General features: G+C 67.2%; 51 protein-coding genes and 1 tRNA gene (2 of these 52 cut by a window edge). 27 read left to right on the plus strand and 25 right to left on the minus strand.

Annotated elements, in window-relative coordinates; translation table 11 throughout:
• Nucleotides 1–165, minus strand: partial view of an ABC transporter permease gene (locus IEY68_RS27285; protein ID WP_058853384.1) — the 5' portion only. The gene continues 762 nt to the left of window position 1, outside the view; 165 of the gene's 927 nt are visible here — the first part of the coding sequence; it begins with the start codon at nt 163–165; the stop codon falls past the left edge of the window.
• 40 nt (nt 166–205) lie between these two features.
• Nucleotides 206–1819, minus strand: coding sequence for a peptide ABC transporter substrate-binding protein (locus tag IEY68_RS27290; RefSeq protein ID WP_058853385.1), 1614 nt, complete (start codon nt 1817–1819; stop codon nt 206–208).
• 257 nt (nt 1820–2076) lie between these two features.
• Here IEY68_RS27290 and acs point away from each other — a divergent pair, with 257 nt between their 5' ends.
• The 4 genes from acs to IEY68_RS27310 all read left to right on the plus strand — a co-directional run bounded on the left by acs (nt 2077) and on the right by IEY68_RS27310 (nt 7262).
• The gene (acs, locus tag IEY68_RS27295; RefSeq protein WP_189094515.1) at nt 2077–4032 is read left to right on the plus strand and encodes an acetate--CoA ligase; all 1956 of its coding nucleotides are present in this window, start codon (nt 2077–2079) and stop codon (nt 4030–4032) included.
• A gap of 462 nt (nt 4033–4494) precedes the next feature.
• On the plus strand, nt 4495–5706 hold the full coding sequence (gene nhaA / locus IEY68_RS27300; protein ID WP_058853472.1) for a Na+/H+ antiporter NhaA: 1212 nt from the start codon (nt 4495–4497) through the stop codon (nt 5704–5706).
• 37 nt (nt 5707–5743) lie between these two features.
• Complete coding sequence (locus IEY68_RS27305) at nt 5744–6244, plus strand: phage holin family protein (protein ID WP_058853386.1); 501 nt, start codon at nt 5744–5746, stop codon at nt 6242–6244.
• 49 nt (nt 6245–6293) lie between these two features.
• Nucleotides 6294–7262: an alpha/beta fold hydrolase gene (locus IEY68_RS27310; protein ID WP_058853387.1), complete on the plus strand. Its 969-nt coding sequence runs from the start codon at nt 6294–6296 to the stop codon at nt 7260–7262.
• A gap of 209 nt (nt 7263–7471) precedes the next feature.
• On the opposite strand, the gene IEY68_RS27315 is transcribed toward IEY68_RS27310, so the two are convergent.
• From IEY68_RS27315 to nth, 4 genes are all read right to left on the minus strand, one after another.
• Nucleotides 7472–8665 carry a MarP family serine protease gene (locus IEY68_RS27315; protein WP_058853388.1) on the minus strand — a complete coding sequence of 398 codons (1194 nt, stop codon included), beginning with the start codon at nt 8663–8665 and terminating at the stop codon, nt 7472–7474.
• The gene (locus IEY68_RS27320) at nt 8662–9294 is read right to left on the minus strand and encodes an NUDIX hydrolase (protein ID WP_373293024.1); all 633 of its coding nucleotides are present in this window, start codon (nt 9292–9294) and stop codon (nt 8662–8664) included. The genes IEY68_RS27315 and IEY68_RS27320 overlap by 4 nt, the downstream gene beginning before the upstream one ends.
• 136 nt (nt 9295–9430) lie before the next feature.
• Nucleotides 9431–10084, minus strand: a complete 654-nt coding sequence (locus IEY68_RS27325; protein ID WP_058853390.1) for a TlpA family protein disulfide reductase — start codon at nt 10082–10084, stop codon at nt 9431–9433.
• On the minus strand, nt 10081–10788 hold the full coding sequence (gene nth / locus IEY68_RS27330) for an endonuclease III (protein WP_058853473.1): 708 nt from the start codon (nt 10786–10788) through the stop codon (nt 10081–10083). Before nth ends, IEY68_RS27325 begins: the two co-directional genes overlap by 4 nt.
• Nucleotides 10789–11020: 232 nt before the next feature.
• On the opposite strand from nth, the gene IEY68_RS27335 reads away from it, so the two are divergent.
• Both IEY68_RS27335 and IEY68_RS27340 read left to right on the plus strand, forming a co-directional pair.
• Nucleotides 11021–11260, plus strand: a complete 240-nt coding sequence (locus IEY68_RS27335; RefSeq protein ID WP_082681135.1) for a hypothetical protein — start codon at nt 11021–11023, stop codon at nt 11258–11260.
• Between the two features lie 157 nt (nt 11261–11417).
• Nucleotides 11418–12092: a Crp/Fnr family transcriptional regulator gene (locus IEY68_RS27340; RefSeq protein ID WP_030524212.1), complete on the plus strand. Its 675-nt coding sequence runs from the start codon at nt 11418–11420 to the stop codon at nt 12090–12092.
• A gap of 180 nt (nt 12093–12272) precedes the next feature.
• On the opposite strand, the gene IEY68_RS27345 is transcribed toward IEY68_RS27340, so the two are convergent.
• The 3 genes from IEY68_RS27345 to sp36 form a co-directional block, all read right to left on the minus strand.
• The gene (locus tag IEY68_RS27345; protein WP_373293025.1) at nt 12273–13088 is read right to left on the minus strand and encodes an MBL fold metallo-hydrolase; all 816 of its coding nucleotides are present in this window, start codon (nt 13086–13088) and stop codon (nt 12273–12275) included.
• Between the two features lie 68 nt (nt 13089–13156).
• Entirely contained in the window at nt 13157–13642 is a 486-nt protein-coding gene (locus tag IEY68_RS27350) for a RidA family protein (protein ID WP_058853392.1), read from the minus strand.
• A gap of 5 nt (nt 13643–13647) precedes the next feature.
• Nucleotides 13648–13812 carry a Sp36 family protein gene (gene sp36 / locus IEY68_RS27355; protein ID WP_014348616.1) on the minus strand — a complete coding sequence of 55 codons (165 nt, stop codon included), beginning with the start codon at nt 13810–13812 and terminating at the stop codon, nt 13648–13650.
• Nucleotides 13813–13980: 168 nt separating this feature from the next.
• Here sp36 and bagA point away from each other — a divergent pair, with 168 nt between their 5' ends.
• Both bagA and bagB read left to right on the plus strand, forming a co-directional pair.
• Entirely contained in the window at nt 13981–15000 is a 1020-nt protein-coding gene (gene bagA, locus IEY68_RS27360) for an ATPase BagA (protein ID WP_058853393.1), read from the plus strand.
• A complete protein-coding gene (gene bagB, locus IEY68_RS27365) occupies nt 14997–16136 on the plus strand; it encodes an ATPase BagB (RefSeq protein WP_058853394.1) in 1140 nt (379 codons plus the stop codon). Before bagA ends, bagB begins: the two co-directional genes overlap by 4 nt.
• Before the next feature lie 109 nt (nt 16137–16245).
• Here the strand turns inward: bagB and IEY68_RS27370 are convergent, their stop codons facing one another.
• Nucleotides 16246–16569 carry a WhiB family transcriptional regulator gene (locus tag IEY68_RS27370; RefSeq protein ID WP_058853395.1) on the minus strand — a complete coding sequence of 108 codons (324 nt, stop codon included), beginning with the start codon at nt 16567–16569 and terminating at the stop codon, nt 16246–16248.
• 350 nt (nt 16570–16919) lie between these two features.
• On the opposite strand from IEY68_RS27370, the gene IEY68_RS27375 reads away from it, so the two are divergent.
• Complete coding sequence (locus IEY68_RS27375) at nt 16920–19307, plus strand: penicillin-binding protein (protein ID WP_058853396.1); 2388 nt, start codon at nt 16920–16922, stop codon at nt 19305–19307.
• A gap of 39 nt (nt 19308–19346) precedes the next feature.
• Here IEY68_RS27375 and IEY68_RS27380 read toward each other — a convergent pair whose 3' ends face one another.
• Nucleotides 19347–19811 (minus strand): GatB/YqeY domain-containing protein, encoded by a 465-nt coding sequence (locus IEY68_RS27380; RefSeq protein WP_058853397.1) that lies wholly within the window; start codon nt 19809–19811, stop codon nt 19347–19349.
• Between the two features lie 203 nt (nt 19812–20014).
• Here IEY68_RS27380 and IEY68_RS27385 point away from each other — a divergent pair, with 203 nt between their 5' ends.
• Together IEY68_RS27385 and IEY68_RS27390 are read left to right on the plus strand one after the other, a co-directional pair.
• Nucleotides 20015–20977, plus strand: coding sequence for a metallophosphoesterase (locus IEY68_RS27385; protein WP_058853398.1), 963 nt, complete (start codon nt 20015–20017; stop codon nt 20975–20977).
• Between the two features lie 86 nt (nt 20978–21063).
• Nucleotides 21064–21137: transfer RNA gene (locus tag IEY68_RS27390), tRNA-Pro, on the plus strand.
• A gap of 370 nt (nt 21138–21507) precedes the next feature.
• Here the strand turns inward: IEY68_RS27390 and IEY68_RS27395 are convergent.
• The gene (locus tag IEY68_RS27395) at nt 21508–21705 is read right to left on the minus strand and encodes a hypothetical protein (protein ID WP_058853399.1); all 198 of its coding nucleotides are present in this window, start codon (nt 21703–21705) and stop codon (nt 21508–21510) included.
• A gap of 8 nt (nt 21706–21713) precedes the next feature.
• Between IEY68_RS27395 and IEY68_RS27400 the strand changes: the two genes are divergently transcribed.
• A complete protein-coding gene (locus IEY68_RS27400) occupies nt 21714–22937 on the plus strand; it encodes an arylsulfotransferase family protein (protein ID WP_058853400.1) in 1224 nt (407 codons plus the stop codon).
• A 22-nt stretch (nt 22938–22959) separates the two neighbouring features.
• Here IEY68_RS27400 and IEY68_RS27405 read toward each other — a convergent pair whose 3' ends face one another.
• Entirely contained in the window at nt 22960–23907 is a 948-nt protein-coding gene (locus IEY68_RS27405; RefSeq protein WP_058853401.1) for an NADP-dependent oxidoreductase, read from the minus strand.
• Between the two features lie 173 nt (nt 23908–24080).
• Complete coding sequence (locus IEY68_RS27410) at nt 24081–24665, minus strand: TetR/AcrR family transcriptional regulator (protein WP_058853402.1); 585 nt, start codon at nt 24663–24665, stop codon at nt 24081–24083.
• Between the two features lie 105 nt (nt 24666–24770).
• Here IEY68_RS27410 and IEY68_RS27415 point away from each other — a divergent pair, with 105 nt between their 5' ends.
• Nucleotides 24771–26048, plus strand: coding sequence for an FAD-dependent monooxygenase (locus IEY68_RS27415; RefSeq protein WP_058853403.1), 1278 nt, complete (start codon nt 24771–24773; stop codon nt 26046–26048).
• 1308 nt (nt 26049–27356) lie between these two features.
• Nucleotides 27357–28715, plus strand: coding sequence for a serine hydrolase domain-containing protein (locus tag IEY68_RS27420; protein WP_058853404.1), 1359 nt, complete (start codon nt 27357–27359; stop codon nt 28713–28715).
• An 18-nt stretch (nt 28716–28733) separates the two neighbouring features.
• On the opposite strand, the gene IEY68_RS27425 is transcribed toward IEY68_RS27420, so the two are convergent.
• The 3 genes from IEY68_RS27425 to IEY68_RS27435 form a co-directional block, all read right to left on the minus strand.
• Nucleotides 28734–29768, minus strand: coding sequence for an aspartate-semialdehyde dehydrogenase (locus tag IEY68_RS27425; RefSeq protein ID WP_058853405.1), 1035 nt, complete (start codon nt 29766–29768; stop codon nt 28734–28736).
• A gap of 3 nt (nt 29769–29771) precedes the next feature.
• Nucleotides 29772–31037 (minus strand): aspartate kinase, encoded by a 1266-nt coding sequence (locus tag IEY68_RS27430; RefSeq protein ID WP_062998215.1) that lies wholly within the window; start codon nt 31035–31037, stop codon nt 29772–29774.
• 179 nt (nt 31038–31216) lie between these two features.
• Nucleotides 31217–31801 (minus strand): dihydrofolate reductase family protein, encoded by a 585-nt coding sequence (locus tag IEY68_RS27435; RefSeq protein ID WP_058853406.1) that lies wholly within the window; start codon nt 31799–31801, stop codon nt 31217–31219.
• Nucleotides 31802–32118: 317 nt separating this feature from the next.
• Between IEY68_RS27435 and IEY68_RS27440 the strand changes: the two genes are divergently transcribed.
• Together IEY68_RS27440 and IEY68_RS27445 are read left to right on the plus strand one after the other, a co-directional pair.
• A complete protein-coding gene (locus IEY68_RS27440) occupies nt 32119–32304 on the plus strand; it encodes a DUF1918 domain-containing protein (protein ID WP_058853408.1) in 186 nt (61 codons plus the stop codon).
• 175 nt (nt 32305–32479) lie between these two features.
• Nucleotides 32480–32938, plus strand: coding sequence for an SRPBCC family protein (locus IEY68_RS27445; protein ID WP_058853409.1), 459 nt, complete (start codon nt 32480–32482; stop codon nt 32936–32938).
• 6 nt (nt 32939–32944) lie between these two features.
• Here IEY68_RS27445 and IEY68_RS27450 read toward each other — a convergent pair whose 3' ends face one another.
• The 3 genes from IEY68_RS27450 to IEY68_RS27460 form a co-directional block, all read right to left on the minus strand.
• Nucleotides 32945–33796 (minus strand): ion transporter, encoded by an 852-nt coding sequence (locus tag IEY68_RS27450; protein WP_373293021.1) that lies wholly within the window; start codon nt 33794–33796, stop codon nt 32945–32947.
• A 194-nt stretch (nt 33797–33990) separates the two neighbouring features.
• Entirely contained in the window at nt 33991–35562 is a 1572-nt protein-coding gene (locus tag IEY68_RS27455) for a GMC oxidoreductase (protein WP_459167280.1), read from the minus strand.
• Between the two features lie 231 nt (nt 35563–35793).
• Nucleotides 35794–36558, minus strand: a complete 765-nt coding sequence (locus tag IEY68_RS27460) for a sulfite exporter TauE/SafE family protein (RefSeq protein ID WP_058853410.1) — start codon at nt 36556–36558, stop codon at nt 35794–35796.
• 512 nt (nt 36559–37070) lie between these two features.
• On the opposite strand from IEY68_RS27460, the gene leuA reads away from it, so the two are divergent.
• Together leuA and IEY68_RS27470 are read left to right on the plus strand one after the other, a co-directional pair.
• A complete protein-coding gene (gene leuA / locus IEY68_RS27465; protein WP_058853411.1) occupies nt 37071–38870 on the plus strand; it encodes a 2-isopropylmalate synthase in 1800 nt (599 codons plus the stop codon).
• A gap of 170 nt (nt 38871–39040) precedes the next feature.
• The gene (locus IEY68_RS27470) at nt 39041–41290 is read left to right on the plus strand and encodes a MinD/ParA family ATP-binding protein (RefSeq protein ID WP_373293022.1); all 2250 of its coding nucleotides are present in this window, start codon (nt 39041–39043) and stop codon (nt 41288–41290) included.
• On the opposite strand, the gene IEY68_RS27475 is transcribed toward IEY68_RS27470, so the two are convergent.
• Nucleotides 41284–42222 carry a LysR family transcriptional regulator gene (locus IEY68_RS27475; protein WP_058853412.1) on the minus strand — a complete coding sequence of 313 codons (939 nt, stop codon included), beginning with the start codon at nt 42220–42222 and terminating at the stop codon, nt 41284–41286. The two genes, IEY68_RS27470 and IEY68_RS27475, sit on opposite strands and share 7 nt — an antisense overlap.
• 72 nt (nt 42223–42294) lie before the next feature.
• On the opposite strand from IEY68_RS27475, the gene IEY68_RS27480 reads away from it, so the two are divergent.
• The 5 genes from IEY68_RS27480 to IEY68_RS27500 all read left to right on the plus strand — a co-directional run bounded on the left by IEY68_RS27480 (nt 42295) and on the right by IEY68_RS27500 (nt 48175).
• On the plus strand, nt 42295–43290 hold the full coding sequence (locus IEY68_RS27480) for an EamA family transporter (protein ID WP_082681136.1): 996 nt from the start codon (nt 42295–42297) through the stop codon (nt 43288–43290).
• Nucleotides 43291–43455: 165 nt separating this feature from the next.
• The gene (locus IEY68_RS27485; protein ID WP_229719050.1) at nt 43456–45207 is read left to right on the plus strand and encodes a hydroxysqualene dehydroxylase; all 1752 of its coding nucleotides are present in this window, start codon (nt 43456–43458) and stop codon (nt 45205–45207) included.
• 270 nt (nt 45208–45477) lie between these two features.
• Nucleotides 45478–46716, plus strand: coding sequence for a Mur ligase family protein (locus IEY68_RS27490; protein WP_082681138.1), 1239 nt, complete (start codon nt 45478–45480; stop codon nt 46714–46716).
• Complete coding sequence (locus IEY68_RS27495) at nt 46713–47423, plus strand: type 1 glutamine amidotransferase (protein ID WP_058853413.1); 711 nt, start codon at nt 46713–46715, stop codon at nt 47421–47423. Before IEY68_RS27490 ends, IEY68_RS27495 begins: the two co-directional genes overlap by 4 nt.
• 107 nt (nt 47424–47530) lie before the next feature.
• Entirely contained in the window at nt 47531–48175 is a 645-nt protein-coding gene (locus IEY68_RS27500; protein ID WP_058853414.1) for a hypothetical protein, read from the plus strand.
• A 21-nt stretch (nt 48176–48196) separates the two neighbouring features.
• Here the strand turns inward: IEY68_RS27500 and recR are convergent, their stop codons facing one another.
• On the minus strand, nt 48197–48805 hold the full coding sequence (recR, locus tag IEY68_RS27505) for a recombination mediator RecR (protein ID WP_058853415.1): 609 nt from the start codon (nt 48803–48805) through the stop codon (nt 48197–48199).
• An 18-nt stretch (nt 48806–48823) separates the two neighbouring features.
• Nucleotides 48824–49150 carry a YbaB/EbfC family nucleoid-associated protein gene (locus tag IEY68_RS27510; RefSeq protein ID WP_058853416.1) on the minus strand — a complete coding sequence of 109 codons (327 nt, stop codon included), beginning with the start codon at nt 49148–49150 and terminating at the stop codon, nt 48824–48826.
• Between the two features lie 141 nt (nt 49151–49291).
• On the opposite strand from IEY68_RS27510, the gene IEY68_RS27515 reads away from it, so the two are divergent.
• Both IEY68_RS27515 and IEY68_RS27520 read left to right on the plus strand, forming a co-directional pair.
• Nucleotides 49292–49840 carry a hypothetical protein gene (locus tag IEY68_RS27515; protein WP_229719052.1) on the plus strand — a complete coding sequence of 183 codons (549 nt, stop codon included), beginning with the start codon at nt 49292–49294 and terminating at the stop codon, nt 49838–49840.
• Between the two features lie 66 nt (nt 49841–49906).
• Nucleotides 49907–50260 (plus strand): VOC family protein, encoded by a 354-nt coding sequence (locus tag IEY68_RS27520; RefSeq protein ID WP_058853417.1) that lies wholly within the window; start codon nt 49907–49909, stop codon nt 50258–50260.
• A gap of 110 nt (nt 50261–50370) precedes the next feature.
• Here the strand turns inward: IEY68_RS27520 and IEY68_RS27525 are convergent, their stop codons facing one another.
• Nucleotides 50371–50805 (minus strand): SRPBCC family protein, encoded by a 435-nt coding sequence (locus IEY68_RS27525; protein WP_058853418.1) that lies wholly within the window; start codon nt 50803–50805, stop codon nt 50371–50373.
• A 482-nt stretch (nt 50806–51287) separates the two neighbouring features.
• Here IEY68_RS27525 and IEY68_RS27530 point away from each other — a divergent pair, with 482 nt between their 5' ends.
• Together IEY68_RS27530 and IEY68_RS27535 are read left to right on the plus strand one after the other, a co-directional pair.
• Nucleotides 51288–52724: an FAD-binding oxidoreductase gene (locus tag IEY68_RS27530; RefSeq protein ID WP_058853419.1), complete on the plus strand. Its 1437-nt coding sequence runs from the start codon at nt 51288–51290 to the stop codon at nt 52722–52724.
• Entirely contained in the window at nt 52721–54037 is a 1317-nt protein-coding gene (locus IEY68_RS27535) for a class I SAM-dependent methyltransferase (protein ID WP_058853420.1), read from the plus strand. Before IEY68_RS27530 ends, IEY68_RS27535 begins: the two co-directional genes overlap by 4 nt.
• A gap of 22 nt (nt 54038–54059) precedes the next feature.
• Here IEY68_RS27535 and IEY68_RS27540 read toward each other — a convergent pair whose 3' ends face one another.
• On the minus strand, nt 54060–57671 hold the 3' portion of the coding sequence (locus IEY68_RS27540; RefSeq protein WP_082681152.1) for a serine/threonine-protein kinase. It continues 237 nt past the right edge of the window; only the last 3612 of its 3849 coding nucleotides appear in the window; its start codon lies off the right edge, out of view — the gene reads right to left on this strand; the stop codon is at nt 54060–54062.

Here is a 57671-nt window from a genome sequence, read left to right on the forward strand (position 1 = left end):
ACGCGCTTTCAGCTGCGCCTCCAGCGCGGGCGTGAGGGTGCGGTCACCGGCCAGGGCGGCGACCGAACCACCGGAGACCTTGTAGATCAGGAAGTAGACGAGCAGGGTGGCCCCGAGGAACACCGGGATCATCTGCAGCAGACGCCGCACTACATACCACGCCATGGGCACTCCTGCGGTTCGGGCGAGGATTCGCGTACGGCGGTCATATCAGCTCGATGTTCTCGAAATCGGCCAGGCCGTTCCAGCCGAAGGTGACGCCCTGGACCCGTTCGGAGTATCCGGCCGAGTTGACGTAGTCGAAGATCGGGATGGTCGGCATATCGCGCAGCAGCAGCGTCTGCGCGCGAGCCACCAGCGCCCACGATCCGGCCTCGGTCGGCGCCGCCTCGGCGGCCGCTATCAGAGCGTCGAATTCGGGGTTGTGGTAATCGAAATCGTTGGTTTCGGAATTACCCAGGAATCCGGGCTCCAGGAACTGGAGCATGGTCGGGTAGTCGCCCTGCCACCCCGAACGGAACGCTTTGCCGATGGTCCGCGTGGTGACCTGGTCCCGCAACTGTTTGAAAGTCGGCAAGGCCGCGCCGACGGCCTCGATCCCGAGGGTGTTCTTGATGCTGTTGGCGACCGCGTCCACCCACGCCTGATGATCACCGTCCGCGTTGTAGGCGATCTCGAATCGTCCGCTCCACGGCGAGATCTCGTCGGCCTTCGCCCACAACCGCCGTGCCTCGTCGGGGTTGTAGTCCAGCACCCGCGCGCCGGGCAGGTCACCGTCGTAGCCCGGCAGTACCGGGGAGGTGTAGTCCCGGGCGGGTCGGCGGGTGCCCCGGAATATCTTGTCGCCGATGGCCTGCCGCTGGATCGCCATCGAGATCGCATGCCGGCGCAACCTGCCTTCCTCACCGCCGAAATGCGGCAGCCCGGGCTGGGTACCGATCCATTGGTTCTGCGCGGTCGGCGCCGAAACCGATCGATCCCCCAGATCTGCGTCCACCACGGTCAGCGCACTGGCGGGAACAGTATCGAGCACATCCAGATTACCGGCCAGCAGATCGGCGTAGGCGGCATCGAAATCCGAATAGAACACGAAGGTCAAGCCCTTGTTCCGGGCCGGACGCCCGCCTCGGTAGTTCTCGTTGGGCACCAGCTCCAACTTCACATCGTGCTGCCAGGCATCGGGACCGGCGAACCGGTAGGGCCCGTTGCCGATCGGATACTTTCCGAACTCCTCCATATCCGCATAAGCCGCCGGTGGCAACGGATAGAACGGGGCGTAGGCCAGCCGCGTCCGGAAATCGATCGTCGGCTCTTTCAACGCGACGGTGAAGGTGAGGTCGTCGAGCACGCGCAGCCCCGACATGGTCCGCGTCCGGGGCGGATCGGCCTGCACATCCTCGAATCCGGCGATCGGCGCGTAGGTGTAGCTCTGCAACTGCGCGTTGGTGATCAGGGCGCCGTAGTTCCACGCGTCGACGAACGAATGCGCGGTGACCGGGGACCCGTCGGAGAACGTCCAGCCGGGTTCCAGTCTGATCCGGTAGAACTGCTGATCGTCTGTCTCGATGGATTCGGCCACCTCGTCGTGCAGACTGCCGTCCGCCGCGATCCGGCGCAGCCCGGCGAACAACCGGTCGACGACGCGCCCGCCGCCGTTCTCGTTGGTATTCGACGGCACCAGCGGATTCTGCGGTTCGGAACCGTTGACCGCGATGGATTCACCGAGCGCCGGAGTCACCGTGCACGCGGGCAATATCGTCACGCCGACCAGAACCAGCACCAGGCCGACGGCCCGCAGCACCCACGACGATCCCCTCACACACCCTCCCGGTTCGTCACGACCACTGCCTCGGCACCCCACAGAGTTGTCTGCCGAATATAGGCCCCGTGGCGCGATCCCGCCGGGTTCGTGAACTCTCGGGACGGAGCCCGACCGCCGCCGTTCGTCCGGCACCGGCTGCCGCTCACCGAGCACCGGCGACCATTCGTCCCGGGATCACCGCGCCGGGCCGGAGCGAGAGTTTAGGGTCACAGGTGGCCCCTTATGGTGCAGGTAACGCGAAGGAAGTGACTCAGATGACCGAAACCGCCGATCACCCGGACGCCTACCCGCCGAGTGCGGAGTTCGCTGCCGCGGCGAATGTCGATGCCGGTATCTACGAGCGTGCCGCGCAGGACCGCGAAGCGTTCTGGGCCGAGCAGGCCGACCACCTGCACTGGCACGAGCGGTGGAACCAGGTACTCGACTGGACCGATGCCCCGGTGGCGAAATGGTTCGTCGGCGGCCGGCTCAATATCGCCTACAACTGTGTGGACCGCCATGTGCTGGAGGGGCGCGGCGACAAGGTCGCGCTGCACTGGGAAGGTGAGCCGGGCGATTCCCGTACGATCACCTATTCCGATCTGCTCGCCGAGGTGAGCCGGGCCGCCAACTACCTGACCGAACTCGGGTTGACCGCCGGCGACCGGGTCGCGATCTATATGCCGATGATCCCCGAGACCATCGTGGCGATGCTGGCGTGCGCCCGCCTGGGTCTGCCCCATTCCCTGGTCTTCGCCGGTTTCTCGCCGACCGCACTGCGCCAGCGGATCGACGATGCCGAAGCGCGCCTGGTCATCACTGTCGACGGCCAGTGGCGGCGCGGCAATCCCGCACCGCTGAAGGAGGCCGTCGACGAGGCACTGCTCGCGAAGGGGGATGTGCCCTCGAGCGTGGAGCACGTCCTGGTCGTGCGCCGCGTCGGTACCGAGGTGGAATGGACCGAGGGCCGCGACCTCTGGTGGCACGAAACGGTCGCGCAGGCCGACCCGGTCCACGAGGCACAGGCTTTCGATGCCGAGCATCCCCTGTTCATCCTCTACACGTCGGGGACGACGGGTAAGCCCAAGGGCATCCTGCACACCAGCGGCGGTTATCTGACCCAGACCAGCTACACCCACCGGGTGGTCTTCGACCACAAACCCGAAACCGATGTGTACTGGTGCACCGCCGATGTCGGCTGGGTGACCGGGCACAGCTATATCGTCTACGGTCCGCTCGCCAACGGGGCCACCCAGGTCCTCTACGAGGGCACCCCGAATTTCCCGGATGAGCACCGGCACTGGCAGATCATCGAGAAGTACGGCGTCACGATCTATTACACCGCGCCGACGCTGGTGCGCACCTTCATGAAATGGGGCCGCCAGATCCCCGACGCACACGATCTTTCCACGATCCGAGTGCTCGGGTCGGTCGGCGAACCGATCAATCCGGAGGCCTGGCGCTGGTACCGGGATGTGATCGGTTCCGGCACCGCGCCGATCGTGGACACCTGGTGGCAGACCGAGACCGGCGCCATCATGATCTCCCCGCTGCCCGGTATCACCGCGACCAAGCCCGGCGCCGCGATGACCCCGGTGCCCGGTGTCACGGCCGCGGTGGTGGACGAAGAGGGCAAGACAGTGCGCCGCGGGGAGACCGAGGCCAACGGCTATCTCGTCCTCGACCAGCCGTGGCCGTCGATGCTGCGCGGCATCTGGGGCGATATGGAGCGCTACCGGGCCACCTACTGGGACCGTTTCCGCGAACAGGGCTGGTATTTCGCCGGCGACGGCGCGAAACTCGACGTCAACGGCGACCTCTGGGTGCTCGGCCGAGTGGATGACGTGATGAACATTTCCGGTCACCGCATCTCCACCGCCGAAGTGGAATCCGCGCTGGTCGGGCACTCCGGGGTAGCGGAGGCGGCGGTGGTCGGCGCCAGCGACGAGACAACCGGTCAGGGCATCGTGGCGTTCGTGATCCTGACCGCCGACGCGACCGATACCGGATCCGCCATGGTCGACGAACTCAAGGCCGAGGTGGCCCGGGCGATCAGCCCGATCGCCCGGCCGCGGGAGATCCACGTGGTGCCCGAACTGCCCAAGACCCGCAGCGGCAAGATCATGCGCCGGTTGCTGCGCGATGTGGCCGAGGGCCGGGAGCTCGGCGACACTTCGACCCTGGTGGATCCGCAGGTCTTCGAGGCCATCCGCGCCGGTCGCTCCGACTGACCGATCCGGGCGCCCGCCCACGCGAACCTTCCGACTCCTCCGGTCGGTCCGCTTCCGTGGTCGGGCCCGCCCCGGTTCTGGAGCGACCGAGCGCAGCGACCGACCGCGTCCAGCCGGCCCGGCCATAGATCGGCGACCACTGCGCACTTACAGAGCCGTGAACCTACCCAGGCTGGTCGAGGCAAACCTCCGCGCACACCTTCCGTCCACTCCGGATGGTCCGCCCCAGTAGGCGGGGCCCGCCCCGGTTCTGGAGCGACGTAGCGAAGGAGCGCAGCGACTGAGCGAAGGAGTGAAGAACCGGGGTTAACAGGGCCCCGCCTCGCGGCGCCGCAGGCGCCGCCAATAAAGTCGCAAGTGGTGTGCCGGGAAGTCTGGTCGGCGAGATCGACGCGCGCCCGTGGAAGGCAGCTTCCACGGCGGGCGCGATAGATGTTCGTCCGACCGAAAGGTTTTCCCGTGCTGAGCAGGCCCCGATCGGAACTCGCCAGATATCTGCGGACCGAGACCGTCGGTGGCGCATTGCTGCTCGTCGCGGCCGCGGTGGCATTGCTCTGGGTGAACTCGCCGTGGGGGCAGAGCTATCTCGACCTCACCGAAACCCACCTGGCCATCCCGCCGCTGCACTTGGATCTCACTCTTGCCGACTGGGTGAAGGACGGGCTGCTCGCGGTCTTCTTCTTCGTGGCCGGTCTCGAACTCAAACGTGAACTCGTCATCGGTGAACTCGCCGATCCCAAACGCGCCGCGCTACCGATCATCGCGGCGGCCGGCGGGGTGGTGACCCCCGCGATCATCGCCTACGCGGTCGGTTTCGGAGTCGACGGGATGGACCGCGGCTGGGCCATCCCGGTCGCCACGGATATCGCCTTCGCTCTCGCGGTACTGGCCATGACCGGTTCCCGGATCCCCGCCAGCGCACGCGTCTTCCTGCTGAGCCTCGCCGTCGTCGACGATCTGATGGCGATCGTGCTCATCGCGGTCCTGTTCACCACCGGCCTGGCCTTCACTTGGCTGGCGGCCGCGCTGGTCTGCTGTGCGGGCTGGTGGTTCGCGCAGCGCAAACGGTGGACGTCCCCGCTGATCTACATACCACTGGCCCTGATCTGCTGGTATGCCCTGCACGAGGCGCATATTCATCCGACGCTGGCCGGTGTCGCCTGCGGCCTGCTGACCAGAGTCCGCCGCGACGACGGTGAGGCCGAGGCCCCCGCCGCCCGGTGGGAACACCGGTTCCAACCGGTTTCGGCGGGACTGTGCGTGCCGTTGTTCGCCCTCTTCGCGGCGGGGGTGCCGATCAACAGCGCGATGTTCGGCGATCTGTTCACCGACCGTCTGTCGCTGGCGATCATCCTCGGGCTGCTGCTCGGCAAGACCGTCGGCATCTTCGGGATCAGCTGGCTGGCCATCCGCACCGGAATCGCCGAACGGCCAGCGCACTTGGACTATCGCGATATGTTCGCCCTGTCGGTGCTCGGCGCGATCGGGTTCACCGTTAGCCTGCTCGTGGCGGAACTGGCACTGCAGGACTATCCCGATTCCGCCGAACTCGCCAAGGCCGCGGTCCTGGTGACGTCCATGGCCGCATCGCTGGCCGGTTCGGCGCTACTGTTGCGGCGTGGGCGTGTCCACCGAGCGCGGCGTGACGCGGATGCGCTAGAACCAGAACAGTAAGACCGAGCAGGACCGGGACAGGGAGAGGGTCGACTACGTGAGTGTCACACAGGGCGGTAACGGAGACGGTGTACGAGGCGGCGCGGTCACCTCGATTCCGCTGTCCGAGATCGACCCGCACGCATCGGCCAGCTTCGGCAGTCTGGTCCGCGACGCCTCCGAACAGGTCTCGACCCTGGTCCGCGCCGAGGTGGCCCTGGCAAAGGCCGAGGTCACCGGTGAGATCAAGAAAGGCTTGCAGGGCAGCGTCTTCTTCATCGGTGCGCTGACTGTGCTGCTGTTCAGCAGTTTCTTCTTCTTCTTCGCCGTGGCCGAGACTCTGGACATCTGGCTCACCCGTTGGGCCGCGTTCTGGATCGTCTTCGCGTTCATGATCCTGGTGACCGCGCTGCTGGCCTTCCTCGGCTACCGCAAGGTGAAGAAACTGCGCGCGCCGGAGAAGACCATCGATTCGCTCAAGCAGACCCGCACCGTGCTGCCCTCCGGTTTCGGCAGCCACGACGAGCCGAGCGCACTGGAGAAGACCACGCACCGGTAGGCGGGTCCGGCATACGGCGACGCTCCGCCGTTCACTACGCTCGGACGGCGTGGCGTCGAACTTTCCACCGGACCCGTCCAGCGTGCGCTTCGGCGGTCCCTGGACGCACCGCGATGTGCACGCCAACGGGATACGGCTGCACGTGGCGAGCGCGGGACCGGAGCATCCGGAGGCGCCGCTGGTCGTCCTGCTGCACGGTTTCGCGGATTTCTGGTGGTCGTGGCGCCATCAGCTGACCGCACTCGCCGAACTCGGTAACCACGTGGTCGCGGTCGATCTGCGCGGCTACGGCGACAGCGACAAACCGCCGCGCGGCTACGACGGCTGGACGCTGGCCGGGGATATCGCCGGGCTGATCCGCGCGCTCGGCCACACCAGCGCGACCCTGGTCGGGCACGCCGACGGCGGGCTGGTCTGCTGGGCGACCGCGGTACTGCATCCGCGGCTGGTCCGGTCGATCGCTGTGGTGTCCTCCCCGCATCCGGCGGCACTGAAGAGTTCGGTGTTACGCGATAACGCCCAGCGCAGCGCGTGGTTACCGGAGTTCCTGCGCGACCAGCTCCCTCGCTACCCCGAACTCCGGCTGACCCGCGACGATGGCGCCGGTGCCGTCGAGATCCTGGCCGGGCGCGGTTCGCGGTCCTGGGCGCGGACCGCGGAATTCGCCGACAGCGCCGATCGGATGCGTTCGGCCATCCAGATTCCCGGTACGGCCCATTGCGGGCTGGAATACCGGCGGTGGGCATTCCGCAGTCAGTGGCGCGCCGACGGACGTCGTTTCATCGCGGTTATGCGTAAACCGATCGATATACCGGTGGTGTCGATGCGCGGCGAGCACGACCGGTACATCCTGCCCGCCACCGTGCACCGCGGACCGCAGCTCTCACCGCACCGCCGCGTGGTCACCATCCGTGACGCGGCGCATTTCGCGCACCAGGAGAACCCCGGCGCGGTTACCGCCGAGATCGCGAAATTGCTCGCCGGAACCGACGGGCGAAGACCGGACCGTTACGCCTGAGGGGCGCTGTCGGGCGGGGCCTGTCCGGCCCAGAGCACGGCCGGAGCGAAAGTAGTCCCGATAGGTGCTGCTGGGCGGAACCCACCCGGAGCCCGCGCACGGCTGGATCGCGAAGGCGGAGATACACCCGACAGGCGGTGCCGGACGGAACCCGTCCAGCAGCCGCAGCGAAGGCGGAGGTCGGTACTCCGGGCCCGGTCCGGCCGCTGTCAGCTCAGCACGCAGGGCCCGGTGTCCACCGGCGAGCCGGCCGACGGTGCGATATCGATACGTTCCCGGACCTCGTCGAGCGTGAGCACATAACCGGTGTCGTCGTCGGTGACCGCGGCACCGAACACCACCCCGAGCACATTGCCCTCGGTATCGACCAGCGGCCCACCGGAATTACCGGCCCGCACCGAACCGCGCACGGTGTACACCTCGCGCTCGACGGTGCCGTCCCGGTAGATCGTCGGGCCGGTGAGGTCCAGCGTCTCGCGCACCCGGGCCGCACTCGCCGTGTACCGGCCGCCACCGGGATAACCGAGCACGATCGCACTCTCGCCCGAATCGGCCGGTTCCGGCGCCTGCGGGATGACGGGCGCGACCAGACCGGGCACCGACAGCACCGCGATATCCATGGACGGATCGAATTCGACCACCGACGCATCCAGCGGGCCGGCCGCGGAATCGACCGTCACGCTGGTGGTCCCGGCCACGACGTGCGCGTTGGTCATCACGCGCTCGGGTGCCACCACGAAACCGGAACCTTCCAGCGCCCGTTGGCAACTCGGCGCCACACCGCGGATACGCAACACGCTCTGCTGCAGGGAACCGGCGACCGGACTGGCCAGCACGCTGGGATCCGGGGGTTCCACCGCGGCGATGGGTGCGCGCCCGAACGGGCCGATGACATCGGGCAGGCCCGAGGTGTTGAGCAGTTTGGAGAACTCGTTGGGCAACTGGCGCAACCAGTCCGGCGCGACCCGGTTGACATCGGCCAGTACCCGGGAGCTGTTGATGGCCGACGCGATGGCGGGCTGCGACGAGGTCGCCAACGGCAGCGCCAGCAGCCATGCCGTCACCAGCACAGCGCCGGTCTGCAGCACAGCTCCGACCGCGCTGTCGGCACCGCGGGCGATCGGATGGGTCATCCCGCTGCGCGCGGCCCGGCCGAGCACCATGCCGGCGACCTCACCGACGATCACCAGCAGCACGATGAGCAGCACACCGGCCAATACCCGGCTGCGACCCTCATCGATGTGCACGAGGATATGCGGGGCGATCAGGATGCCGGCGACCGCGCCGAGCACCACCCCGAGAAAAGCCAGCGCGGACGCCACCGCGCCCTGCCGCCACCCGGAGGATGCGGCCAGGAGCGCCAATATGACAACCGCGATATCGAGCCACGCCGAGGAACTCACAACACCATCCCCACCGCGGCCAACGCCTCTTCCAGATCACGCACGTCGGTTCGGTCCCATTCCGATTCCCAGCCCAGTGAAGTCACGAGTCCGGCCAGTATGCCGCCGGTGAGCCCCCAGACCAACATTCCGTCCACCTGGAACGCCGGACTCGAGTACCCGAGCGCGCTGCGCACCAGGAACCGGTTGGCGGGATCGAGTAGTTCCGCCATCGGTACCCGCACCACCCGATCGGTTTCCGCCCGATCCACCACCCGCACCTCGCTGGGGGTCCGCCAATAGGCCACGACCGGGGTCACGTCGAAACGCGAGGGCGGTACGAACAGTTTCGGCAACGTCGTGAACGGTTGCACTCCGGCCCGGTCCAGGCCGGTTTCCTCCCAGGCTTCCCGCAGCGCGGTATCGACGGGACCTTCGTCACCGGGGTCCACGGCGCCGCCGGGAAAGGCCACCTGCCCCCGGTGCTGTCGCATGGTGGACGCGCGCTGGGTCAGCAGGACCTCGGCGTCGGCGGGCAGCCCGCCGGGCGCGTCCGGATCCCCGGCCGGATCACCAGCGAAGAGCACCAGGACCGCGGCCTGCCGCACCTGACCGGCCATCTTCCGGCGCAGTATCCGGGCGCGGCCCAGGGTGTCGGAGAAGTCGGGCTGCCCCGGTCCCGCCGCCCCGTCCAGCCAGGGCGGCACCTGCTCCCCGATCACCGAGCCTCCTTCGGAGGGACTACATGCGGTCCGCGGAGGCCGTAGCGAAGGCGGAGGTATCGCATCATGCGGTGACTCCCAGTGCGCCTGCCACACTGGCGGCGATGTCGTCGGCATCGTGGAACGGGCGGGCGACATAGTCGGCGATCGAACCGTCCGGTCGGACCAGGACCGTGATCGGCAGGGCTGTCGGGGCCTGCGCGGCCGCACGGACGCGGGCGCCGGGATCCTGGAGGGCAGGCAGGTGCAGCCCGGGGCGCCCCCGCGCCCGCAAATCGTCGTTCAACGCGGCGAGCAACTCGAGTGCCTTCGCCTCGTCCGGGTCACTGTGCACGGTGACCACCTGAACCGCCGAACCCGCCCGGTCGGCGTATTCCTGGAACAGCGGCAGTTCGGTCCGGCAGGGCTGGCACCAGTAGGCCCAGAGGTTGAGCACCGTGGGCCGGCCGGTGAATCGGCCCGGTGACTCCGGAGAACCGTCGGCGAGACAGGTCAGCACCACATCTGTCAGCGGACCGGGCCGGTGCGCTGAGGCCGACTCCGGGGGGCATTCGGCCACACCCGATGCCGCTCGCAGCGCGGGATCGATCCGCCGGGCCGGTTCGGGTGCGGGACCGGCCTCGTCCGAACCGCCGCGCGGCCAGAAAGCGACGGCCGCCGCCAACGCCACGATCACCGCCGTCAATGCCCATTTCCAGAAAACCGGTACGCGGGTCAACGGCCCACCAGTTCGAGCAGATGCGGTGCCTCGGGTCCCTTCACGAGCGCGGCCGCCGTCTCCGGATCGGTCGGCCCGGCGCCGAACGAGGGGCAATCCTTGGCCAGCAGGCACACCCCGCACGCCGGTTTCCGGGCATGGCAGACGCGGCGGCCGTGGAAGATCACCCGGTGGGACAGCATCGTCCACTCCTTGCGCTCGATCAGCGCACCGATCGCGTGTTCGACCTTTACCGGATCCTCCTCGGTCGTCCAGCCCCAACGACGGACCAACCGGCCGAAATGTGTGTCGACGGTGATACCCGGAATTCCGAATGCGTTACCGAGAATGACATTGGCAGTTTTACGGCCGATGCCCGGCAATCGGACCAGCTCCGCCATCGTGTGAGGTAATTCACCGTCGTAGTGCTCGAGCAGTGCCTGTCCGAGGCCGATGAGTGAATTCGTCTTGTTGCGGTAGAAACCCGTGGGGCGGATGAGTTCTTCCAGCTCCGCACGGTTCGCCTCGGCGTATGCCCGCGCGTCCGGATAGGCGGCGAACAGAGCCGGAGTGGTCATATTCACTCGCACATCCGTGCATTGCGCCGACAGGATCGTTGCCACTGCGAGTTCCAGTGGATTACCGAAATCCAACTCGCAGTGCGCGTCGGGAAATGCGCGTGCGAGAAGCCGGTTCATCCGGCGGGCTCGACGCACCAGACCCAACCGGGTTTCGGCCGGTCGGGTACCGGATTCACGGGTGCGCGTCCGGCCGGGCGCCGGGCGCGCGGCGGCCGCCTCGGCAGTGCCGGAAATGTCGCTTCCGACGGTTTCTGAGGGGGAGGTACGCACTCGACCACCATACGGAACCGTCCGACAACGTTGCCTTCTCAGTTCTACTCCCGTATTCCATCTGAGACCTCGACCGTGTTAACTACCCGGCATGCAAGGACTCGCTGTGGTGCTCTTCCCAGTGGTGTTGATGCTGTTCGCACTCGGTATGGAACGGGTGGAGAACCGTCTGCGCAAACTTCTCGAGCCCGACGAGGAAGTCCAGGCCTACCTGGACAAAGCCAGCAACGCCGAAGTCAACGAGCTGACGAAGCTCGGACTACCGGCGGCGGTCGCGCGTATGCGCCGCCGCCGCAATCGCAGCGAGGAGGCGCGCGAGACTCTCGACATCGCCCGTGCGAGCTGATTCGTGCGGGCGCCACACCGCTCCGACCCGACCGCCGGTTAACCTTCCTTACGTGGTGTCTGTCACTGCGCGTCGATAAGGCCGCGTAGACTGCACTGTCGGCCGAACCGCATCGGTCCGCCCGACGACTACAGCCATTTCCCTAAGGAGCACATTCGTGGACGAGGCCCTCGCCAGAGCAGGCATCTTCCAAGGCGTTGAGCCCACCGCGGTGGCTGCGCTCGCCAAACAGCTGCAGCCCGTGGATTTCCCTCGCGGCCACGTCATCTTCAACGAGGGTGAACCGGGCGATCGGCTGTACATCATCACATCCGGCAAGGTGAAGCTGGGCCGCCGTTCCCCGGACGGCCGCGAGAATCTGCTGACCATCATGGGTCCGTCGGATATGTTCGGCGAACTCTCCATCTTCGATCCGGGCCCGCGTACTTCGACCGCCACCACGGTGACCGAGGTCCGCGCCGTGACCATGGACCGCGACGCGCTCAAGTCATGGATCGATCAGCGGCCGGAGATCGCCGAACAGCTGCTCCGGGTGCTGGCCCGCCGGTTGCGCCGCACCAACAACAACCTCGCGGATCTGATCTTCACCGATGTCCCCGGCCGGGTCGCCAAGGCGCTGCTGCAGCTCGCACAGCGCTTCGGTACGCAGGAAGCCGGTGCGCTGCGGGTGACCCATGACCTGACCCAGGAGGAGATCGCCCAGCTCGTCGGCGCCTCCCGTGAGACAGTGAACAAGGCACTCGCCGATTTCGCGCATCGCGGCTGGCTGCGCCTCGAGGGCAAGAGCGTGCTGATCTCCGATTCCGAGCGGCTCGCCCGCCGGGCCCGCTGACACGACAGTACGAAGAGCCCGACGCGCCCGGGGGGACTGCCCGATCGCGGAGGGGCCCTGCTCCGGTATTCACCGGTCGTATCGTCGCGCGCTCAGTTCCATCGGTGCGTTCGTACGTAGAGCGGGCGGCACTGCGGGGTTTACCGCCCCGGAGTGCCGCCCGATCGGCATCCGCTCGACTCAGTCCTGCGTGGCCGGCTCCGACCGCAGATAGGTGAGCTGCGATTCCACCGAGCTGCGCGCGGCCGGCCACAGGCTCTCGTCGACGTCGACGTACACCTTGCGGACCACCGCCATCGCGTCCGCGTCGGCGCCCAGTTCGTCGAGTGCGGCCCGCACCTGCGCGAGCCGCTCCTGCCGATGCGCGATGTAGTACCGCGCCACCGGTTCCACGTCCGGATGGTCCGGTCCGTGTGCGGGCAACAGGGCCCGGCCGGTACCGGCTTCGAGCAACCGGTCCATCGATCGGAGATAGTCCCGCAGCGTGCCGTCTCGATCCAGCACCGTGGTACCCCGGCCGAGAATGGTGTCCCCGCTCAGCACTGAGTCCTCGAGCAGGAAACTCACCGAATCGGCCGTATGCCCGGGGGTGTGCAGCACGGTTATCCGCAGGCCCGCGGCCTCGACCACTTCGCCGTCGGTCAACACGGTCACCTCACCGCGCAGGAATTCCGGGTCCATGGCCCGAACCGGTGTCCCGGTCAGACGCACCAGCTCGTCGATACCGCCGGTGTGGTCGGGATGCCGATGGGTGATGAGGGTCAGCGCCACCGCGCCACCGGTCGCCCGGGCGATCGCCGCGATATGCTCCGCGTCGTCGGGCCCCGGGTCGACCACCACACAGTCCGTGCGGTCGGGTGACCGCAGGATCCAGGTGTTCGTACCGTCCAGAGTCATCGGTCCCGGATTGTTCGCGAGCAGCACCGACGCCGACGGCGTCACCACACGCAGTTGCCCGTAGGCCGGATGGGTGAGTGTCACCACAACACCTCCAATTCGAAAGTCGCCTCTTCGAATCTATGGGCTCCGCGGTGGATCTGCCGAACCAGGGCCGACCGGCCTGCTCAGCGGACTTCGGCGATGAGTTCGACCTCCACCGGAGTGTTCTTCGGCAGTTCGAAGACGCCGACAGCCGAGCGCGCATGCGCTCCCGCGAGGCCGAACACCTCGCCGAGGAACTCCGAGGCACCGTTGATCACCAGCGGCTGATCGGTGAAACCCGGTGCCGAGGCGACGAACCCGACCACCTTCACGATCCGCACGACCTCGTCCAGGCCGACCAGATCGTGTACGGCGGCCAGCGCGTTCACCGCGCACCAGCGGGCCGCGGTCACCGCCTCGTCGAGCGACACCTCGGCGCCGACCTTGCCGATCGCCGACAGTTCACCTGCCACGAACGGCAGTTGCCCGGAGGTGTAGACGTAGTTGCCGGTGCGCAGTGCGGGCACGTACGCGGCCACCGGTGCCACCACAGGAGGTACCGTCAGGCCGAGCCGGTCGAGGTTGGCCTGCCATTCGGTCACCGGACCATTCGTTTCGGATTCCCCCATGGCGCTTACTGCTTCGGCCGCTTGAGGTAGGCGACATGCTGCTCACCGGTCGGCCCGGGCAGCACGGTCACCAGCTCCCAGCCGTCGGCGCCCCACTGATCCAAAATCTGTTTGGTCGCATGGGTCAGCAGCGGTACGGTCGCGTATTCCCACAGGGTCACATCGCTCATGCGCACGGAGCCTACTTGGTACGGCATACGTGACCCACAGCGCGATCACCGGTCCGGCGATACGGAGCCGGTCCCGGTGTCTGGTACACCACATCCACACAATCCGGAGTATGCGGGCATCCGCCCGATCCGAGTTATAGGCTCGCGACCGTGGCAGAACCAACGACGATGTCGGAATCGGCCGAACCGGGCCTGAAAACGGGGTGGCCCGACAGCGCGACGAACGCCCGCCTGCACTACGTATCCGGTAAAGGCGGTACCGGTAAGTCCACGGTGTCCGCGGCCCTGGCACTGGCGCTGGCCGCCGGTGGACGGCGGGTGCTGCTGGTCGAGGTGGAGAACCGGCAATCGATCGCCCAGTTGTTCGACCTGCCACCGTTGCCGCCCACCGAGACGAAGATCGCTACCGCGGACGGCGGCGGCGAAGTGGTGGCGCTGGCCCTCGATATCGAGCACGCGTTCCTCGAATACCTCGATATGTTCTACAACCTCGGTTTCGCCGGCCGGGCCATGCGCCGGATGGGCGCGATAGATTTCGTCACGACCATCGCGCCGGGCCTGCGGGACGTCATCCTGACCGGCAAGATCAAGGAGTGCGTGGTCAGGTCCGATAAATCCGGTCGTCCCGTCTACGACGAGGTAGTCGTCGACGCGCCGCCGACCGGCCGGATCGCCAGTTTCCTCGACGTCACCCAGGCCATGGCCGAACTCGCCAAGGGCGGTCCGATCGCCGCCCAGTCCGAGGGCGTTTCCAAACTGCTGCATTCGGACCAGACCGTGATCCACCTGGTGACCCTGCTCGAGGCGCTGCCGGTGCAGGAGACCCTGGACGCGATCGCCGAGCTGCGGGGCAATGATCTGCGCATCGGCAGCGTGATCGTCAATCGCGCCGTGCACAGCCCGCTCAGCGCGGAGACCCGTGCCGCCGCGGCATCCGGTGAACTGGACGCCGACGCCGTGCGTTCCGGTCTGGAATCCGCCGGGATCACCCTGTCCACCGCGGATTTCGCGGGCCTGCTCACCGAGACGGTGGAACATTCGGCCACGTTGAGCGCCCAGGACACCAGCGCGGCCGAACTCCTCGATCTGGAGGTCGCCCGGCTGCTGCTGCCCGCCCTCCCCAACGGTATGGACCTGGGCGGCCTCTACGAACTGGCTGCCCATCTGAGCGAGCAGGGAGTCCGATGAGCACCCGACCGGCCGGCCCGGCCCCTCTCGATATCTCCACCATCCTCGCCGACCCCGATGCCCGGGTCGTGGTGTGCTGTGGTTCCGGCGGCGTCGGAAAGACCACGACGGCGGCGGCGATCGCGTTGCGCGCGGCCGAGCAGGGGCGCAAGGTCGTCGTCCTCACCATCGACCCGGCCCGCCGACTGGCCCAGTCGCTGGGGGTCGCGGATCTGGACAACAGTCCGCAGCGTGTGGAACTGGGACCCGAGGCCAAGGGCGAGCTGCACGCCATGATGCTGAACATGCGCCGCACCTTCGACGAAATGGTGCTGGAACACACCGCCCCCGACAAGGCCGAGCAGATCTTCGCCAACCCCTTCTATCAGGCGGTGGCCTCCTCGTTCGGTGGCACGCAGGAATACATGGCGATGGAGAAGCTCGGTCAGCTCGCGGGGCACCGGGAATGGGATCTCATCGTCGTGGACACCCCGCCCTCGCGTAACGCCCTGGATTTCCTGGACGCCCCCAAACGGCTGGGCAACTTCCTGAACGGCCGCATGATCCGGGTCATCATGGCGCCCGGACGGGGGGTCGGACGGTTCGTCACGGGCGCGATGAGCCTGGCCGTACGCGGGGTGTCGACCATTGTGGGCGGCCAGATGCTCAAGGACGCCTCGAATTTCCTGCAGTCGCTGGAATCGCTGTTCGGCGGGTTCCAGGAGCGCGCCAACCGCACCTTCGCCATGCTGGCCAAACCCGGCACCCATTTCCTGGTGGTCGCGGCGCCGGAACCCGATGCGCTGCGCGAGGCGTCGTTCTTCGTGGACCGGCTGTCGACGGAGCAGATGCCGCTGGCCGGTCTGGTGCTCAACCGGACCCATCCGGTGCTGTGCTCGCTGCCGTCGGATCACGCTCTCACCGCCGCCGACCGGCTCGGCGATTCGGATCCGCTATCGGCGGGCGTGCTGCGCGTGCACGCTCAGCGGGTCTCGACGGCACGGCGTGAACAGCATCTGCTGCACCGGTTCACGGGTGCGCATCCGCGGGTGCCGATCGTATCGGTGACGGCCTTGCCGTTCGATATCACCGATCTGGTCGCCCTGCGCGCGGTCGGGGCGCAACTGGCCGGAACGCGGACAGCCACGGAAGCCTGAACCCACTCCCGTTCCCGGCTCGGCCATCGCTGGATCGGGTCCTATCGGGCAAACCGCCGGGCACTCGAAACTCGAGTGCCCGGCGGTCGGTAGTCCAATAGGGAATTGTTTACATAGCCACCTGGTGATGGCGCTGGGCGTGAAAGAAATCCGACCAGGAGGTCACCTCGGGATGCTGCTTGAGCAGCGCCCGCCGCTGTCGTTCGGTCATCCCGCCCCACACCCCGAACTCGACCCTGTTGTCCAGAGCGTCGGCCCCGCACTCCATCAGGACCGGGCAGTGGCGGCAGATCGTCGCCGCCTTGCGCTGGGCGGCGCCGCGTACGAACAGTTGGTCGGGATCCACTTCCTTGCATCGGGCCTGGGCCACCCAGGCGATCCTTGCTTCGGCCTGCTCTACGTCCAATCGAGCGACGGGGGTTGTCATATGCATTTGGTGTGCCCCTTTGCCAGTCCGAACACCGGGTCACGGCGCTCCGGAATCGCGTGCCACTCCGCAGCAACCCGAACCCCGCTGCGAAGTGCACCACATTCCACATTGAGTGTTAGCTCTATCACACTGAGCTCTCAATCTAGGTAAAGGTATGCCGATTGCGCAAGACCGAGTACTGACTTTTTGGTACGTCCGTGCCTGCGCATCGCCGGGCGTTTCCCGCCCTCCTGCCCGTATACGCACGTCAGGCGCCCTCGGCGATACACCCCGCTCAATCCACTGATCGGCCAGGACAACACCCGGTGTCCACACTTCACGAGCTCCGAACCACGACCCTCTACGCTGGTGCTGTGCCGATCACACGTGCGCTCCTCAAGCTGGCAGGCAGCTGCGTACTCGCCTCCGTGCTCGTAGCCGGATTGTTGTTCCCGGTCGCCGGAGGTTTCGGATTCGTCTCGAACCGCGCCGCCGACGCCGTCGACAACGTGTCCGCGGAACTGGTCGAGGGAACCGTGCCCGCCGTCTCCACCATGGTGGACGCGGCCGGTAATCCCATCGCCTGGCTGTACGAGCAACGCCGGTTCGAAGTACCCAGCGACCAGATCTCCAACGATATGAAGCTGGCCATCGTCTCCATCGAGGACAAGCGCTTCGCCGACCATCACGGTGTCGACTGGCAGGGCACCATTCGCGCCTTCCTGACCAACACCAGCAGCGGCGAGGTCCAGCAGGGCGCCTCGACCCTCGACCAGCAGTACGTGAAGAACTTCAACCTGCTCGTGGTGGCCAAGACCGATGCCGAGCGCCGCGCTGCCATCGAGACCACCCCGGCGCGCAAGATCCGCGAGATCCGGATGGCGCTGACGCTGGACAAGGAACTCAGCAAGGACGAGGTCCTCACCCGCTATCTGAACCTGGTCCCGTTCGGCAATTCCTCCTACGGCATCCAGGACGCCGCCCAGACCTACTTCGGTATCGACGCCAAGGACTTGAACATCGCCCAGTCGGCGATGCTGGCCGGGATGGTGCAGTCCAGCTCCAAGCTCAACCCTTACACCAACCCCGAAGGCGTCACCGATCGCCGAAACATCGTGCTGGACACCCTGATCCAGAACATCCCCAGCCGGGCCGCGGAGTTCCACGCCGCGAAATCGCAGCCGCTGGGCGTGCTGCCCGAGCCGAAAGGCCTGCCCCGGGGGTGCATCGCCGCCGGTGATCGCGGGTTCTTCTGCGATTACGCCCTGTCGTACCTGGCCAACGCCGGGCTCAGCAAAGAACAGATCGAAAAGGGCGGCTACCTGATCCGTACCACCCTGGACCCCGCCGTCCAGGATTCGGTGAAGCGTTCGGTCAACGCGAACGCCGACCCCCATCTGGAGAATATCGCCGAGATCATGTCGTTGATCGGCCCCGGCAAGGACAAACATCCGCTGCTGGCGATGGCGAGCAGCCGTACCTACGGCCTGAACCGCGACGCGCACGAGACCCTGCTCGGCCAGCCGTACACGATGGTCGGCGACGGCGCGGGCTCGATCTTCAAGCTGTTCACCACCGCGGCCGCGATGGAAAAGGGTATGGGCACCAACGCGCAGCTGGATGTGCCGTCCCGGTTCGATGCCCGAGGTATGGGTAACGGTGGCGCACCCGGCTGCCCGCCCGCCACCTACTGCGTCGAGAACGCGGGCAACTACCGGTCGCCCATGTCGGTGACCGAGGCACTGGCCACCTCACCGAACACGGCCTTCGTGAAACTCATCCAGGCTGTCGGCGTGACCCCGACCGTGGATATGGCCGTCCGGCTGGGCCTGCGCTCCTACACCGATCCCGGCACCTCCGGACACGATGACAACCAGAGCCTCGCCGATATGATCAAGGGCCAGAATCTCGGCTCGTTCACCCTCGGCCCGCTCGCGGTCAACCCGCTGGAACTGTCCAATGTGGCCGCGACCATCGCCTCCGGCGGGACCTGGTGCCCGCCCTCGCCGATCGCGGAAGTGATCGACCGCTACGGCAAGCCGGTGCCGCTCACCGAACAGGCCTGCGAGCAGGTCGTCGAACCGGGTCTGGCCAACACACTGGCCAATGCCATGGGCAAGGACTCCGCCGGCGGCGGTACCGCCTCGGCGGCCGCCGGGACGGCCGGGTGGAACCTGCCGGTATCGGCCAAGACGGGTACCACCGAAAGTCACCGGTCCTCGGCATTCCTCGGATTCACCAATTCGCTGGCGGGCGCGGTCTACGTCTACGGCGACAGCCCGACCCCCGGTGAGATCTGCTCCTTCCCGCTGCGCAACTGCCCGGCCAGCGACGCCAACGGCCTGTTCGGCGGTAACGAGCCCGCCCGGACCTGGTTCGGCGCCGTGAAGAGTGTGGTGTCGAACTTCCCGCCGCCGGCGCTACCGCCGGTCGACGAGAAATACGTCCGTGGCGCGGAGAACGCGCAGGTGCCCGATGTGGTCGGTATGACGGCGGGCGAGGCGACGGGAGCGCTCACCGGCGCCGGATTCAAGGTCACCTCGGTGACCTCGCCCGGTTCAGCCCCCAAGGGCACGGTCACCGGTTCGACGCCGAACGGGTCGGCCATTCCCGGATCGCAGGTGACGATCTACATCAGCGACGGCACAGTCCGCGAACCACCACCCCCGGGCCGGCCGGCAGCGACCACCCCGAACGTCCCCGGGTTGCCGCTGCCGCCGTTCCTGCCGCCGATCCCGATCCCGGTGCCCATCCCCCGATGACCCCGGCGGTGCGGGCGCGGCCGGGGCCGGGAAACCGGCCTAAAGCCTCGCCTTCACCGCCGCCGAGATCCGCGAACCGTCGGCCTTACCGGCGGCCAGAGCGGACGCGACCTTCATGACCTGACCCATCTGGCGCATCCCGGGGCGCTCGCCGATCTCCTCGGCGACCTGGGCGATCGCGGTATCGGCCAGATCGGCGACTTCCGCCTCGGTCAGCTGAGTGGGCAGGTACTCGTCGATGATCCGGGCCTCGGCGTGTTCGTTGGCCGCCAGCTCGCCGCGACCCGCCTGGGTGTAGATCTCGGCGGACTCATTGCGTTTCTTCGATTCCTTGGTGAGCACCGCCACGACCTCGGCGTCGGAGAGTTCGCGGGCTTCCTTCCCGGCGACCTCGGCCGTCTGGACGGCGGCCAGCAGCATCCGCAAGGTGTTCAGACGCAGCGGATCCTTCGCCTTCATCGCGGCGGTCATATCGGCGCGCAGCTTCGTTTTCAGTTCCGACATGCGCAGAACGGTAGCCGCTGCACCCCGCCACGCCCACCGCATTACCCGCGGAAGCAGGCGTGTCCGCCTCCGCGGGATCGCGATATTTCCCGAGGCCACAGGCTTGTCCTCATCCGTAACACCGCGTCATCCGCCCGCCACACCGCCGAAACTGTGGCTCAACACGCTGCGCGCACAGCGACCTGGTCACCTATGCTGGGCAAATGCCCGTGATCTCGACGTCGGTCCTCCGCCGAACCGCATTCGGCGCCGCCGGAGCCGCGGCGGCCGGAGTCGGCTATGCCTCACTGATCGAACGCAATGCCTTCGTACTCCGCGAAGCGACGATGCCGGTGCTGCGGCCGGGCTCGGCCCCGCTGCGGGTGTTGCACATCAGCGATCTGCACATGACCCCCGGGCAGAAGCTCAAACAGCAGTGGCTGCGCGAACTCGACCGGCTCGAACCCGACCTGGTGATCAACACCGGTGACAACCTGTCGCATCAGAAGGCCGTGCCCGCGGTCGTCCAATCGCTGGGTGGGCTGCTGTCGCGACCGGGCCTGTTCGTATTCGGCAGCAACGACTACTTCGCGCCGGTCCCCAAGAATCCGCTGAAGTATTTCGACAAGAACCACAAGCGCGTCCACGGCGCCCCGCTGCCGTGGAAGGATCTGCGCGCGGCATTCAACGAGCGCGGATGGCTGGATCTGACGCACACCCGCCGGGATATCGAGGTGGGCGGTATCCGTATCGCGAGCGCCGGTGTCGACGACCCACATCTGCAGCGCGATCGCTACGACACCATCGCCGGTGCTCCGAATCCGCTCGCCGATCTCCGGATCGGCGTGACGCACTCCCCGGAGCCGCGGGTACTGGACCGCTTCGCCGAGGACGGCTACGACCTGATCCTGGCCGGGCATACCCACGGCGGCCAACTCTGCCTGCCCGGGTACGGCGCTCTGGTCACCAACTGCGATATCGACCGCTCCCGGGTCAAGGGTCCGTCCAAATGGGGTGCCCATACCCGGCTGCACGTCTCGGCCGGTATCGGCACCTCACCGTGGGCGCCCTACCGTTTCTGCTGCCGGCCCGAGGCGACGCTGCTCACCCTCGTCGCCGTACCGCCCACACAACCGACGGCCGACTCCGGTCACGGCATCTCGACATCGCAGGCGGTCGCCCGGTAATCCTGCGCACTGCCGGAAAAATGACGCTGAACTGGCGGTTTCTTTTCCGGACCGGACCTGATGTAAGCTATCGCAGGTCCACTTCACGGGGTGTGGCGCAGCTTGGTAGCGCGCTTCGTTCGGGACGAAGAGGTCGTGGGTTCAAATCCCGCCACCCCGACTCGTGTTGGTCGAGACACGATAAGGCACCTGACCAGGTTTATCCGGTCAGGTGCCTTTCTCGTTCCCGAACATATTCGCAGGTCATGGAACCGGACTCCACTGTGTTCGTTACGGGCCGTCATCCGCTCGACCACACCTCGAACCGACAGAACACTCGTTCTTTCCCGCAGCCGAGTGGTCCTCCACGTGTGGTCGAAAGACGGAACAGCCCCTGACCAGTTGAGGCGGGTTCACAAGCCGACAATCATTCCGGGCCGCACAAGCAGTTCCGGTCGACCGCGTGGCCGGTCGAAGACGGTGACCGTTGCGATGCCGATCGCCGGCGAGGGCGCAGCGCGCCGGAGATCGTGCGCAGTGGCGCCGTCGACTCAGCCGACCGGCTGCACCGAATGGACCTGGGTGGCGACATCGGCGGGCACACTGCCCTTGAACCCTGGCTGTACCTGGAAAATTGTTCCGCCCCCATAGTTCCGGATCGGTCCGGATGTCCGGAACGCCACGGCCGGGCGCCGGAGTTTCCACAGCGTTCCCGGGTAATCTCCCCGGACATTCTCGACCTCAGCCAAGGAGTTCCATGGTCAGGACTACGCGCCGCAGACTCCGCACAACCGTCACGGGCACAGTGCTCGCCCTCGGCGTCGCGGTATTGATGCCGCAGGCGGCGTCGGCTCAACCGCCGCGACCCACTCTGCCGGTCGGAGCGCCGACCTACACCGTCGAGGTGAACCGACCCCAAGGCAGTCCCGGCTACATCTACTACTCGACCGGTATGAGCGCGGCGGCATTGGTACCCGGAGCCGAACCGCTGCTGTCCCGGCTACCGGTCACCGCTCCCGCGAATATCGTGCTGGACAAGGCGGGCCGCGAACTGTGGCGCTACACCCCGCCGCCCGGGCAGACCGTCTCCAACTTCCGGACCCAGACCTACCAGGGCAAACGAGTGCTGACCTGGTGGCAGGGCTCCACCGAGGGCGGGCACGGTTCCGGGGTCGATATGATCGCCGACGAACACGGAGACATTATCGAGACCCTTTCGCCCGGCGGTGATTCCAGCGACGTGCACGAGTTCCGGCTCACACCGGACGGGCGGGCCCTGATCACCTCGTACCACGAGGTGACCGCCGACCTGTCCGCGATCGGTGGGCCCGTGGACGCCCGGATGTACGACACCGTCGCATCGGTGGTGGATATCGCTACGAAGCAGGTGCTGTTCCGCTGGAGCGCGGCCGAGCACGTGCCGCTCACCGAGAGCGTGACAGACGGCCGGCTGCCCGGCAGCAATGTCTACGACCCGTACCATATGAACGCGATCAGCCTTGATCCCCGGGGAGATCTGGTCATCTCCATGCGCAACACCTCCACGGTGTACGACGTAGACATCCGCACCGGCGAGATCAATTGGCAGCTGGGTGGGAAGAATTCCGGCTTCGAACTCGGGCCCGGTGCGCAGTTCGCGTTCCAGCACGACGCCGAATTCGCCGACGACGACACCTTGCGCCTGTTCAACAACAATTCGAGCGGCTTCACCACCCTCGGTGTCTCCAGCGTGCAATGGATCGATCTGGACCTCGCGGCACGGCGGGCCACGCTGGCGCGCAACCAGACCCATCCCGCCGGGCTCACCGCCTTCGCCATGGGTAATGCGCAGGGATTGGCCAACGGCAACACACTGGTCGGCTGGGGTATGGCGCCGCATATCTCGGAGTTCTCCCCGAGCGGCGAACTGGTCTACGACGCCGCACTCCCGCTGGGCACCTACCGCGCGTATCTGGAGGATCGGGCCCCGACGAGGAATTGATCGAGCCCGGGGCAAGCCGGGTTCAGAACTCGAGGACGATCCGCCCCCGGATCCCGCCTCGTTCGAGTCTGCGATGGGCTTCGCTCGCCTGCTCGGCGGGCAGCAGGTCTGCCACCCGCAGGGACAGGGCGCCGGAGGCGGCCAGTCCGGTGAGACGGTCGAGCCTGTTCTTCTCCCGGATATCGGCCCCGACCATGATCTCGTGCACCGTCAGACCGGGTCGGGGCTGAACTCCGCCGCCCAGCCGCTCGGGGCGCAGGGCGGCATAGGCCCCACCGGGGCGGATCACCGGGGTGATGTCGTCACGCAGGAGGGCGCCGTCGATCACGGCGTCCACACCCTCGGGGTAGTGGGCGCGGATCTGTGCGACAGTCTCGGTGCCACGGTCGACGACGATATCGGCCCCGAGGGCCCGGATCAGATCGCGGTCGGCGGGCGCGGCATCGGCGATCACCTGCAGACCCGCATGTTTCGCAAGCTCGACCGCGTAACCGCCGACCGCACCGGCCGCCCCGGTGACCACCAGCGAGGCACCGGGTTGCAGAGCGAGGCGGTCGAGAGCCTGCCAGGCGGTGAGCCCGTTCATCGGCAGGGTGGCCGCGGATGCGAAATCCCGGCCGGCCGGCAGGGCGGCCACCGATTCCGCCGGGACGACGATCTTCTCCGCGTACGCGCCGCCGCCGTCGAGCACCGGCAGGGTTATCGCCACGACCTCGTCGCCGGGGCGCCAGCCGGTATCCGGGTCGGCCTCGTCCACCGTTCCCGCCGCGTCCCAGCCGGGTACGTAGGGAGGATTCACCTCGGCGTACCGTTCGTGCACCAGTCCACTCCGGGTGACCACATCAGAGGGGTTGACGGCTGCGGCCCGCACCCGGATCCGCACCTGTCCCGGGCCGACGACCGGTTCGGGCAGTTCGAATGCGCGTAGCACCTCGGGACCCCCGGGCTCGTCGAAACCGATGACCCGCATAGTTCGCCCACCTTCCGGTTCGATAGTTATCGAACCGAACCAACATGACGATCACCGGCGATATTCCGGAACCGGCCGCTCACGGACCGGGGAACGAAGCGATCGCCGTTGCGCCACAGCCCGCGGCGGGCCGCTGGGAATCGAGTTCTGCGGCTCTCCGCCATCGACGGCTTCTACCGGCCAGAGCCCTTTTCCGCGGTCAGGGCATTGAGCGCTTCGCCCAATCGGGCGCCGCTGGGCACTGCGGCGTCCGGGTTGCTCATCCACTGCATCACCAAGCCGTTGAGAAGGACGAAGTACAGCTCGGCGACGGCACGCGCCCGGGAACCGTCGAGTTCGGGATAGGACTCCGCGATCAGATCGGCGATCTCGGAGACAGCGATCTCGGACATCTCCCCCATCCGAGGCCGTTCGCTCGGCGTCCGGTAGATACGGACCAGATTCTCCATACTCGCCACCAGAACCTCCCGGTTGCGATCGAAAAGTTCGGCGATACCGTCCCAGATCCGGGGGAACGCTTCACCTGGCGATTGTCCGGCCGTAGCCCGGATCCGCCGCTCGAGGTCGTCACCGATCACCCGGCCCGTCTCGTCGGTGAAGGCCTCGGTGAGCAGGCGGTCCTTCGAACCGAAGTGGTATCCGATGGCAGCGAGGCTGACTCCCGCTGTGGTGGCGATATCGCGTGCCGTGGTGGCGGCGAAGCCGCGTTCGTAGATGCAGGTGCGCGCGGCCGCGAGTAGATCCTCCTTGTTTCCCATGACCTCACTCTAACCAGTCTTAGACGTTTGTTCTAGACACTTGTTCTACATATGTGTTAGACATACGTCTGAGACATTCGATCAACCATTCGAGCGAGGACACCGATGACCACACAGCCCACCCCGGCCGCACTGCGCGTACTCATCTCCGGCGGCGGAATCGCCGGCAACGCGGTCGCCCTACAGTTGCTCCGCGCCGGAATCCGGCCCACGGTGGTCGAGCGCGCAGCCGTGCCGCGACCGGGTGGTCAGGCCGTCGACCTGCGCGGACCCAGCCGGACCGTGGCACAGCGCATGGGTCTCGCGCCGGGCATCCGTAATTACCAACTCGACGAACGCGGCATGGTGTACATCGACTCCACCGGCCGTGAAGCGGCCCGGATGCCCGCCGAACTCTTCGAGGGGAATGGGGCGGTGGCCGAAATCGAGATCACCCGTGGCGACCTGAACCAGGTCCTGCTGGATGCCATCGCCGAGGAGACCGCGCGCCACGGCGGGTCCGGTATCGATTACCGGTACGGCGAACAGATCCGGGCACTGCGCGAGCACGCCGACGGCGTCTCGGTGGAATTCGCCTCCGGCGCGACCGAGGAATTCGACCTGGTGGTCGGGGCCGACGGCCTGCACTCGACCACCCGCCGGCTGGCCTTCGGGCCGGAAGAGCAGTTCAGTACGTATCTCGGCGGGTACACCTCGTACTTCACCATGCCGACCCCGGAAGGTATCCGCCCGCATTGGATGACCGTGCAACTGCTGCCCGGTGGAACCTTCCTCGGCTTCCGGCCCGATGCCGACCCGGCGACCACCAAGGTGATGATCAGTATCCGGCGCCCCGCCGATCCCGCCCTGCGACGCGATACCGCCGCTCAGAAACAACTCCTGCGCGAAGGCCTCGCGGCCGGTGGTCGGCTGGTTCCCGAAGTCGACGCGGCCATGGACCACGCCGAGGATTTCTACTTCGACGAACTCGCGCGGATAACCATGCCTCAGTGGACAACCGAGCGGATCGCGCTGGTGGGCGACGCCGGGTACTGCGGCTCGCCGCTGAGCGGCCAGGGCACGGCCATGGCCCTGGTCGGCGCCTACGTACTGGTCGGCGAGATCATGCGCACGCCGGGCCGGCCGACCGCCGCGCTGGCCCGGTACAACGAGATTCTGCGCCCGTTCGTGAAATCCGCTCAGCAGCTCCCGCCCGGTGGCGTGAAGGCCATGACCCCGCGGACGCGGGCGGGTATCCGGGCTTCCCTGGCCCTCGTCCGGTTCACCACCTCCCGGTTGATGCGGCCACTGATGACCCGCATGCTGTCCGGAACCGAGGATTACGCACTGCCCGACTACTCCGCCGATCTCCCCGCGGCGGAACAGGGAGCTCGGCCGCTGTGACAAGCGGAGGGATACGATTCCCGGGTGCGACCGTCACCACCCGGGGCGGATGAGGGCTCGACCGTGCGCCCTCGGTCCGAAACTCCCGCGAGTCGGCGGCCGGCCGGACAAGGAGACATACCTACCGTCGTCTCCACACTCTCGTCCGACTGGCCGAATCACCTGAACCACCATCACCGATTTCTCGAACGGTTACCTTTCGCTGGCCGCGGACCGGATCAACCGGGACTTGTACCGTGTCCGATTCCGCTGCCGAGCTTCCGGAAGAGCCGAACTATCGCTCGATGGCCGTCCGACGAGCCGGTCACCCCGCGAGACCGGCCCGGACGAACGCCGCCGACGGGCCGGTCTGCCACCCCGCGAGACAGACCGACCCCCCGCAGTCCCGGCTCCCCACCGGGTCGTGCGGTCCCCCCGCCGAGGGGTTCCGGTTCCTCCCCAGGCCCGGAACCACCTCACCCCTCCCGGCGGATCCCTCCCCCGGATCCGCCCCACTCCCCCGCCGGGTACCTTCCGGTTCCTCCCCAGGCACCGGTCAGTACCCCCCACCCCTGCGGCGTACCCGGCTACCGGTAGCGGCCGAATACGCCGAGCTCGATGCGATCGTCCCCGATCAGGTGGCAGGTCGCATACAGTTCGACGGCCATCTCGACCGGCCCGGTTCCACCCGCGGGGCCGATCCCCCGCTCCCCGGCGCCGGACAGGCTGTCCTGCGCAGCGCAGACGATCGCGCTGCGTGGCCGGACCTGCCGGTATCGGTCAGCGCGGCGCCCAGCTCACCTTCGGTAGCCGGGGCGGGCCCGGGAGCCGGCACCACGACAGTGGTGGTGTCGGCCGGAGCGAGCGCGGCGGTCGGCTTGCTGATCATTGCGGCTTCCCTTCGCGGTGTCCTCGGGCCGGTTGTTCCGGCCTCGACACCAACAATGCAGCCCCACGCTTGCCGCGCACTTAACGTGAACTTATAACGCTGAGACCACGATTCGTCACAGTGCAGACAAGGTCAGGGAACAGCTGGGGGGGACTGCTCCGGGATCGGTATATCTCGGGCATCATGGAGGCATCCGCTACGACAACGAGTGGGAGTGTGGATGGATACGTTGGTCGTATGGGCTCTGGCCTGTGCGTTCTACTGGTTCGGTCTGCTCTGACCGGCCCCGCACCGATAAGGCACCGGCGCCGTGTAGTCCCGTGCCCGTAGACGACTGCTCCTGAACCGATCCCTCGATCGGGCAGGGGCGTCGCACTGTCGGCGGACCCGATATCGCGTGATACCGGCCTCCCGGTGGAACGCCCATTAGGGTGATCCGCATGGCGCGTTTCGGTGGGCTCCTGGCGGGGGTCACAGCGGTAATACTGATGGCAGGACAGCTTTTCGCCGCGCAAGCGCAGGCGACCCCGGACGACGAACCAACGACCACCCGGTGCGAGGTGTCTTCCGGCCGGGAACCGGCCCGGGCCCGGCCGGAGCAAGTGGGACTGGACTCGACACGCCTGACCGACGCCCTGGCCTTCGCGGCCGGCCGGAAGCGGTTGAACATCCAGATCTTTCGGCACAACTGCCTGATCGGCGAGGGACCCGGCAACACACGCACCGGTAACACCCCGTGGAACGTGTGGAGCGTGACCAAGAGCGTGGTCTCGTTGCTCACCGGAATCGCCGCCGAACGCGACCTGATCGATCTCGAAGCCCCGATCGACCGGTATCTCCCACCCGGTCTGGGCGATACGCGGAGGCGGGCGATCACAATCGAGAACCTGCTCACCGAGACCTCGGGTATGCGAACCGGGGTGGTGACCGAGGGGCTCACCGGGGCGGTACCCATCGATCCGAACAGCGCGGTGCAGGCCCTCGGAGTACCGCTGGATCATGAACCCGGCACCGTGTTCACCTATAGTCAGCGCACGGTCGATCTGCTGTCCTACGTGCTGGAACTCGCGGTCGGTGAACCGCTACAGGACTTCGCGCAACGCGAGCTGTTCGCACCACTGGGTATCGAACGCGGCGACCTGTACTGGGCGCGAGACCGCTCCGGGCACACCTATGGTTACGCGCATCTACTGATCCCGCCGAACGATCTCGCCAAGCTCGGGCTGCTCGTCGGTAACGCCGGCAACTGGAACGGCCGGCAGATAGTGCCCGCGTGGTACCTGTCGCGGGCGACCACCCCGTCGACTACGAACCCCTGCTACGGCTACCTGTTCTGGACCGGGCCGGATTGCGCGGAGAACCCGTCGTTCATGCCGGCCGACATGTATGCGATGTCCGGAGTGGGACTACAGAACGTCTTCGTCGTCCCCAGCCTGGATCTGGTGGTGGTCTGGACCGGGGTGTTCGGGAACGTGAGTGCCTACGGTCCGGGCGGGATCATCCAGAACACCGGCGAACTGCCGCACGAATTCTTCCGGCGGCTACTGGCCACATTCCACGAATCGCCGATTCCCGACCCCGGCCCCTATGTGGAACCACCGCTAGTGACGAACCCGAACTCCTATATCGACACCGATATCCTGCTGGCGGTTTTCGGTATCGGTACGTCCGCGTACCCGGGCTGCGATGTGTTCGCCTGCCTGGGCGAACCGCTCGCGCCGCCGTTCAGCGACGCGCCGCCCGGCTGTGTCCTGCTGGTATGCCTCGGAAACGATCCGCGCACACCGGGGATCCACTGAGCCGGACGGCGGCCGCCGTCAGCGATCGGCGAGCAGCACCTCGGCGATCTGGATCGTGTTCAGCGCCGCACCCTTGCGCAGATTGTCGCCGGAGATGAACAGCGCCAGGCCGCGCCCGTCCGGGACACCCGGATCCTGACGGATCCGGCCGACCAGGGATTCGTCCTTACCGGCCGCGGCCAGCGGGGTCGGAACATCGACCAGTTCCACACCCGGCGCCTTCGCCAGGATTTCCTGCGCGCGCTGCACCGAGATCGGATCGGCGAATTCCGCGTTGATCGACAGCGAGTGCCCGGTGAACACCGGAACCCGGACGCAGGTGCCACTGACCAGCAGCTCGGGCAATCCCAGGATCTTGCGGCTCTCGTTGCGCAGTTTCTGATCCTCGTCGGTCTCGCCGGACCCGTCGTCGACCAGCGAGCCCGCCAGCGCCAAGACGTTGAACGCGATCGGGGCGACGTATTTGTTCGGGGCCGGGAAATCCACGGCGCCCCCGTCGTGGGTGAGCTTTTCCGCGTCGTCGATGACCGCGCGGGTCTGCGAGACGAGTTCCTCGACGCCGGCCAGCCCGCTGCCCGAGACCGCCTGATAACTGGATACGATCAGGCGCTGCAGCCCGGCCGCGTCGTGCAGTGGTTTGAGCACCGGCATCGCGGCCATGGTGGTGCAGTTGGGGTTCGCGATGATGCCCTTGACCAGGTTGCGGGTCTGCTCCGGGTTGACCTCGCTGACCACCAGCGGGACCTCGGGGTCCTTACGCCAGGCCGACGAGTTGTCGATCACGGTGACCCCGGCGGCGGCGAACCGCGGCGCCTGTACCCGTGACATGGTGGCACCGGCCGAGAACAGCGCGATATCCAGGCCCGACGGGTCGGCGGTCTCGGTGTCCTCCACCACGATCTCACCGCCGCGCCACGGCAGTTTCTTACCGGCCGACCGCGAAGACGCGAAGAACCGCACCTCGTCGGCGGGGAAATCACGTTCCTCGAGAAGTTTGCGCATCACGGCGCCGACCTGACCGGTCGCGCCGACCACACCAACACGAACGCCCATCGTTTATCGCCCCGTTCCGGCGTGAACGACGGCGACCTCGTCGCCGCCGAGATCGAACGCGCGGTGCAGTACCTGCACGGCGTCGTCCAGTTCGGTGTCCTTGACCAATACCGAGATGCGGATCTCGGAGGTGGAGATGAGGTCGATATTGATACCGGCCTCGGCCAGCGCCTCGCAGAAGGTGGCGGTGACCCCGGGGTGGCTCTTCATACCGGCGCCGACCAGCGACACCTTGCCGATGTGGTCGTCGTAGAGCACCTGGGAGAAACCGATCTCGCCCTGGTACTTGCTCAGCATCTCCACTGCCCGGACACCGTCGGATTTGGGCAGGGTGAAGGTGATATCGGTCTTGCCGGTCTCCACTTTGGAGATGTTCTGCAGGACCATATCGATGTTGATCTCGGCCTCGGCCACGTACCGGAACACCTTGGCCGCGTAGCCGGGTTCGTCCGGAAGCCCGACCACGGTCACCTTGGCCTCGCTGCGGTCGTGCGCGACGCCCGTCAGGATTGCTTGTTCCAAGGGAATGTCCTCCATCGATCCGTATACGTAGGTGCCGTGTTTATCGGTATAGGACGAACGCACATGCACGGGCACGTTGTAGCGACGCGCGTATTCGACACAGCGCAGCATGAGCACCTTCGACCCGCAGGCCGCCATCTCCAGCATCTCCTCGTAGGAGACCTGCTCGAGCTTCTGCGCATCGCTGACGATGCGCGGGTCGGCGGTGAAGATCCCGTCCACGTCGGTGTAGATCTCGCAGACATCGGCCTCCAGCGCCGCGGCCAGCGCGACCGCGGTGGTATCGGAACCACCGCGCCCCAGCGTGGTGACATCTTTGCTGTCCTGGCTGACGCCCTGGAAACCCGCCACCAGGACGATGGTGCCCTCGTCGAGGGCTTCCCGGAGCCGGCCGGGGGTCACATCGATGATCTTGGCCTTACCGTGCACCGACGTGGTGATGACACCGGCCTGGGAGCCGGTGAACGACCGCGCCTCGGCGCCGAGACTGTGGATGGCCATGGCGACCAGCGCGTTGGAGATGCGTTCACCGGAGGTGAGCAACATATCCATCTCCCGCGCGGGCGGCGCGGGAGAGACCTGCTCGGCCAGGTCGAGCAGTTCATCGGTGGTATCGCCCATAGCTGAGCACACCACGACCACGTCGTGGCCCTGCTTCTTCGTCTCGACGATCCGTTCGGCGACGCGACGGATCCGGTCGGCAGAGGCTACCGAGGATCCTCCGTACTTCTGGACAACGAGTGCCACGAGGGGTCCTCCAATGTCAGCGAACAGGCGATCAGTGCAATAGCGTACCGATGCCGGTCACGCTGTTCCGGGAGTATCCGTCCTGGTTGTGGAATAACACACAGCCGTGTGACGTCACGTTTACCCGGTCGCGCACCCGCCGCACGCGCGGCCCGGCCGGGCAGGTGCGCGCGTGGCGCTCACATTCGCTCGAACCAGGTGACCTGCGCCCCGTTGCCGAACTCCCGCCGCTGGACGGGAGTGAACCGCGCGGGCCGGAAAGCGCCGCCCAGCACGGGTACGCCGGTACCGGCCAACACCGGATAGCTCTTGAAGACGAGCTGGTCGATCTCGTCGATCAGCGCACCGGCGAGCGTGCCGCCGCCGCAGAGCCAGATGTCTTTGCCGTGTGGCCCTTCCTCCTTCTTGAGTCGCCGCACCAGCTCGACCGGATCGGTGCGCACCAGTTCGATCTGCGGGTCGTCGATCCTGTCCAGGGTGCTGGAGACGACATACTGCTCCAGGTGCGCGTAGGGGCTGGCGATCCCCGCCGCGAGAGCGGGTTCGTAGGTGCCACGGCCCATGATCAGCGTGTCCCAGTGCCGGTTCGGGACATCGGGTGCGATGCCCGCGTGTTCCCGCATATGCGTGGGGACGGATTCGGGGTAGCGCGTGTTGATCCACTCGGCCATATCGTCGCCGAGCGGATAGAAATCGACCTCACCGCCCGGACCCGCGATATAGCCGTCGAGGGAGACGGCCACGTAGTAGACGAGCTTTCGCATGAGGTACCGCCCTATTCGTAGTACTGCGATTGAAGTGGTTTGAACACAGTACTACATCTGGAGTGGTGTCAAGGTGTGATGGAATCCGGCGCGACCCGGCCCATATCGAATCGACTTCCGCGACCCGGTGAATTCGATTCGCCGAGCGACGAGGAGGTCCACGGCTACCGCCGATATCGAATCGGCCGTTGATCGAACAACCACACGCCGGGTCACCCGCCGCCCGACGCCGGAATTGATCGGACCCGCCACAAAAATACTGATAGCAATTCCATCGGGGTTGTGATGCCCGACATAGTGGCCGAATAATGGGCTGCATGATGGCAAACGTCGGAGACCGGTTGCACGTGCACGGGCACACCGTCGGCGAAGTCGACCACGAGGGAGAGATCGTAGAGGTTCACGGCCACGACGGAACGCCGCCGTATCTGGTGCGTTTCGACGACGGACACGAGTCCCTGGTCTTCCCCGGCCCGGACGCGACAGTCGAACGAACACCCTGACCTGCCCACCCGGCAGGCACAGCGCATCCCGGTTCAGAACCGGCCCCGCAAACATTTGCGGCCGGTATACCGACGCGCGGGATCGCCGCCGCGGCGAACCTGCGTGTTGACGATCACGCGACCCCCAAGAGAGAATCGTGGCCGATTCGTAATAACCGGGGGTGCGAGGGACAAAATGCGTACGAAGACCGATATCAGATTCGACGTCGTGGCCGACCCGGGTCAGGTGATGGACGCATTGATGGCGGTCGAAATGCTGTCCGAATGGTCACCGGATTTCGAGGATGCGCGAGTCGCCGGTCGCGACGAAGAGGGCCGCCCGCGCCGGATGTTCATCCAGGTCGGGGTCAACGCCACCCCGGATATGCAGGTCTGGGAATTCGACTGGTCGGAGAACCGGATGTCGTGGGAGGTCTCCGACAGCACCCGCGGCATCAAGGGCGGTGGATACTTCGAGGTCACCGCGGGCGAGACGGGGAGCGAGGTCCTGCTGCACGTCGAGCAGTACATGCCGCTGCCGGTCCCCGGATTCCTGCTGAAGAGATCGGTCCGCAAATCGTACGAGGCGCTGGTGGAGAATTTCGTCGCCTACGCCGAACAGTTCCCCGAATCCGAAACCTTCGACCTGGTCTGACCCGCGTCAGACGTCCTGCCGAGTGAGGTGCCGGGCGGTGAGGTGATGGGCGGTGGGGCCGTAGGCCGCAGGCGCCACCTTGACCCCGTTACGCACCGACTCGCGGATCTGGTCCACGTTCTCCCGGATCATGTCCGAGACGAGTTCGTCGGTACGCGGATCGGCCAGTACCTGGAACAGGATCCGGAACACGGTATCGGCGACCAACCTGATGATCTCGTCGTGGAACGGGATGTAGCGGACGCGGCCGGTCTGCGGATCGTTCTTGATCATCTCGACGATCATCTCGTCGAGTTCACCCCGGTTCTCCTCCAGTGCCACCGCGATATTGCGGGTGTAGTGCCCGGTCCGCAGGACCGCGGTGACCTCTTCCATGATCGCGATGGTCATCGGGCGCTTGATGACCTCCACGATCGTGCCCACCGAATGGTTGATCACCGCGGCGGTGACGCGGTCACCGAAGACCCGGTCGGCGACACGGGCCAGCCGGACCAGGATCACCACGATCCGCAGCAGCCGGAAAGCACGGAAGAAGGGGCTCGCCACCGGGATCATGCCGAGGACCTCGTACCAATAGACGAACGGGAAGGTCCACGACCAGCCGGCCCGGCGCCAGCGCCAGAGGAACTCGAGCGCGAAAACCGCGCAGATCGCGTAGTCGATGCCGACGATCACCCGGTAGGTCTGTGGCGGTACCTGGAAGAAGGTGATCCAGCAGACCAGCACCACCGAGACGGCGGCCAGCGCCAGCATGACGAGATCGGTCCACAGCGCCGGAGGTTTGCGGGGAAAACCCTCCGGCTCCGGGTTGTCGGGTACGGATCCTGAAACGGGCTCCGTGGACGACGGTATTGACACCTGCATTCCCTTCGACGCCGAAAGATCGCGGATCAGTATTACTCGCCGACGCGCCGCGGAGCCCGCCATCGCACCGGTTCGCGGCCCGCGCACCACTGAGCAGGACTCGTCGGACGAGCGGCCGGCGACTCTGCTACCCCGGTCACCCGGCCGTACCGGCTCTCGGAACCGCCGACGACTTTCGCGAAGAGAATTCAGTGACCCGCGCGGATGATCGCCTCGATATTGCGTTCGGCCAGGGCGGTGATGGTCAGTGACGGGTTGACGGTCCCGGTACTGCCCGGGATCGCGGCCCCGTCCATCACATACAGACCCCGGTGCCCGTGCACCCGGCCATAGGCGTCGGTCGCTCTGCCCAGTACCGCACCGCCGAGCGGGTGTGCGGTGAACAGCGCGTTGGCGTCGTACCCGAGGGCGCTGTACTCGGCCATCGCACCGGCCCGGTCCGCGATACGCCGGTCGACCTCCCGGGCCGCCGCGCTCACCTCGTCCTGCGCCCTGCGCGGCCAGGACAGGCCGACACCGCCCGAGGCGGGGTCATAGCCGAACCGCGCCCGCGTCGGATCCAGGACCATGGCCAGCGAGGCCAGCGCACCCGTTTCGAACGGGATGCCGGGGATGTACCAGTTCTCCAAGCTCAGCGCCATCCCGGTGTCGTCGAAGATCCGGCTGGCACTCGGTACGCCCTGCCCGTTACCCGCGACCGAACTGGCACCGCGCGCGAGCACCACATCGCCGTTGGTACCCCAGCCGTCGCCGACGTGTTCGTTCAATTCCGGCAGCGCCCCGGTTTCCCGGGCCCGGACCAGCAGTTCGGAGGTACCGACCGATCCGGCGCCGAGGAAAAGCTTGTCGCAGGTGAGCGTCCGTTTTCCACGTACCGCACCGGTCGGGTGCAACTGGGTCACGGTGACCACGAAACGACCACCGGCTTCCTGGGCGATCGTGTCGACGCGATGGCCGGGATAGACCTTGGCCCGGCCGGTGGCCTCGGCCTCCTTCAGGTAGTTCTGGTTGAGGTCGAATTTGGCGCCGTTGGAGTTGCCGAGGTTGCTGCGCCCGGCGATCGCCGAGGCCCGGACGGCCCCGGACAGTTCGCCGCGCAGTACATCCCAGGTGAAGATGGAGTCGTTGGGAACGGGGCGGTAACCGGCCCTGCGCACCTGATCGTCCCAGGCACGCGAATGCGTGAACGGCGCCGAATGATAGATATCGCCGGGCATCGGGTCCAGCCGCAGTTTGCCGCGCACCCGCGGGTAGTACACACGGTCCAGTTCGCCGAAGTCGACCACGCCGCCGAACACATGGTCGAAGAACCGGCGTTCGGGCGCGATCATCGCGCCGCTGAAGACTACCGAGCCGCCACCCACCGCGGCTCCGCGCCAGACGTCGATCCCCTGGAAACGGGTGCAGTCCAGCACGCCACCGAAATCGGCGAACCGCATCGGCACCTTGGTCACCCCGGTGAAGCTGGTGGAATGCCAGAAACCGCGGCCGTCGGGCAGATCGTCGCCGGTGAAGATCTCCCGCCACGGATCGTTGGGCCAGCGGGAACCCCGCTCGAGCACCGTGGTGGCGACCCCGGCCTCGGCCAGGCGCAACGCACTGACCGCCGCGCCGAAGCCGGAACCGATGACGATGGCCTCGGTATGTTCCGGCGGGGCCGGTACCGGCGCGAAGATCTCCGGAACCCACTGCGCGAACAGTTCGTGCCAGAGCGGCTCCGCCGCGGCCCGCGGCAGAGCTACCTCCGCTCTCGGAACCACCGATCCCACCGCACCGATAAGAGCAGCCGCCCCCACGGCCTTGAAAAGGGCACGCCTATCCACCCAGAACACCTCTCCGGTAACGCAACAGCGCACGGATGGTACCGGGAAATCGGTCGATATGAACAGTCGTGGCGGAGAAGCCGATTCGCCGCCGAGTGGTCGATGGTTCAGCGGGCGGAGCCCATCCGCAGTCCGCGCACGGCCGGAGCGGAGGCGGAGGTACGCCTACTAGCCGAACACCAACCGGATCACCGCGACGGTGCCGACGACCACGATCACCGCGCGCAGCACAGTGGGCGGCAACCGCCGGCCCACCTTGGCCCCCAGCTGTCCCCCGATGATCGCTCCGGCCGCGATCAGCGCCACCACCAGCCAATCCACCTCGGCGACCGCGATGAAGATGACGGCCGACAGCCCATTGGTGAGTAGAGCGAGCACATTCTTCACCGCGTTGAGGCGCTGGATGTCCTCGTGGACGAACACACCCAGCAGCGCGAGCAGCAGCACCCCTTGGGCCGCGCCGAAGTAACCCCCGTAGACACCCGTGCCGAAAATGGCGGCCAGCAGAATCGGCCCGCCATGCGCGGGAACATCGCCGGATTCGCCCTGCCGCTGCCGGACCCACGCCGACAACCGCGGTTGCACCACCACCAGCACCAGCGCCACGATTATCAGCACCGGGACGATGGCCGCGAACGCGTCCTCGGGCAATGTCAGGAGCAAGACCGCGCCCACCGCGGCGCCCAGCAGCGATGCCGAGCTGTAGCGCAGCACCCGGCCCCACTGGCCGGACAGTTCACGGCGGTAGCCGATGGCCCCGCTCAGCGAACCGGGAACGAGACCGACCGTATTGGAAACATTCGCCGTGACCGGCGGTAATCCGATGGCGAGCAGCACCGGGAAGGTGATGAGTGTCCCCGAACCCACGACGGTGTTGATGCCGCCCGCGGCGATACCCGCGGCGAAAACGGCCAGCATCTCCAGCCAAGTCATGCTCGAACCCTCGACCTTTCCGGACCGGCGTCCGGTCACTCACAACCCCGAGCAGGCACGCTAGCGGTTGCCCGCCCCGGCGGTCGCGACGGGTCCGCGCGGCGGGTGGGCGCGCTGTTCTCGACTCGCGTCCGCTACTCGCGCTCCGCGCGACGGCACCGGCGTGCGCTGCACGGTATTGGCCACCGCAGGACCGGTGGCCGGCGCGGCGAAACAGCCGGGACCCGGCCGGCGAAATATTCACGACGACCGCAATGCCGCAGCAAGCCCCACGCAAACCGGCGCGCCGGGCCTCCCGGGCGGCAAGAACAGCGCCGCGTTTGTGAAGCACCGACCCTCCGGACCGCAATAGCAGGCCCGAGACCAGAGGAGGTAGACTCGCACGGGTCATGCAGCGGGCACTTCTTCTCAGCCGCCGCGACGGGGTCTGATCGGACCGGCTTCCCGTCGCGGGGTTCCGCCGCGCCGGTCGACCCAATTCGGGAAAACCATCTCACCCACGGAGAAATCGCATGTCACCCGCTGACGCCTTCGTATCCGGCACGCGCACCATCACCGCGCCCGCCAAGCCCGCGCCCGCCGACCAGCCCGCGTGGAACAAGCAGAAGAACTCGTCCCTGCCCGTCTTCCGGTACCGGCCCTTCGCCGAAGAAGTCGAACCGGTGGCCCTGCCGGACCGCACCTGGCCGGACAAGGTGATCGACCGAGCGCCCGCCTGGTGCGCCGTCGACCTCCGCGATGGGAACCAGGCTCTGATCGACCCGATGAGCCCCGCCCGCAAACGCCGCATGTTCGACCTCCTGGTGCGGATGGGTTACAAGGAGATCGAGGTCGGCTTCCCCTCGGCCAGCCAGACCGATTTCGATTTCGTCCGCGAGATCATCGAGGACGGCGCGATCCCCAACGACGTGAGCATCCAGGTGCTGACCCAGTGCCGGCCCGAACTGATCGAGCGCACCTTCGAGGCATGCTCCGGCGCCACGAATGTGATCGTGCACTTCTACAACTCCACCTCCATCCTGCAGCGGCGGGTGGTGTTCCGGGCGGACCGCGACGCCGTCCAGAAGATCGCGACCGACGCCGCGCGGCTGTGCCTGGAGACCGAGAAGCGTTACCCGGACACGAACTGGCGGTACGAATACAGCCCGGAGTCCTACACCGGCACCGAACTGGAATACGCCAAGCAGGTCTGCGACGCGGTCTCCGAGATCATCGCCCCCACTCCGGAGAAGCCGCTGATCCTCAATCTGCCGGCCACTGTCGAGATGGCGACACCCAATGTGTACGCCGACTCCATCGAATGGATGCATCGCAACCTGGCCCGGCGCGATTCGATCGTGCTGTCGCTGCACCCGCACAACGACCGGGGTACCGCGGTCGCGGCGGCGGAGCTGGGCTACCAGGCCGGTGCCGACCGTATCGAGGGCTGCCTGTTCGGCAACGGTGAGCGCACCGGCAACGTCTGCCTGGTGACCCTGGGTATGAACATGTTCTCGCAGGGCGTGGATCCGCAGATCAACTTCTCCGATATCGACGAGATCCGTCGCACGGTCGAATACTGCAACCAGCTCCCGGTACACGAGCGCCATCCCTACGGCGGCGACCTGGTCTACACCGCGTTCTCCGGTAGCCACCAGGACGCGATCAACAAGGGCCTGGACGCGATGAAGGCGTCCGCCGACGCGGCCGGCGCCGATGTGGACGATATCTCCTGGGAGGTGCCGTACCTGCCGATCGACCCGAAGGATGTGGGCCGCACCTACGAGGCGGTCATCCGGGTCAATTCGCAGTCCGGCAAGGGCGGGGTGGCCTACATCATGAAGACCGATCACGGTCTGGCCCTGCCGCGCCGGCTGCAGATCGAGTTCTCCCAGGCCATCCAGCAGATCACCGACGGCGAAGGCGGTGAGATCACGCCCAAGGAGATGTGGGATGCCTTCGCCGACGAGTACCTGACCCCGATCCGGCCCCTGGAGCGGATGCGGCAGAAGGTCACCGCCGCCGAAACCGACGGCGGTACCGACCGCATCACCGCGGTGGTCAAGGTGGACGGGGTCGAGCAGGAGGTCACCGGTAGCGGGAACGGACCGCTCGCGGCCTTCGTCGACGCCATCGGCGCCGTCGGATATCAGGTGGAGGTGCTCGACTACTCCGAGCACGCCCTGTCCGCCGGTGACGACGCCCAGGCCGCGGCCTATGTGGAATGCGCGATCGGTGACCGGGTTGTCTGGGGCGTCGGTATCGCCACCTCGATCACGACCGCTTCGCTGCGCGCCGTGGTCTCGGCTGTGAACCGGGCCGCCCAGAAGTAGTCGTCACACCCGCGCCACCTCGGCCGCCGTCACTCGTAGCACGCGGGTGACGGCGGCCTCATTCGTGGTAAACCGCCCGGCATGCGAACCTTCCCGCACCTGCTAGCGTTGGGTCCGGACTCCACGCCGCCGAGCTCTCTGCTCGAAAAACCCGAGCAGATGGGGGAACTGTGACTACTGACGAACACGATCCGACTTCCCAGCCCTGGCCCGCGAGTCAACCGGTGGATACCGCCGGTGGTGGCGGCGGATCGGATACCGTGCAGCCCACCGACGCCGAACCGCCCGCCGCGACGCCGATCGAATCCGAGCCGGAGGAGAACATCGCGCAGGCGTCCTCCGATTCCGAGCCCACCGGAGCCGGACCCGAGAGCTCCGTCCCGGTCACCGAAATCGATACCGCCGCCGGGCCCGATACGCCGGGGAGCGCGGAACTCTCCGGTTCCGACGATCCCGGGAGCGCGGTGCCGGAAGGTGGTGTACCGGGCGAATACCGACCGGCCGAGACCGCCGATCCGGAGAGCCCGCCATCGACCGACGAGAACGGATTCGCGCCCCCGGCACCGGCCGAAGGCGGATCCCTCTACGAAAACGCTCCGTTCGATCAATTCGCCCCGCCGGTGCCCGGCGGGGATTTCAGCGCGCCTGCCCCGGAGCAGTTTCCGGCGCCGGGCAGCCCGCAATTCCCGCAACCCGAACCCGATCAGTTCCAGCCGGCGAACATGGGTCCGGGCGGCGAGGTCACGCAGGCGGATCCCGGCCCGTTCCAGGCCCCGAACACCGGATACGGCAGCGGACAGTTCCCGCAACCCGAACCGGGCCAGTTCCAGGCTCCGCAATACGGACCGGGCGGCGGACAATTCCCACAGCCCGACTCCGGCCAGTTCCAAGTCCCGAACACGGGATACGGCAGCGGGCAATTCCCACAACCCGACTCCGGCCAGTTCCAGAATCCGAACACCGGATACGGCAGCGGGCAATTCCCGCAACCGGACCCGGCCCAGTTCCAGCCCGCACCCGGGCCGAACCCGCCCGACCCCTTCGCTGTTCCCGGGCCACACGGCGGCCACTATCCGCCGCCGGACGTCAATCCATATCCGGGGCAGCCGAATCCGGAGCAGGCTCCCTATTCCGCACCCCTTCCCGACGGCAACGGGCAGTTCCCGCAGCCGCCCGGCGGGTATGCCCCGCAACCCGGGCCGGCGCCCGCGCCGGAAGGTGACCAGGGCGGGCCGATCTACAGCTGGGCCCCGCCACCGATGCCGGTCGCACCGCCGCCCGTGCCACAGCAGCAGTTCCAGCAGGCGCCGCCTCCGCCGGTGCACAATCCGCCGACCGGGCAGTTCCAGATTCCGAACTGGGGCGCCGATCCCGGGCGCCCGCCCGCACCGCAGCCACCGCCCCAGCAACAGTTCCAGCAGCCGGGACAACCCGGGCAACAACCGTTCCAGCCGCGCCAGATGCCCGAGCCGGGCCAGCTCGGTAATTCGGTCAACGATCTGAATCTGCTCAAACGTGCGCGCAAGGCACCGCGTGGCGGTTGGCGCCGGGCGGTGCACAAGGTCTCGCGCGGCACGATCAACCCGGGTGAATCGGCCTCCGATGTCGTGCACCGCGATCTGGTGGGTCGGGTGAACGCCCCGGTCCACGGCGATTTCCGGATCGCGATCCTCTCGCTCAAGGGCGGAGTCGGCAAAACCACGACCACGGTGGGCCTCGGCGCCACGTTCGCCTCGTTGCGCGGCGACCGGGTGATCGCGATCGACGCGAACCCCGACCTGGGCACGCTCGCCCACCGGGTACCGCGCCAGACCCGCTCGACCGTGCGCAATCTGCTCGAAGACCAGAACATCACGCGCTACTCCGATGTCCGGGCGCACACCTCGCAGTCGCCGAGCCGACTGGAAGTGCTGGCCAGTGAGCAGGATCCGGCGGTATCGGAGGCGTTCAGCGAGGCCGATTACCGGCGGGCGATCGGGATCCTGCAGTCGTTCTACAACATCATTCTCACCGATTGCGGTACCGGACTGATGCATTCGGCGATGTCGGGTGTGCTCGATATGGCGAGCTCCCTGGTGCTGGTCACCTCACCGGCCATCGACGGCGCGCGCAGTGCCTCGGCCACCCTGGACTGGCTGGACTACCACGGCTATTCGCACCTGGTGCAGCAGACCGTGGTGGTGGTGAACGCCTCGCGGCGTGGGTCCACCTCGGTGAACCTGGACCATCTGCGCCGGTTGTTCCTGGACCGCACGCGAGCGGTGCAGGTCGTCCCCTTCGACGATCATCTCGCCGAGGGTGCCGAGATCGATCTGGAACTGGTGAGCAAACCGACCCGGCAGGCCCTGCTGGAGCTCGCCGCGATGGTCGCCGACGATTTCGCCAGTGTGGACGGATACCCCTACGGCAACCGCTACTGATCGGTCGCGGGCGGTGGTTCGGCGGTGATCTGCCGGGCCGCCGCCGCGAACGAGTCCAATACCGCGGCGATCGCGGGCCGGTTCTCGGCACGCGGCCTGGTGACCAGGTCGTAGAGGCGGGCGGCGCGGACCCCGGACAGCCGTAGTTGCGACAGGGCCGGGTGGGTTACGACATAGCGGGGCATCAACGCCACCCCGTACCCGGCGGCGACCAATGTCTCGATCATCCGGAAATCGTTGAGACGCTGGACGATACGTGGTTCGACACCGGTCACCGTGGCGATCGAGCGCAGTACATCGTCCACCGGAAACCCGCCGCGCACGCTCAGCCACGCCTCTTCGGCCAATTCCGCCGCCGAGACCTCGGCCCGGCCGGCGAGCGGGTGATCGGGGGCGACGAGCACATCGATCGGTTCGCGCATGAGCACCCGGGAGCCGACCCGGGGCCCGGACATCGGGGCGGCGCGCTCGTCGCGGTGGGTGAGGACGATGTCGTAGTCGGCGAGCAGGCGCGGGGTGTCGTGCGGTGGTACGTCCTCGTCGCCCGCGGCGATCTCCACGCCACTGCCGGCCATGGCCGGCAGGACATGCGGTAGCAGTAGCGCGCCGCCCGAGGGGAACACCGCGACCCGTACCTGTCCGTGCGGAGACCCCCGGTAGTGGGCCATCTCTGCCACCGCGCGATCGAGGGCCGCGAGTACCTCGTCGGCCCGGACCACCAGGGCGTGCCCGGCGTCGGTGAGACGGACCCGGCGGCCGCTCGGTTCGAGCAGGGTGACGCCCGCCTCCCTGGTCAGCACTTTGAGCTGCTGTGATACCGCCGACGGTGTCATCGACAGTGCCGTGGCCACCGCACCGATCGTGCCGCGGTCGGCGAATTCGCGCAGGACGCGGAGCCGTTCGACGGAGAGGGAGGAATACGCGCCAACCATTAAGCAATTCTAAAACATTAGTCCATAACAATTCGATTGTGCTCACAGGTTAATACATCCCATGATTATCGGGTGACCTCCCGTGACCGTATGCTCGCCCTGACCGTCATCCTGCTGTGGGGGCTGAACTTCCTGGCTATCCGCGTCGGACTCGACCACCTGCCGCCGTTCTTCTTCGCCGCGCTGCGGTTCGCGGTGATCGCGGTCCCGGTCCTGCTGTTCATCCCGCGCCCCGCGGTGCGGATTCGCTGGATACTGCTGTACGGCACGGGTTTCGGCATGCTGCAGTTCGCTTTCCTGTTCACCGCGATGCGAGTGGGCATGCCGACCGGACTGGCCTCACTGGTACTGCAGTCTTCGGCGCCGTTCACCGTGCTGCTCGGGGCCCTGCTGCTGCGGGAGCGACTACGGCCCGTACAGATCGCCGGACTCACGGTCGCGGTCGCGGGGATGGCGGTGATCGGCTGGAATCAGTTCGCACACGCCGCCCTGTTGCCGGTGCTGCTCACTCTCGCGGGCGGTCTCAGCTGGGCACTGGGCAATATCGGGGCGCGCCGGGCCACTGTGGAATCGCCGGGAATCAATCCGCTGCACCTCACTCTGTGGATCACCGCGGTACCGGTGCTCCCCCTGTTCGCCCTCTCCGTCCTCTGGGAAGGTCCGGCCACCGGCGTCCACGCCCTCGCCGATACGTTCACGGGGGACGGGTGGCCCGCATTGGCGGGTCTGGCCTACATCGTCGTGCTCGGGACCGTGGTGGGATCCGGCCTGTGGACGTACCTGATGAGCCGGTACCCGGCGGGTACCGTCGCGCCGTTATCGCTGCTCGTTCCGGTCGTCGGATTCACCGCCGCCTGGATCTTCCTGGACGAGACACCCGCAACCACGAGCTTGATCGGTGGGGCGGTGGTCATCGCGGGGGCCTTCGCGGCGACGGCGGGCGTCGAGAAGACTTCCGTACCGCGGCCGGACCGGGAGCCGCCGGATCTGCCGGCGAGGGAGACGACCGGCCTGCCGGTGGGCATGGAGATCCGCAACCCGAAGTCGCTGGAGCCCGCAGTCGGATGAGCCGCCGGACCGCCGATCGCGCGGTTGATGCGCCCAGCCGGGCGTATCCCGTTTAGAGTTGGCGCGATCGAGACAGCTACCCCGGGTTAGGCAGCGGAAGACAACATGGCAGAGCATCGGTGGCCCACATCGGGTGCCACAGTGGTTTCAGGTCGACCTGCCGGGGTGGGAGCGTTCACTCGGCGAACCGTGCTGCGCGCCACTGCGGCCGCGGGCATCGGGGCGGCCACCGTGGTAGCACTACCCGGCGGAACCGCCCGGGCCCGGACGAAATCCCGGGTAGCCGTCCTGGGTGGCGGTGTAGCCGGACTCACCGCCGCCCACGAACTCGCCGAGCGCGGCTTCGAGGTCACCGTCTACGAACGCCGGGCGCTCGGCGGCAAGGCTCGCAGCATGCCGGTACCCGGAACCGGGACCGGAGGGCGGCCCGATCTGCCCGGCGAGCACGGTTTCCGCTTCTTTCCCGGCTTCTATCAGCACATTCCCGATACGATGCGGCGGATCCCGTTCGGCGAGAACATGAACGGCGTCTGGGACAATCTGATCGGTGTCCCGGACGCCCGGTTCGCCCGGGCCGACGCAGACGATATCCGCGCGCCACTGGGCTTCGGCCGGGTAAATGCCGCGACGCCGGAGGGTATGCGGGAAAGCCTGGCCGCGGTCATCGCCACCACGCTGAAGATGCCGCCCGCCGAGGGCATTTTCTTCGCCAACCGGCTCCTGGTCTTCAATACCAGCTGCGACGCACGCCGCTTCGGACAGTGGGAGCACACGTCCTGGTCGGATTTCGTCGGCGCGCGCGCCCGCTCGCACGAGTTCCGGGCGCTGGTCTCGCGCACGCTCACCAGCCTGCTGGTGGCCGCGAAGGACGAACTGGCCAGTGTGCGGACGATCGGCTCGATGGGCGAGCAGTTCCTCGGTAACCCGATGCAGATCGGCAACGACGGCGATCTGGACCGGGTACTCAACGGCCCCACGAACGTCGCGTGGATCGATCCGTGGGCCGCGCGCCTGCGTGAATTGGGTGTGCGATTCGAGCTGGGTGCCGAGGTCCGCGGACTGGAGGTCCGGGACCGGCGGATCACCGGCGCCCGGATCGTCAACGGCTCCGGCCTTTCCGAAACGGTGACTGCGGACCATTTCGTCGTGGCCCTGCCCGCCGAACGAGCCCGCGATCTGTGGAACGCCGATATCTTGTCCGCGTGGCCGCAACTGACCGCGATGAGCCGGCTCGTCACCGACTGGATGAGCGGGATCCAGTTCTACCTGCGCCGTCGCCCCGGGCTCGGAGGCGGCCACTCCGCCTATATCGACTCCCCCTGGTCCCTCACCTCCATCGCCCAGGACACCCTGTGGGCGCGCAAACTGCCCGAATACGGAGACGGCACGGTGCTCGAATGCCTGTCGGTCGATATCTCCGACTGGAACACCCCCGGCATCCTGTTCGGCAAAACCGCCAAGGAATGCACACACGAGGAGATCGCCAAGGAGACCTGGGCACAGATCCTCGCCCACCTCAACGACCGTGACGAAATACTGCGCGACGCCGACCTGCACTCCTGGTTCCTCGACCCCGGGATCAGCTGGAACGCCGATCGCGGCGAGAACGCCAACGCCGACCCGCTACTGATCAACACCGCGGGCTCGTGGGACCTGCGCCCGGAGGCGCACGGCGGGGTCGAGAACCTCTATCTGGCAGGCGATTACGTGCGCACGAATATCGACCTGGCCACTATGGAGGGCGCCAACGAAGCCGCCCGGACCGCGGTCAACGCACTGCTCGAGGTCACCGGATCGGATGCACCCCGCTGCCGCACCTACACACTCTGGCGTGCCCCGGAACTCGAGCCCCTGCGCCTCGCCGACGCCGACGCGTATGCGGCCGGGCGGCCGAACGCTTTCGATATACAGTTCTGAATCCCTGCCGACGGCGACGAGCACCACGGTGCAGAACACCCGAAAGACCGCGCGGAACGATTCTCGACGGGGCCGCAGACCCTGGCCGGGGGACAAGCGCGCAGACCCTGCGTGAACGCCGGCACCCTGCTCGGAGCTGTGGCGTGCACCCTGACAGCGGTAAGGCGAACACCACCCGGACCTGCCCCCGGCACCGGCACATTGTCACCGAGTTGTGAACTGCCCCGCGCCGCGCGAGAACGGGCGGAACGGGTCATTAGACTGCGCGGCGTGGCAGAGATATCGGTGCGGGGGCGACTGGCCCTCGGGGTGGCGGGCGCGGCGGCGTGGGCCTCCCGCAAGGCGGGCCGTGGCAACGGATCGATGATCGGCGGGCTGCTCGCGCTGAAAGTCGACCCGCAGATCATGAAGCAGCTGGGTCGCGGCCGGCGCACCGTGCTGATCACCGGCACCAACGGCAAATCGACCACCACCCGGATGACCACCGCCGCGCTGAGCACGCTGGGCGAGGTCGCGACCCAGGCCGACGGTGCCAATATGGACGCCGGGATCGTCTCGGCGCTCAATGTGCACCGGGACGCGCCGCTGGCCGCGATCGAGGTGGACGAACTGCATCTGCCGCATATCACCGATGCGCTGAAACCCGAGGCGGTCGTGCTGCTGAACCTCAGCCGCGATCAACTGGACCGGGTCGGTGAGATCAATATGATCGAACGCCGGCTGCGCTCGGGTCTGGCGCGGCATCCGGACACCGTCGTCATCGCCAACTGCGACGACGTACTGGTCACCTCCATCGCCTACGACCATCCGAACGTGGTGTGGGTCGCCGCCGGCAGCGGCTGGGCGATGGACGCCACCAGCTGCCCGCGCAGCGGAGAGCCGATCCTGTGGGAGGGCCCGCACTGGTACAGCACCGGTGCCGATTTCTCCCGGCCGCAACCGGATTGGTGGCTCGACGGCGATAAACTCTGCGGTCCCGACGGAGTCCGGTTGCCGCTACGGCTGGCCCTGCCCGGCCGGGCGAACCGGGGCAACGCCGCGCAGGCGGTGGCCGCCGCGGTGGCGATGGGCGCCGATACCGAGCAGGCCTGCGCCGCCACCGGAACCGTGCGGGAGATCGCGGGCCGCTACCGCACCGTCCAGGTCGGCGAACACGCCGCCCGGCTGCTGCTGGCCAAGAACCCGGCCGGCTGGCAGGAGGCCCTGTCGATGATCGACCACAGCGCGTCCGGGCTGGTGATCGCGGTGAACGGGCAGGTGCCCGACGGCGAGGACCTGTCCTGGCTGTGGGATGTGCGGTTCGAGCATTTCGAGGATGTCCACGTTGTCGCCGCCGGGGAGCGCGCCACCGATCTCGCGGTGCGGCTCACCTACGCCGGGGTCGCGCACACCACCGTCGCGGACCCTGTACGCGCCATCGCCTCCTGCCCGGCGGGCCCGGTCGAGGTACTCGCCAACTACACCGCCTTCCGCGATCTCAACCGTGACCTCCAGGAGCGGACCCGATGAGTGATTCGACAGTCCGGATCGGGCTGGTGCTACCCGATGTGATGGGCACCTACGGTGACGGCGGTAACGCGCTGGTGCTGCGGCAGCGGTTGCGGTTGCGCGATATCGACGCCGAGATCGTGGAGATCACCCTGCCCGATCCCGTCCCCGACTCGCTGGACATCTACGCCCTCGGCGGCGCGGAGGATTCGGCCCAGCGCCTGGCCACCCGCCACCTGCTGCGCTTCCCGGGCCTGCAGACCGCGGCCGGGCGCGGCGCTCCGGTGCTGGCGATCTGCGCGGCGATCCAGGTCCTGGGCCGGTGGTACGAGACCTCGAGCGGCGAACGAGTGGAAGGAGTCGGCCTGCTGGACGCCACCACCTCCCCGCAGCAGACCCGCGCGATCGGCGAGGTGACGACGAACCCGCTGCTCCAAGGACTGTCCGCACCGCTCACCGGATTCGAGAACCATCGCGGCGGCACCACGCTGGGACCGGACGCCACCGGGCTGGCGCGGGTGACCCGCGGGGTCGGTAACGGTGTCGGCGACGGCCTGGAAGGTGTGGTGCAGGGTTCGGTCCTGGGCACCTATATGCACGGCCCCGCGCTGGCCCGCAACCCCGAGCTCGCCGATTACCTGCTGTGTCGCGCACTCGGTGTGGACTCGTTGCCGCCCCTGGAGCTCCCCGAGGTCGACCAGCTCCGCCGCGAACGCCTCCGCGCCTGAGGTGAGTTGCCGGCGCCGCCTGCGGCGCCACGGGTCGAGTCCCCTCAGTGTCGATGGTCGACCCCGACCGCTCGAGGGCCCGAGGCGGCGGCGCATAAACTTCCTGGATGAGTTACGACCATGTGCTACTGCCGTCCGGTGTCGCCTTCACCCCCGCGGAGGTCGACGCGTATCTCACGACTCAGCAGGGACAGCCCGAATCGGCCGTGGTCGCGGAGCTGGCGGCGGAGCTCAACGCGCGCAACGCCGAACTGCCCGAATCCGACAGTTTCCTCAGCGTGTCACCGCTGGGCGGGGCGCCGACCGGATCGGCGCTACAGGTGCCCAGCCCCTACGACGCCATCGGCTTCGTACGCGAGCTGCTCTTCGAGCTGGCCACGCCGCGGGAGTACGCGGTGTACGACCCGCAGCTCACCTGGTTGATCGACCCCGCCGGACATATCCCGGTCACCGTCACGCACGGCGGGGCGGGCGAATTCCCTTATCTGACAGAGCGACTCGCCGCCGATTGGGTGCGCGAACTCGCGGACCCGAACCCGTATCTGATCGTGGAGCGGGAACTGGAGGTCTATATCCAGACCTACCGGGAGTCCGAACAGGACTACACCGTGGAATACCGCGACGGCGGGTCCGATCGCCATTTCACCGCTCTGGTCACCGGTCCTGACGCCGTCGCCGGACTTATCTGGGATTGGGCCCGCGAGGATCGCGCCCGGCTCGACAGCGTGCCCTGGAAGCGGCTGGAGTTGTGACCGCCGCCGCGGGTCCGGTGGTTACAGTGTGCGCCGGCCGGAGAACGCCCGGCCCAGCGTCAGCTCGTCGGCGAACTCCAGATCACCGCCCATGGGTAGACCGGACGCTAGGCGGGTGACGGTGAGTCCGGGAAAATCACGCAGCATTCGCACCAGGTAGGTCGCGGTCGCCTCGCCCTCGGTGTTCGGATCGGTCGCGATGATCACCTCGGTGACGTCCACCCCGTCGTCCTGGCTCCCGATGCGGGTCAGCAGTTCCCGGATGCGCAACTGTTCCGGGCCCACCCCGCTCAACGGGTCGAGAGCGCCGCCCAGCACGTGATAGCGCCCCCGGAACTCCCGGGTCCGCTCGATGGCCGGAACGTCCTTGGGTTCCTCGACCACGCAGATCATGCTGCGATCACGGCGCGGATCCGCGCAGATCCGGCACAGATCGCCGTCGGCGACCGTGCCGCACTGTGCGCAGAACCGCACACCCTCGCGGATCTTCTGCAGTACCGCCTGGAGCCGGTCGAGCTCCGGCGGTTCCACTCCGAGCAGGTGGAACGCGATCCGCTGGGCGCTCTTCGGACCGACGCCCGGTAGTTTCCCCAGTTCGTCGATGAGATCCTGAACCGGACCCTCGTACACCGCGATTCCCCGGCGCGATCAGAAGCCGGGCAGACCCGGTGCGCCGCCGGCCAGTGGTCCCAGCCGCTCGGCCGCCAGTTGCTGGGCGTTGGTCATGGCGTCGTTGACCGCTCCGATCACCAGGTCCTGCAGAGTTTCCACATCCTCGGGATCGACTGCCTTCGGATCGATCGTCAGCGCCAGCACCTCACCGGTCGCCTTGATCGTCACCCGGACCAGACCGTTTCCGGCCTGACCGTCCACCTCTGCCGCGGCGATCTCGGCCTGCGCCGCCATCACCTGCTCCTGCATCTGCTGGGCCTGCTGGAGCAACTGCTGCATATCGAACTGACCATCGGGCTGCACGGGATTCCTCTCTACGGACGGGTCACAATTCAGCCTAGACCGCCTCGGTCGCCGATTCCGCCGCACCCATGTCCGCCTAGTATCGGATTCGCCGGTGCGCTCGTACCGAGCCGAAAATCTTTAGTGTTACTGGAGTTCGACTTGTCCAAGGGATATTTGCTGGGTGCCCTCATGATGGTGTCCGGCGTGTTCCGCGCGGCCGCAGCCGTTGCCGATCCCGAGGTGGCCGCCGACCACGGCAACGGATGCGTCATCGATCCCGCCACACCGGCGGTGACCATCGACTCGTTGCGCTGGAATTGCACCGACGACCAGCACGTCCAGATCTATCATGCGGCCCGGGCGGGTGCGGTGCCGTCCGGGGTGAAGAACGGCTGGGTGACCTCGACCACGCCCATCGAACCCCTCACACCCCCGTTCTGGCTCGGGAAAACCTTCGACACCGGCCCCGACGGCGGACGGTTGACGAACCGGGTCACCGGCGCGGATATCGAGGGCTGGCCGGCGAAGGTATACCTGGCGCCCTCGCGCGTGGACGGCGAACAATCCTGGGTGCTGGACTACACCCCCGCGATCACCCCGCAGGTCTACGACGAGATCCGGGAGGTCGTGCCCGGAGTGTGGCTCGGCTACTCCTGGTGGCGCGGCGACCGCCAGGACCCGGTGCTGCTGTCGTTCGTCCTGGCGTGAGGAAGTTGTCGGTACGTGCACTGATGATGCGGGAAATCCCGGCTCATCTCGAGAACAGGAGACACAATGGGACTCACCATCGCCTGCACCACCTACGACTGCGACAACGCCGCCGAACTGGCGAGCTTCTACGCACAACTGCTCGATCACCCGGTAGACCCCGAAGCCTCCGAGTTCTTCGCCACCGTCGGCCGTGAATCGGGGATGACCCCGCCGCTGATGTTCGTCAAGGTGCCCGAACGGACACCGGGCAAGAACTCGATCCACCTGGATCTGCTGGCGACCGACCTGCCCGCCGAGATCGAACGAGCCCTCGCCCTGGGCGCCCGGCATATCGGCGACTTCGGCGAGGTCGGGATCAAATGGACCACCCTCGCCGACCCGGAGGGGAACCTGTTCGATATCGCGACTCTCCCCTGACCGTTCCCGGCCGCCACAACGCCGGACCCCGGCACCCGTACCGGGCGGTCACCGGCGCGGATCGTCCCTCCGCTCCCGGCGACCGTCCGATCCGGTCGAGCTCGGCCTGATCAGGCCAGTTCGCGCTTCAGGTTCTCCAGCACCTCGGCCTGGATCTTGCGCAGGCCGAGGGGCGCGAAAATGCCCTCGAAGATGCCCTTGACACCGCCGGCGCCCTGCCAGGTGGTCTCCAGGGTGATCGTCGAACCGGAACCGGCCGGGGCGACCGTCCAGGTGTTGACGAGCGAGGAATTGGCGTCCTTCTCGGTGACGACGTGGTCGGCGACCGAAACCTGGGCGCGGATGTTGCGCACCCGGCTCTCGGTAGCCTGCAGGGTCCATTCGGCGACGGTGCCGTCCCCCTGCCCGCCCTCGACGACCTTGTAGTCGCGGTAGTGCGCCGACAGAATCTTCGGGCGCACCTCCGTGTAATCGGTGACCGCCGCCAGCGCGCGCTGTGGGTCTGCGGCGACCTCGGTCGAACTGCCGGCTTTGACCTGTCCCACGGTGAACTCCTTGTTTATTTGCGTCGCCTTCGGCGCCGCGGGGTCGGGGCCCTGTTAACCCCGGTTCTTCACTCCGCCGCTCGGTCGCTGCGCTCCTTCGCTCTGTCGCTCCAGAACCGGGGCGAGCCGCGACCATCAACGCCGAACGCCCACGGTAGTCGGTGGGATCGCCATCGGTCGAGAAAGCCCACCTGCCACAGCGAAAGGGTCGACCAACCACCTTTGCGGGTGCGCCGATCCCCAACCTCTACAAGCGATCCGCGCCCACTTTCCCATCGGGCAAGGCCCCTGGACATCCTCGCGTCCCGGCGCCCTCCTCCCTCACATACGGATGCGAATAAATACCGACAATTCCGGAATAGCGGTCAATCCGCATGAACCGATAATCGAACACGGTGCAACGGATATGTGACATTTCGCCACCGACGATCCCCCCGCAGTGGCCGCTCGAGACCAAGTAGGACTAGCGTCTAGACGTGGCAATGAGTCTGTTGGGGAAGGCCGGCCACGGTCCGGCCGCATATGAATCCGGGTTCGCCGCATATCGGGCAGGTGTCGATCGCCTGCTCGCGAGCTATCGCGCCATCCCGGCGGGCGCAAACGTGCGGCTGGCCAAGAAGACTTCCAATCTATTTCGCGCGCGAACGAAGAACACAGCACCGGGACTGGACGTCTCGGGGCTCACCCACGTGATCGAGGTCGACCCGGACGCCAAGACGGCCGAGGTCGCGGGGATGACCACCTACGAAGACCTGGTGGCAGCCACCCTGCCGTACGGTCTGGCGCCGCTGGTGGTCCCGCAACTCAAGACCATCACCCTGGGTGGTGCGGTCACCGGGCTCGGTATCGAATCGACCTCGTTCCGCAACGGCCTGCCGCACGAATCGGTCCTGGAGATGGAGGTGCTCACCGGAGCCGGTGAGATCGTCACCATCACCCCGGACGGAGCCGACGCCGAACTCTTCCGCGGTTTCCCGAACTCCTACGGCACACTGGGTTACACCACCCGCTTGAAGATCGAGCTGGAATCGGTTCCGCCGTATGTGGAGCTACGTCATCTGCGGTTCCACGACCTGCGCGAACTCGAGTCCGCATTGGAGCGGGTCGTACTGGAACGCAGCTTCGACGGGGAGCGGGTCGACTACCTGGACGGTGTCGTGTTCAGCGCCGGGGAGAGCTACCTCACCCTGGGCAGGCAGACCGACGAACCGGGCCCGGTGAGCGACTACACCGATATGGACATCTACTACCGGTCCATCCAGCACGACGGCTCGGCGCCGAAACGCGATCGGCTCACCATCCAGGACTATCTCTGGCGGTGGGACACCGACTGGTTCTGGTGCTCGCGCGCGTTCGGGACGCAGAACCCGAAGATCCGGCGCTTCTGGCCGAAACGCTATCGGCGCAGCAGCTTCTACTGGAAGCTCGTCGCGCTCGATCATCGCTACAACATCGGCGACAAACTTGCCGCACGCAGGGGCGATCCGCCGCAGGAGCGCGTGGTGCAGGACATCGAGGTGCCGGTGGAGCGCACTGCGGATTTCGTCGAGTGGTTCCTGCGTGAGATCCCCATCGAACCCCTCTGGCTGTGCCCGCTGCGGCTGCGCGATTCCGCCGCGGCGGACGACGCCCGGCCCTGGACGCTGTATCCGCTGCGCCCGGGCCGCACCTATGTGAATATCGGCTTCTGGTCGGCGGTTCCGAAATCCCCCGGTCAGATGGATGGCGCGGCAAACCGTTCCATCGAGAAAACCGTCACTGAATTCGACGGACACAAATCCCTGTACTCGGATTCTTTTTACGAGCCCGAGGAATTTGCCGCTCTTTATGGCGGTGAAAGTTACAAATCATTGAAAAAACGCTACGACCCCGGCCAGCGCCTGCTGGATCTGTACTCGAAGGCGGTGCAACGCAGATGACGACATTCAAGGATAGATCCGATGCTTTCGCGGACCCGGGCACCCGGCTCAGCATCGCGGAGGTTGTCGAGACCCTGGTCGACGGCAATGTCCCCATAAAGCTGACCGCCTATGACGGCAGCACCACGGGCCCTGTGGACTCCGAGTTCGCACTCGAGATCCGTAATCCGCGCGGGATAAACTATCTCGCCAACGCCCCCGGCGATCTCGGTCTCGCCCGCGCCTACATATCCGGCGATATGGACGCGGCGGGGGTACATCCGGGCGATCCGTACAAGATTCTCGCCGCGATGACCGATCTGAAGTTCAAGCGTCCCTCGGCGCTCTCGCTGGTGGCCATCGCCCGGTCGCTCGGTTGGGAGCGGCTGCGGCCGGTGCCGCCACCGCCACAGGAGACCCTGCCGCGCTGGCGCCGGATCGCGCTGGAGGGGCTGCGGCACTCCAAAGCCCGCGACGCCGAGGTCATCCACCACCACTACGACGTCTCGAATACGTTCTACGAGTACGTCCTCGGTCCGTCGATGACCTACACCTGCGCGTGTTACGGCGACCGGGACTGGACGCTGGAGCAGGCGCAGGAGAACAAGTACCGGCTGGTCTTCGAGAAGCTGCGGCTGAAAGAGGGCGATCGCCTGCTCGATATCGGTTGCGGTTGGGGCGGTATGGTCCGCTATGCCGCCAAGCGGGGGGTCCGGGTCATCGGTGCCACCCTGTCGGCCGAACAGGCCTCCTGGGCGCAGCAGAAGATAGCCGAGGAGGGGCTCGCCGATCTGGCCGAGGTCCGCCATTCCGATTATCGCGACATCACCGAAACCGAGTTCGACGCGGTGTCCTCGATCGGGTTGACCGAACATATCGGGGTCCAGAACTATCCGTACTATTTCCGGTTCATCCAGGGCAAGCTGCGTGAGGGCGGTCTGTTCCTGAACCACTGCATCACCCGGCCGGACAACACCCGGACCACGAAGGCGGGCGATTTCATCGACCGGTACGTGTTCCCCGACGGGGAGCTCATCGGCTCCGGCCGGATCATCAGCGAGATCCAGAACATCGGCCTGGAAGTACTGCACGAGGAGAATCTGCGCGAGCACTACGCGCTGACGCTCACCGAGTGGTGCAAGAACCTGGTGGCCAACTGGGACGCGTGCGTGGCCGAGGCCGGCGAGGGCACGGCCAAGGTGTGGGGCCTGTACATGGCGGGAAGCCGACTCGGTTTCGAACGCAATGTCGTGCAGCTGCACCAGGTACTGGGTGTGAAACTGGGAGCCTCCGGGCAGCCCGGGGTGCCACTGCGGCCCTGGTGGCAGCCCTAGCCACCCGGTCCGATCACCGGGCTCAACTGAGCAGTTCGTCGAGGAAGCGGATCGGGACACGGATCGCACCGAGGGTGCGGACCGTGTCCGTTCCGTCCGGCGTGGTGACCGGCAGGTCGTCACGCACCACGCGCAGGATCTCGCGCACCGCCGGACCCGCGTCCAACAGCGGCCGGGTCCAGCCCAATTCGGCGCAGGTGGAAACCGCCGGCGCCAGCAGCGCGGCCGATTCGCCGACCCAGCCCGCGGCGGCGAGGCATTCGGCGAGCAGCAGCGACATATCGAGCTGGGCTCGGGGCCGCCGCTGTTCACCGGTCCGCCCGTAGAGCGCGCGGGCGTGGCGGGCTGCGCGTTCGTGCTCCTGCCGGTCTCCGACTTCGAGCAGGGCACGGATGATGGTGATCTCACCGGCCTCGAGGTTCAGCACGGTCGGCGCGCGATCCGGGCCGGAACCGCGGTCTCGTCCGGTGAGTTCGGGCAGGCTGCGCGCGGTGCTGTCGGCGGCTTCCGGCCGATCGCCCGGCCCCGGTCGCACGATTCCCAGATGGATCTGCTCGGCCCGGATATGAGCGGCCAGCCGGGTCAGTTGATGATCGGCCGCGATCCGCGATCCCTCGGCCAGCCGGACCGCGGCCGCGGTGAGATCACCGCGCAGAGCCTTCACCCGGGCGCCGGTGACGATGGTGGCGATCAGCGATTCGATCGGGCCGATCCGGGCCACCAGCTGGTAACTCTCGTCGAACAGTGCCTCGGCGGCGGCCAGATCACCACCCCGGTATTCCAGTTCACCGAGCAGCCCGGCCACCGCGCGGACCCCGTGCGAACGCGGCCCGGACCGGGTCTGCGCCGTCTTGTAGGCCTGCCGGTAGGCGCTCAACGCGGCCGGGATATCGAGCTGTTCATAGGCGATGAGTCCACGACCACACCATGCGAAGATCTCCCCCAGCGGTTCCCGTGAACGCTCCTGATACGGCCGCGCCCACTCCAGCATGGCCGCCGCCGCCGGATAGTCGAATTCGCAGATCCGGACATAGGCCTGGATATTGGCCGCGGTCGCCACCGTCCACGCCGGTAACTCGTCGGGGTGTTCGAGCGATTCGGAAACCTGCTCGAAGACGCCGGCGATGCGATCGTGGGAGATCTCGTCGGAGGCGGCGAGTACCGCGGCCTGGCACCGCTGTTGACGGACCTCGCCGTCGTCGTCCGGACTCCGCGACAGTACGTTCGACAGCCGGTTCAGCGCGGACCGCGCGGCGGTGGACTGTTGCAGATTCACGTTCGCGCGAGCCACCGCCATCAGCAGTTTCGAACGCGTTGCGACCTGCTGTACCGGCAGTTTCGAGACCGACCCGAGCAGCGTCGCGACCCGCGACCCGTCGATCAGGTCCATCCCGCCGCTTTCCAGCAGATCGAGCGCGGTCTTGAAATCGGTACCGGCCAGGGAATGATCCACCGATTTGCGCAGCAGTTGATGTTCGGCGTACCAGCGCGCCGCCCGGCGGTGCAGCGCTCTCACCCGACCCGGGCGGGTCCGGTCCAGCCGGGCACGCAGGTATTCGGCGAACAGCGGCTGCATCCGGTACCACTCCGGATCCTCGTCGGTGTGCCGCACGAACAGTTCACGCCGCTCGGCCTGTTCGAGCAGTCGCGGGGCCTCGTCATTCCCGGTTATCGCGGTGGCCAGCGACCCGTTCGCCTGCTCGATCACCGCGAGATCGGAGAGGAAGTCGAGCATCTCCGGTTCCAACGTGTCCAGCACGTTCTCGGCCAGGTACTCGCGGATACCGTGCCCGCCTTCCGACATCCGGTCCAGCAGACCGGTGGGATCCGGGTCGTCGCGCAGTGCGAGGCTGATCAGCTGGATCGCGGCGGGCCAGCCGTCGGTGGCGGCGTACATCCGGTCGATCTGATCGGAATCGAGGGTGAAACCGTTGCGCCGCACCAGGATTTCACCGGTCTCGGCCCGAGTCAGGCGAAGCTGCTCGGAATCGATCTGCACCAGTTCGTCGTTCATTCGCATCCGGCCCATCGGCAGGTCGGAGGGGTCGCGACTGGTCACCACGAACCGCAGGTGGTGGCAGCCGCTGTCCAGTAGCGCCGACAGCACCCGCAGCGCGCCGGGATCGCTGAGCCGATGCCAGTCGTCGATGATCACGACCACCGGTTTCCCGCTGGTATGCAGCTCGTCGATCAGGCTCGATATCGCGAACGTGACCGTATCCGCGGGCCGCTCCTCGAGCATCTGCCCCAGCCCGGCACCGATCTCGGGCCGGACCCGGTTGACGGCCTCGATCAGATGCGCCAGGAACCAGACCTCGTTGTCGTCCCCACTGTCGATACCGATCCAGGCGACGGGAAGGTCCAATCCGGCCAGTTCGTCACGCCATTGCGCGGCCAGCACACTCTTACCGAATCCGGCGGGGGCGTGGATAACGGTGAGCCGGCATCCGACACCGTCGCGCAGGATATCCAGCAACCGTGGCCGCCGCACCGGTTCCCGAGGAGGCGTGGGTGGGCGGAACTTGGTGGCCGGGCTCGGCGGCAATGTCGCCGAGCGTTCCGGCGCGCTACCGGCCGTGCCGAGTCGACCGGCCGCACCGGTGTGCGGATCCGTCCCGCCGCTTCGTCTACGCGCACGGGCGACGCCGAAAGGGCTCGGAATCTGTGCCGCGGCACCGGTGGCACCCCTGTGCCCCGACATCGTGGGCGGTAGCAGCGGCCAGCTCCGGCGCGCGGTCACCGCGGGCGTCCTGTCGTGTACGGGCGGTTCGGCGTCGACGGCCGTGACCTCGGGATCCAGCAGCGCCATTTCGTCCGGAACCTGGTCGTGTGCGAGCTGCACCGCGCGCAGCATCTCGCCGAATTCGTAGGCCGAGGCCGGGCGTTCCTCCGGTTCCTGGGCCATGGCCTGTTCGATAACCGCGGCCACATCGGCCGGAATATCCTGTTCGCGAAGGTCCGGTACCGGTTGGGTCGTGATCCGGAGGAACTGCGCCACCACGCGTTCCCCCGCCTGCCGCTCGAACGCGGCATGGCCGGTGAGCAGGGCGAAAAGGGTCGCGCCCAGACCGTACACATCGGAACGCACCGTCGGTTCGTCGCCTTTGAGGACTTCGGGGGCGGTGAACGCGGGCGAGCCGGTGATCTGGCTGCTCGACGTGCGGAAGCCCCCCGGCATCCGAGCGATCCCGAAATCGGTGAGCTGCGGTTCCCCGTAGGAGCTGAGCAGCACATTGGCCGGTTTCACGTCCCGGTGCAGGATCCGCGTCCGATGCGCGCTCTCGATGGCTCCGGCCAGTTTCACCCCGACGCGCAGCGTATCGGTCCAGCTCAGCGGACCCACCTCATGGATGAGACGTTCCAGCGAACCGTGCGTGGCAAACGGCATCACAATGAACGGCAATCCGCTGGCGGTCACATCGACCTGCAGGATGTCGACGATATTGGGATGTCCCGACAACCGGCCCATCGCGTGTTCCTCGCGTAGAAACCGCTCCCGGCTCTCGGAATCGAGATCGGAGGAGAGCACCTTCACCGCGACCACCCGATCCAGCGCCCGCTGGACACACCGGTACACGATCCCGAAGCCGCCGCGGCCGATCTCGTGCGCTTCGGTCAGACCCAGCGCCGCGAG

It is taken from the genome of Nocardia jinanensis, assembly GCF_014645735.1.
Lineage (GTDB): Bacteria > Actinomycetota > Actinomycetes > Mycobacteriales > Mycobacteriaceae > Nocardia > Nocardia jinanensis.

Excerpts from the sequence above, each read along its gene's own strand:
- IEY68_RS27445 (WP_058853409.1), top strand. The coding sequence starts at position 32,480 with ATGCGTACGAAGACCGATATCAGATTCGACGTCGTGGCCGACCCGGGT.
- IEY68_RS27475 (WP_058853412.1), bottom strand. The coding sequence starts at position 42,222 with ATGGTTGGCGCGTATTCCTCCCTCTCCGTCGAACGGCTCCGCGTCCTG.
- IEY68_RS27435 (WP_058853406.1), bottom strand. The coding sequence starts at position 31,801 with ATGCGAAAGCTCGTCTACTACGTGGCCGTCTCCCTCGACGGCTATATC.
- IEY68_RS27350 (WP_058853392.1), bottom strand. The coding sequence starts at position 13,642 with ATGGGGGAATCCGAAACGAATGGTCCGGTGACCGAATGGCAGGCCAAC.
- IEY68_RS27415 (WP_058853403.1), top strand. The coding sequence starts at position 24,771 with ATGACCACACAGCCCACCCCGGCCGCACTGCGCGTACTCATCTCCGGC.
- IEY68_RS27425 (WP_058853405.1), bottom strand. The coding sequence starts at position 29,768 with ATGGGCGTTCGTGTTGGTGTGGTCGGCGCGACCGGTCAGGTCGGCGCC.
- IEY68_RS27495 (WP_058853413.1), top strand. The coding sequence starts at position 46,713 with ATGAGTGATTCGACAGTCCGGATCGGGCTGGTGCTACCCGATGTGATG.
- IEY68_RS27380 (WP_058853397.1), bottom strand. The coding sequence starts at position 19,811 with ATGTCGGAACTGAAAACGAAGCTGCGCGCCGATATGACCGCCGCGATG.
- IEY68_RS27460 (WP_058853410.1), bottom strand. The coding sequence starts at position 36,558 with ATGACTTGGCTGGAGATGCTGGCCGTTTTCGCCGCGGGTATCGCCGCG.
- IEY68_RS27385 (WP_058853398.1), top strand. The coding sequence starts at position 20,015 with ATGCCCGTGATCTCGACGTCGGTCCTCCGCCGAACCGCATTCGGCGCC.
- sp36 (WP_014348616.1), bottom strand. The coding sequence starts at position 13,812 with ATGAGCGATGTGACCCTGTGGGAATACGCGACCGTACCGCTGCTGACC.
- IEY68_RS27410 (WP_058853402.1), bottom strand. The coding sequence starts at position 24,665 with ATGGGAAACAAGGAGGATCTACTCGCGGCCGCGCGCACCTGCATCTAC.
- IEY68_RS27535 (WP_058853420.1), top strand. The coding sequence starts at position 52,721 with ATGACGACATTCAAGGATAGATCCGATGCTTTCGCGGACCCGGGCACC.
- bagB (WP_058853394.1), top strand. The coding sequence starts at position 14,997 with ATGAGCACCCGACCGGCCGGCCCGGCCCCTCTCGATATCTCCACCATC.
- acs (WP_189094515.1), top strand. The coding sequence starts at position 2,077 with ATGACCGAAACCGCCGATCACCCGGACGCCTACCCGCCGAGTGCGGAG.
- IEY68_RS27370 (WP_058853395.1), bottom strand. The coding sequence starts at position 16,569 with ATGCATATGACAACCCCCGTCGCTCGATTGGACGTAGAGCAGGCCGAA.
- bagA (WP_058853393.1), top strand. The coding sequence starts at position 13,981 with ATGTCGGAATCGGCCGAACCGGGCCTGAAAACGGGGTGGCCCGACAGC.
- IEY68_RS27405 (WP_058853401.1), bottom strand. The coding sequence starts at position 23,907 with ATGCGGGTCATCGGTTTCGACGAGCCCGGGGGTCCCGAGGTGCTACGC.
- IEY68_RS27440 (WP_058853408.1), top strand. The coding sequence starts at position 32,119 with ATGATGGCAAACGTCGGAGACCGGTTGCACGTGCACGGGCACACCGTC.
- leuA (WP_058853411.1), top strand. The coding sequence starts at position 37,071 with ATGTCACCCGCTGACGCCTTCGTATCCGGCACGCGCACCATCACCGCG.
- IEY68_RS27420 (WP_058853404.1), top strand. The coding sequence starts at position 27,357 with ATGGCGCGTTTCGGTGGGCTCCTGGCGGGGGTCACAGCGGTAATACTG.
- IEY68_RS27500 (WP_058853414.1), top strand. The coding sequence starts at position 47,531 with ATGAGTTACGACCATGTGCTACTGCCGTCCGGTGTCGCCTTCACCCCC.
- IEY68_RS27520 (WP_058853417.1), top strand. The coding sequence starts at position 49,907 with ATGGGACTCACCATCGCCTGCACCACCTACGACTGCGACAACGCCGCC.
- IEY68_RS27400 (WP_058853400.1), top strand. The coding sequence starts at position 21,714 with ATGGTCAGGACTACGCGCCGCAGACTCCGCACAACCGTCACGGGCACA.
- IEY68_RS27530 (WP_058853419.1), top strand. The coding sequence starts at position 51,288 with ATGAGTCTGTTGGGGAAGGCCGGCCACGGTCCGGCCGCATATGAATCC.